Source organism: Bacillus cereus group sp. MYBK245-2, from assembly GCF_051916145.1.
Classification (GTDB): Bacteria; Bacillota; Bacilli; order Bacillales; family Bacillaceae_G; genus Bacillus_A; species Bacillus_A pacificus.
The window spans coordinates 1-56,317 of record NZ_JBQAGB010000024.1 but is presented as its reverse complement, the minus strand read 5'-3'; the positions used below and the strand labels follow the sequence as shown (position 1 = coordinate 56,317).

Sequence of the window (56,317 nt, the reverse complement as noted above, 5' to 3'; positions counted from 1 at the left end):
GAGAACTGTGCTGAAAGGAGTTCCAACTTATGAAACGGATGCTGCTCGTTTTGACTTCTTCTTTTCTATTTCTTGTACTTGTAGCATGTGCACAAGAAAAAGAAGCAAAGTCCGAACTTGATTATGATCAAACGAAGAAAATGATTGTTGATATTTTAAAAACCGATCAAGGTAAGAAAGCCATTCAAGATGTGTTAACTGATGAAAAAATGAAACAAGCACTCATACTAGATGAAACAGTAGTAAAGAAAACGATTGAAGATGCAATGGTATCCGATAAAGGGCAACAATTCTGGGAAAAGCTCTTTAAAGACCCTGAGTTCTCATCGAAATTCGCTAAAAGTATGGGAAAAGAACAAACAGCCTTAATGAAAACATTACTAAAAGACCCTGAATACCAAGCAGGCGTCATGGAAATTATGAAAAACCCTGAAGTAGAAAAAATGATGTTACAAACGATGAAGAGCAAAGAATACCGTCAATATTTACAACAAGTACTAACAGAAACTGCTGAAAGCCCACTCTTCCAAGCTAAGATGATTGATATTATTAGTAAAGGTGTCCAAAAAGCCGAAAAAAGTGGTTCTGATAAAAAGGAAGCCGGCGGTGAAGGTGGTTCCCAAGAAGGTAAAAAGGAACAGCAGTAAAAATAATAACGATAATAATGAGTGGACAATATATGTATCATCCACTCATTATTATTTTATTTTTGCGCAACAGTTGTTTTATCAATTACCGTTTCAGCTATTGTGCGATAAATAAGACCTGTCGTATGCGTATCTTCATATACTGACGGCGCAAAATCTTCTTTATTCCAATCAGGTTGTTGAAGCGGGATTCGGCCAAGTACTTCTGTTTGAAGTTCTGTAGCTAGTTTATCTCCTCCACCTCTTCCAAACACATATTCTTTTTCGCCAGTTGTTTTACTTTCAAAATAAGCCATATTCTCAACAACACCAAGAATACTATGTTCTGTACGTAAAGCCATTGCTCCAGCACGTGCTGCTACAAATGCCGCTGTTGGATGCGGTGTTGTGACAATAATCTCTTTACAAGCTGGTAGCATCGAATGTAAGTCTAGCGCAACATCACCTGTACCTGGTGGTAAATCTAAAACTAAATAATCTAAATCGCCCCATTCTACTTCTGTAAAGAAATGATTTAACATTTTCCCAAGCATAGGTCCTCTCCAAATAACCGGTGCATTATCTTCTACAAAGAACCCCATTGAGATTACCTTTACACCTAGACGCTCCACTGGAATGATTTTATCTCCTCTTACTACAGGGCGTTTTTCTATCCCCATCATATCAGGTACGCTAAAACCATAAATATCGGCATCAATGATACCAACTCTTTTCCCTAGACGAGCTAGAGCAATAGCAAGATTAACAGAAACTGTTGATTTCCCTACTCCACCTTTTCCACTCGCCACTGCTAAAAATGTCGTTTTCGAATTTGGTGACAATAAAGATTCAGTTTGCTCTTCTTCTTGTTCTGGTGCAAACTGAGCTAATTCCTCTTCTGTAAATTCTGCAAAGCGAAGCCCTACTGTTGCTGCTCCTAGTTCTTTCACTAACTTTACAATTCCAGATTGCAATTGCATTTGTTCCGCTGTACCGGTTTTTACGATTGCAATTTTAACACTTACATGTTCCTTCTCAGGCTTGACTGTCACCTCTTTAATTGCCCCTGTTTCTTTTAACGTTTTATGTAAAAACGGATCTACAATCCCTTCTAACGCTTCCACTACTTGCTCTTTCGTTACCATAATTAGCCCAGCCCCCTGTATGAAAAATAACATAATGTTAATTAAATATATCTCTCTTTACTTTTGAAATAAATGCGTTTACATTTCCAGTATAACATATTTTCGGAAAACTTCGTTAACGAGAGAAACGCAAAAAAATCCTCCTTATTCTGGAGGATTTCCTTTTTCCGTGAAATAACGTAATATACCACGATATACTGCAGCTGCTACCTTTTGCTGATATTTCTCCGAATTTAACATATACCTTTCATTTACATTCGATAAAAAGCCAGCTTCAATTAAAGCGCCTGGTGTTTTCGCATACTTTAATAAATACACATGAGAAATTGTTTTAGCAGAACGATTTGTATTCTCTAAACTCGTTCTCAACTCAGCTTGTATAAATTTCGCAGCACGTTCATTTTCAATTGAAGAACGGTAATAGAACGTTTGTGCGCCCTTCGATCCACTACTAGTTAAAGCATTTAAATGGATACTTGCAAAAAAGTCTACATCGGGTTTATTAATAATCTCTACACGTTTTTTTAAATCTTCTGCTTTACGTCTACTATATGACTTTGTATCTTTCTGGGCTAAATCATAATCTCCCTCACGCGTTAAAATAACTAGTGCACCTTGCTCTTGTAAATAATCTTGCACCTTCTTTGTGATCTCAAGCGTAATATCTTTTTCTACAATATCCTTGCCACCAACAGCCCCTCCGTCTGGTCCACCATGCCCAGCATCTAATACGATTACTTTCCCTGATAAGGGTAAATTCCAAGCTCGCCACGATTTTGTAATTTGAAATTCTTGTTTGACTAAAAAAAACAAAATAACCGCAGCGAGTGCAAAAGAGATAATTCGAATTCTCTTCATACCTTTCCTCCTCCAGCTAGTCCCTCTAATTACTTATATGGGACAAGAGGAAAGTTTATGCTTGTCTTAATGAAGCTTTAATCGATATCTTCTTTCACCTTTTTCATATCCTTCCTGCCACCATAAGCCGATAAACTGCTGGCAAGATTCAAAAAGTAATTCCTCATCTTGTAATTTAATTTCCCGCATAGTCATGCTCGTTAAAAATTGAAATAGTGTTTCCGTTAATTGTTGCTCTTCTTCTAAGGCCCTATATTTCACATCAAAGAACGATTCGCCATAATAGCCAAATTTACTATATCTCGCTCCTAATAAATACGATTCTATCCCTAATTCAATGCAGTAATCTTCATACTGACGATGAAGTTCCTGCATCTGAAAGGCATCTCTAATATTTGAACGTAATGTTTTTAATGATAATTCCCGCAGCATCTTCCGCTCATATTTCAACTGCTTTTCTTTTTGTTTTTCTTGTAAGCTGACAATGACATTCATAGTACTTATAAACCTCCCTAATACGTATTAGTCTAAACTTCTAAAGAAGAAGCATACGCGAGAGGATAGCACTAAAATATTCCAAACTACAAAAATTACAAAAGAGGAATGAAACATAAAAAAACCCCAACCAAAATGGTTGGGGTTTGTAGTTCGCAAAAATTAACGTTTTGAGAACTGAGGTGCACGACGTGCGCCTTTAAGACCGTATTTTTTACGCTCTTTCATACGTGCGTCACGAGTTAATAGACCTGCACGTTTTAGTGTTAGACGGTATTCTGGATCAGCTTTTAATAAAGCGCGAGAAATACCGTGACGAATAGCACCAGCTTGACCAGTGTATCCACCACCATTTACGTTTACAAGTACATCGTAGTTACCTAAAGTTTCTGTTGCAACTAGAGGTTGTTTCACTACTTCACGTAATGCAGCAAATGGGATATAGTTTTCAAAATCACGACCGTTAATGATAACGCGTCCTTCGCCTGGAACTAGGCGTACGCGCGCTACTGAACTCTTACGACGTCCAGTGCCATAGTATTGAACCTGTGCCAAAGTAAGCCCTCCTTTAATTGATTATCCGCGAAGTTCGTAAACTTCTGGTTTTTGTGCTTGGTGTGGATGCTCTGCTCCAGCATACACGTTTAGTTTCTTAGAAACTTGACGGCCTAAGCGTCCTTTTGGAAGCATGCCTTTAATTGCAAGCTCTAACATTTGTACAGGGTAGTTTGTACGCATTTCAAGAGCTGTTCTTTGTTTAAGTCCACCTGGGTGGTTAGTGTGACGGTAGTAAATTTTATCGTTTAATTTATTACCTGTTAAATGAATTTTCTCAGCGTTAATAATAATTACATGATCACCCGTGTCAACGTGTGGTGTAAATGTAGGTTTGTTTTTACCACGTAAAATGGATGCTACTTCACTAGCAAGGCGACCTAAAGTTTGACCTTCAGCATCAACCACATACCATTTACGCTCAACTTCGTTAGCTTTTGCCATAAAAGTCGTACGCATGTGTTTCCCTCCTCGTTATCTTTTCCATAGAAAAAATCTATTGTTTATCTTAAACACGATTTCCTTCCGGGGCTAATCGTGGTTTTAGAAACAATACCATATGTTATGATATACTTTTGAGTTTCTAATGTCAAGCAAATGTTACACCAGGATTAGTTGTTATAGTTTACCTGCCATAAATAAAGCCCATGACCAGGAGCCATCTTTCCAGCAAACTGACGATTTTGTTTCGCTAAAATCTCTGGAATGCTATCCGGATCAAGCTTTCCTTGCCCTACGCTCAGTAACGTACCAACAATAATCCTGACCATATTATATAAAAATCCATTACCTACAAAACGAAAAATTAATTCGTCGTCCTGCTCAATTAGCTCGATTTCATAAATTGTTCTCACTTTATCTTTTTTGTCAGTTTTTGCCGAACAAAAAGAAGTGAAATCATGCGTTCCAATAAAATAAGGGATCGCTTTTCTTATAGCGTTTATTTCGAGCGGATATGGATATTGATATACGTAATTTCTACGGAATACATCCGCAGTCTTTGATAATAATACACGATAACGATATTCTTTTCTCTCGACACCGTAACGTGCGTGAAATTCTTCTGTTTTTTTCTCTACCTGTGTGATAACAATATCATCTGGTAACATTGTGTTTAATGCATTGTTCCATTGCCACTCTTCAAGAGACAACGGTGTATCAAAGTGTATCACTTGTCCTTTAGCATGAACAGTAGAATCTGTTCTGCCCGATGCCTGAACACGGACAAGTTCCCCTTTATGCAATTTCTGTAAAGCTTTCTCTATTTCTTGTTGAACAGTACGATGCTGCGGTTGAATTTGATAACCACAAAAATGCATGCCATCATATGCAACCGTACATTTTATTCTATCCATTTCTTTATTCTCCATTACGATCGCACCCATGCCAAAATACAAGCTAAACAAAGTAAGCTTATAATTGTTACTGTATCGCTTGTTTTCCAGCGTAGTTGCCTGAATTTAGTACGTCCTTCGCCACTTTGATATCCACGGGCTTCCATAGCAATTGCTAAGTCCTCTGCACGCTTAAAAGCACTGATGAATAGAGGAACGAGTAGTGAAATGATAGCTTTCATCCTATCTTTTATCGGTCCCCCTGCAAAATCAATACCACGTGACGATTGTGCCTTCATTATTTTACTCGTTTCATCCATTAATGTCGGGATAAAACGAAGAGAAATTGACATCATTAATGCGATTTCATGAACAGGAACTTTTATACGCTTCAACGGCTTTAATAACGTCTCCAAACCATCTGTAATCTCAATAGGTGTCGTCGTTAACGTTAATAATGTCGTCATTAAAATAATAACGAAGAATCGTATAGAAATGTATATTCCTTGCTCTAATCCTTTTTCATGTATCGAAAACCAACCAAGCTGGAATAGTACTTCCCCTTCTTTATTTGTTAAAATATGCAGGAAAAATGTAAAAAGAAAAATCCATAGAATTGGTTTTAAGCCCGAAAGTACATAACGAATCGGCACTTTTGCAAAAAATAAAGCAATGAGTGCATATAAAAATAAAAATCCATATGAAATCGCATTATTTGCTAAGAAAACAACAAATACATATAAAAAGACAATCAGCAGCTTCGTACGTGGATCAAGTTGATGAATAAGAGAATTCCCTGGAATATATCTTCCAATAATCAACTGCTGCATGATTCATGACCACCTTTTCGTAACACCTGCACAACTTCATGAGTAAGATCCTCTAAAGATAAGGTAGCCTTTGGGATTGAAATGCCAAACTTCTCTTCAATTGCACGTTTATACTTTAAAGACATAGGAAGATCCACGCCAATTTTCTCTAGTTCATCAGCATGTGAAAATACTTCCTCTGCACTTCCTTGCAAAAAGACCGTTCCTTTATGCATGACTACAATCTGCTCGGCATATTTAGCAGCATCCTCCATATTATGCGTTACAAGGATAACTGTAAGGCCTTTCTCCTTATGTAGCTTATAAAACATCTCCATAAGTTCATTTTGCCCTTTTGGATCTAGTCCTGCTGTAGGTTCATCTAATACAAGCACTTCGGGTTCCATCGCTAATACACCTGCTATCGCAACACGCCTCATTTGCCCACCACTTAACTCAAATGGTGAACGTACTAACAGTTCTGGTTCTAACCCTACAAGTTGAATTGCCTCTCTTGCCTTTTGCTTCGCTTCTTCTACAGATACACCAAAATTAGTAGGTCCGAAGCAAATATCTTTCTCCACAGTCTCTTCAAACAACTGATGTTCTGGGAATTGAAAGACAACACCTACCTTTTTACGTAGTGGCTTTAGCTTTTTTTCTTTCTTTCCTGCCGAAATGAAATGTTCACCAATTTGAACTGTGCCATTTGTCGGCTGCAATAAACCATTTAAATGTTGAATCATCGTCGACTTACCTGAACCAGTATGACCGATAATGGCATAATAGCCCCCACTTGGAAACGACACGTCTACATCATAAAGTGCGCGTCTTTCAAATGGAGTTTTATATTGATAACGATGTTCTACTTTTTGGAATGTAATCTCCAAAGTTCGTTCACCAAGCTTTCCATTGTAAGATGCGTATTTTGCAAGAGAATTTCATTTCTTTTTAATAATTCTGCTATTTTCACTGAAAATGGTACATCTAATCCAATTTCTTGGAGCATATGAGAGGACTTGAAAATTTGTTCTGGAGTCCCTTCCTCTAATATCTCTCCCTTATTTAAAATAATGACACGGTCTGACTGTGCCGCTTCTTCTAAATCGTGCGTAATTGATAACACGGTAATACCTTTTTCATTAACAAGTTGTCTAACCGTTTCTACCACTTCACGTCTCCCTTGAGGGTCTAGCATTGACGTTGCTTCATCTAATATCAAAATAGACGGCTGAAGTGCTAAAACGCCTGCTATTGCTACTCGCTGCTTTTGCCCACCAGATAACGAATGTGGCTCATCATTAAGAAAATCTTCCATACGGACTAGTCGTAAGGCCTGATCTAATCTTTCTACCATTTGCTCTCTTGGCATTCCGATATTCTCTAAACCAAAGACAACGTCATCTTGCACTGTCGTTCCAACAAATTGATTATCTGGATTTTGAAATACCATCCCAATTTGTTTTCGAACATCCCATACCGTTTCCTCTGACAAAACCATTGTATCATTTACTGTAATTGTCCCTGCTTCCGGCAAAAACAAACCATTCAATAATTTTGCAAGTGTAGACTTCCCAGAACCGTTTTGTCCAATAACAGATACCCATTCTCCTTCATATAAGGAGAATGAAACATCTTTTAATGCATAAGTGGCTGCACCAGGATATTGAAATGATATATTTTCTGTCCGAAGTTTCTCTTTTTTCAATACAAGGCACCCTTTCCTTCGCCAAGTAAGCCTATTTTTATATTTAAAAAAAAGGGCCATGACCAGTTTCTTGAAAAGAACTGTCCTGCCCTTTTAATTATCATTATACTAACTCGATAATTACCATTGGTGCTGCGTCTCCGCGACGTGGACCAATTTTTGCAATACGAGTGTATCCGCCTTGGCGCTCAGCATAGCGTGGAGCTACATCAGCGAATAGTTTTTGAAGTGCATCTTGACCAGTCTCAGCGTTAGCTACTTCATTGCGAATGAAAGCTGCTGCTTGACGACGAGCATGAAGATCTCCGCGTTTACCTAAAGTGATCATTTTTTCCACTACAGAACGAAGTTCTTTTGCACGAGTTTCTGTCGTTTGGATGCGCTCGTTGATAATTAAATCAGTAGCTAAGTCACGTAACATAGCTTTACGTTGCGCACTTGTACGGCCTAATTTTCTGTATGCCATTCGTAGTTCCCTCCTTTGTTGATGGGTTTAAATCCTCAGTCGTCTTTACGTAAACCTAAACCTAATTCCTCAAGTTTATGTTTAACTTCTTCTAAGGATTTACGTCCTAAGTTACGAACTTTCATCATATCTTCTTCTGTTTTGTTCGCAAGCTCTTGTACAGTATTAATTCCTGCACGTTTTAGGCAATTATAAGAACGAACAGAAAGGTCTAGTTCTTCGATAGTCATCTCAAGAACTTTCTCTTTTTGATCTTCTTCCTTCTCGACCATAATCTCAGCATTTTGTGCTTCATCAGTTAAACCAACAAAGATATTTAAATGCTCAGTTAAGATTTTGGCACCTAAAGAGATAGCTTCTTTTGGCCCGATGCTTCCATCCGTCCATACATCAAGCGTAAGCTTATCATAATTAGCCACTTGTCCGACACGTGTCTTTTCCACTTGGTAAGTCACACGTGATACTGGAGTATAAATAGAATCAATAGGAATTACTCCTATTGGTTGATCTTCGCTTTTATTTGCATCAGCTGGCGTATACCCACGGCCACGCTTTGCAGTTAAACGCACGCGGAAATGCGCATCTTTTGCTAACGTTGCAATGTGTAAATCTGGATTTAAGATTTCTACATCACTATCGTGAGTAATATCAGCAGCTGTGACAATACCTTCGCCCTGCACATCAATTTCCAACGTCTTCTCTTCTTCAGAGTAGATTTTAAGAGCTAACTTTTTCAAGTTTAAGATGATCGTTGTAACGTCTTCTACTACGCCCTCAACTGTTGAAAATTCATGTAATACGCCATCGATTTGGATAGCAGTAACAGCGGCACCAGGGAGTGAAGATAAAAGAATACGACGTAAGGAGTTACCCAACGTAGTACCATATCCACGCTCAAGCGGTTCAATTACGAATTTACCATATTTAGCATCTTCGTTAAGTTCAACCGTTTCGATTTTCGGCTTTTCGATTTCAATCATTAACTAAACCCTCCTTCAAAACGTCGAAACCCCGGTTAAACAAAGGTATAACCTCTGTCTAACCGAAAGTCCCCCTTAGGCAGTTCCCGATTGTGCACAACAAGCGATGTTTCTGTACGAAATTTCTCGATAATGCATCATATCCATTATAGACAAAAGGGAAAATTCTATACAGAAAAATTACACACGACGACGTTTTGGTGGACGACATCCATTATGAGGAACTGGAGTAACATCTCTAATTGCTGTTACTTCTAGACCTGCAGCTTGAAGAGCACGAATTGCAGCTTCACGACCAGCACCAGGACCTTTAACAGTAACCTCTAAAGTTTTTAAACCGTGCTCCATTGCAGCTTTAGCAGCAGTTTCAGCAGCCATTTGCGCAGCGAATGGCGTAGATTTACGAGATCCACGGAAACCAAGTGCACCAGCACTAGACCAAGAAAGCGCGTTACCGTGAGTATCTGTAAGTGTTACGATTGTGTTGTTGAAAGTAGAACGAATATGAGCTACACCAGCTTCAATATTCTTTTTCACACGTTTTTTACGAGTGTTTGTTTTACGTGCCATTGTTAGTTCAACCTCCTTTACTTATTATTTCTTTTTATTTGCTACTGTACGACGTGGACCTTTACGTGTACGAGCATTGTTTTTAGAGTTTTGACCACGAACTGGTAAACCACGACGGTGACGAAGACCACGGTAAGAACCGATCTCCATTAGACGTTTGATGTTAAGAGATACTTCACGACGAAGATCTCCCTCAACTTTAATACGATCGATGATATCACGGATACGTCCTAATTCGTCTTCCGTTAAATCACGAACTCGTGTTTCTTCAGAAACACCAGCTTCAGCAAGAATTTTTTCAGCAGTTGTGCGACCAATGCCGAATACGTAAGTTAAAGAAATAACAACGCGTTTGTCACGAGGAATATCTACACCTGCGATACGTGCCATTCCGAATGCACCTCCTTCTGATTAACCTTGTTTTTGTTTATGTTTAGGGTTTTCACAAATAACCATTACTTTTCCACGTCTACGAATAACTTTACATTTTTCGCAGATTGGTTTAACTGACGGTCTTACTTTCATGTCTCGAACCTCCTTAAAGATTACGGAGTGCTATATTATTTAAAACGGTACGTAATACGACCACGATTTAAATCGTACGGAGATAATTCTACCGTAACTTTGTCTCCTGGTAAAATACGAATGAAGTTCATACGGATTTTACCAGAAACGTGAGCCAATACGACATGCCCATTCTCTAATTCTACTTTGAACATAGCATTTGGCAACGTTTCAAGAACGGTACCTTCGACTTCAATTACATCATCTTTAGCCATTCAATAGTTCTCCCTTCTTCAAATCAGTAACATTTTACACTGCTCTGAAATCCCGGAGAGCCAGCTACTTATAAAGTGGTAAGGATTTCGTATCCTGCTTCTGTAAGAGCAATCGTGTGCTCAAAATGGGCACACCATTTACCATCTACCGTTACCACTGTCCAGTCATCAGATAGTGTTTTTACATATCGTCTTCCTTGATTCACCATCGGCTCAACACAGATGACCATTCCCGGCTTTAATCTAGGGCCTCTATTTGGTGGACCATAGTGCGGGATTTGAGGGTCCTCATGTAAGTCTTGCCCGATTCCGTGACCAACATACTCCCTAACGATCGAGAATCCATTCTCTTCAGCATGGGTTTGAACCGCATGTGAGATATTTGATAATCTCTCGCCTGGTTTTACTTGTTCTAGACCAAGATACAACGATTTTTCTGTGACATCAAGTAGCTTTTGAACAGATTCAGAAATGTTTCCAACTGGATACGTCCATGCAGAATCTCCATGGTACCCATTGTATTTCGCACCAATATCGATACTGATGATATCGCCCTCTTTGAGCTTGCGCTTCCCTGGAATTCCGTGTACAAGCTCTTCATTTACAGAAGCACATATGCTCCCCGGAAATCCGTTGTATCCTTTAAAAGATGGCGTAGCACCATATTTTTGAATCGTCTTTTCCGCTATTTGATCGAGCTCTTTCGTTGTAATTCCTGGAGTAATGTGCTGTTTTAACTCTTGATGAGTCAAAGCAACGATCCTGCCCGCTTCTCGCATGATTTCTATCTCGCGAGGAGTTTTGCAGATTATCATTACGCTAAGCCTCCGATGAGAACATCGATATCAGCAAATACTTTATTGATATCTTGCTCACCATTAATGCTTTGTAAGTAACCAAGCTCCTCGTAGAAATCAAGCAAAGGTTTAGTTTGCTTAATATTTACATCTAAGCGATTTGCTACAGTTTCTTCATTGTCATCAGAGCGTTGATATAACTCGCCACCACATTTATCGCACACGTCAGCTTTTGCAGGCGGATTGAATTCTAAGTGGTAAGTCGCACCGCACTCTTTACAAATGCGACGGCCTGTAAGGCGTTTTAATAACAATCCTGAATCCACATTAATGTTTAAAACATAGTCGATTTTTTTGCCAAGATCTTTCATAATCTCTTCAAGAGCTGATGCTTGTGCAACAGTTCGTGGGAAACCGTCTAATAAGAAGCCTCTTACGCAGTCTTCTTGACTTAAACGTTCACGAACGATTCCGATTGTAACTTCATCTGGAACAAGTGCCCCTTTATCAATAAAGGATTTTGCTTGTAAACCCATTTCAGTTTCAGCCTTCATAGCTGCACGGAACATATCTCCTGTTGAGATGTGAGGGATGTTATACTTGGCAACAATCTGTTCGGCTTGTGTACCTTTACCAGCACCAGGAAGCCCCATTAAAATTAAGTTCATCCTTGTTCCCCCTCAGAGTACATGAGCATGTAGGGAAGACAATACTTCCCACTTACTCACTGCTTGATAAACCCTTTGTAATGGCGTTTTACCAGTTGGCTTTCTAGTTGCTTCATTGTTTCTAAAGCAACGCCGACAACGATTAACATACTCGTTCCACCGATCTGTGCAGATGGAGGAAGATTTCCCAGCTTCGTAAAGATAACTGGTAAGATTGCAATCGCTGCTAGGAAAATTGATCCTACAAAGGTCAAACGATACAAGATTTTTGTTAGATATTGTTCTGTATTCTTACCCGGACGAATACCTGGAACATATCCACCTTGTTTGTTTAGATTCTCTGACATTTGCTCTGGATTAACCTGAACAAACGCATAGAAATATGTGAAGGCTACAATGAGCGCAACATATATGATCATTCCCACTGGGTGAGAATAGTTAAAGTTTGCAATAATCCACTGCGATACATCATGTTTCGGGAAGAACTGTGCAATAGTCGGAGGAGTAATTAAGAATGAAACAGCAAAAATTACTGGAATAACACCAGCACTATTTACCTTAAGCGGTAAATGTGTGTTTTGTGCTCCAGCATAACCACCATTTCCTCCTGTTACACGCTTCGCATATTGAATTGGGATCTTCCTAACAGCCTGTTGAATGAAAATAACACCCACAATAACTGCTAGCACAGCTAGTAAAATCAACGCAACTTTAACGATACTCATGAACAATTGATCTCCGATATTTTGAAACTGTTGCTGATACACTTGAGATATAACACTTGGGATCGCTGCGGCAATACCACCAAAGATAAGAATGGAAATACCATTACCTACACCTTTAGCTGTAATCTGTTCACCTAACCACATTAAAAATGCAGTACCAGCAGTCAGTACCGTAGCAATGTATAAATAAGTGCTCCAACCAGGATTCAAAATTAATTGTCCACCTACCATACCGTTAAAACCGATTGACATACCAAACCCCTGAATAAACGCAAGAACAATTGTAAAATAACGCGTGAATTGCGTTAGTTTACGACGGCCCATTTCACCTTGCTTCGCCCATTCCGAAAATTTAGGAACAACATCCATCTGCAATAATTGCACGATGATGGATGCTGTAATATACGGCATGATTCCCATCGCAAAGATGGAGAAGTTTTTCAAGGCTCCACCGCCAAATGTATTTAGAATACCTAAAGCATTTAATTGATCTTGTGCCTTCAGTACGTCTCCATTTGTAAATGGCACGGGGATAAACGTGCCAATCCTGAATACGATTAACATCGCTAAAGTGAATAATATTTTACGTCTTATCTCAGCAACGCGCATAAAGTTGGAGATTGTACGAAACATTAGATCACCTCAACTGATCCGCCAGCTGCTTCAATTGCTTCTTTAGCACTTGAAGAGAACTTGTGCGCTTTAACAGTTAGTTTTTTCTCTACTGCGCCGCTTGCAAGAATTTTAACACCGTCGTTTAATTTGCTGATAACGCCAGTTTCCAGCAATAATTCAGGTGTTACTTCTGTACCATCTTCAAAACGATTTAACGTTGATAAGTTTACAATAGCAAACTCTTTACGGTTAATGTTTGTGAAGCCGCGTTTTGGTAAACGACGGAATAATGGAGTTTGACCACCTTCGAAGCCAAGACGAACACCGCCGCCAGAACGTGCGTTTTGTCCTTTATGACCTTTACCAGCAGTTTTACCGTTACCAGAACCGATACCACGACCGACACGGTTACGTACTTTACGAGAACCTTCTGCAGGTTTTAATTCATGAAGTTTCATTCCCAGGCACCTCCTTATATTAATGAGTTATCCTTAAGCTTCTTTTACAGTTACAAGGTGAGAAACTTTGTTGATCATACCAAGAATAGCAGGAGTTTCTTCCTTAACTACAGTTGAATTCAACTTTTTAAGACCTAAAGCTTCTACCGTCGCACGTTGATCTTGTGGACGACCAATTACACTACGAGTGAGGGTAATTTCTAACTTTTTCGCCATTTGTTTTCCCTCCTTAACCTAGTAGCTCTTCTACAGATTTACCGCGTAATTTTGCAACATCTTCAGCGCGCTTAAGTTCGCTTAATCCGTTCACAGTAGCGCGAATCATGTTGATTGGTGTGTTAGAACCAAGAGATTTCGAAAGAATATCTTGTACACCTGCTAATTCAAGGACCGCACGAACAGGTCCACCAGCAATAACACCAGTACCCTCAGCAGCAGGCTTTAAGAATACTTCACCAGCTCCAAAATGACCGTTGATTGTGTGTGGAATTGTTGTACCAACTAATGGTACAGCGATTAAGTTTTTCTTAGCGTCTTCGATAGCTTTGCGGATTGCGTCTGGTACCTCTTGTGCTTTACCAGTACCGAATCCAACATGACCGTTTTTATCGCCAACTACAACTAGTGCAGCAAAGCGGAAACGACGACCACCCTTAACAACTTTCGCGACACGATTTATCGTAACTACACGTTCTTCAAGTTCTAATTTACTTGGGTCAATGCGATGCATCAATTTTCCCTCCTTTGACCATTAAAATTGTAATCCAGCCTCACGAGCAGCTTCAGCTAGAGCTTTAACACGGCCATGGTATAAGTAACCACCGCGATCAAATACTACTTCTTTAACGCCTTTCTCTACAGCACGCTTAGCAACTGATTCTCCAACTTTCGTAGCAGCTTCAATATTGCTAGTACCGTTAAGAGCAAGGTCTTTATCAAGAGTAGATGCACTTACTAACGTTACACCATTTACATCATCAATAACTTGAGCGTAAATATGTTGGTTAGAACGGAACACGTTTAAACGTGGACGTTCTGCAGTACCAGTAAGTTTAGCACGTACACGCGCATGTCTTTTCTTACGAGTCGCATTTTTATCAGCTTTAGTGATCATTCTTGTCACTCCTTTCTCTCACCTAACGGGTTTACTTAGCAGTTTTACCTTCTTTACGACGAACAACTTCGCCTTCGTAACGAATACCTTTACCTTTGTAAGGCTCAGGAGCACGTACAGCGCGGATGTTAGCAGCGAATTCGCCAACACGTTGCTTGTCGATACCTTTGATTACGATCTTAGTTGGTGCAGGTACTTCAACTTCAAGACCTGCTTCCGGAGTCATTTCTACTGGATGAGAATAACCTACGCTTAATACAAGTTTATCACCTTGTTTTTGAGCACGGTAACCAACACCGACTAATTCAAGTCCGCGTGCGAAACCTTCAGTTACACCTTCAACCATGTTTCCGATTAAAGCACGAGTTGTACCGTGTAATGCACGGTGTTCCTTCTGTTCAGATGGACGCTCAACTGTTAATGTATTCTCTTCAATTTTGATAAGCATATCAGCATTGAAAGTACGAGTTAATTCACCTTTAGGGCCTTTTACTGTTACAGTATTGTCTTCTGCAACTGTAATAGTAACACCTGCAGGGATTTCAAGAATCTTTTTACCAATACGAGACATGTGGTCACACCTCCGTTCGTTTTAAATATATATTACCAAACGTATGCTACTACTTCTCCACCAGTTTGTAATTGACGAGCGTCTTTGTCTGTCATTACTCCCTTAGATGTAGAAACAAGAGCGATACCTAATCCGTTAAGTACACGTGGTACTTCGTCAGCTTTAGCGTAAACGCGTAAGCCAGGTTTACTGATACGTTTTAATCCAGTGATTACACGTTCGTTGTTTGCACCATATTTCAGGAAAATACGAAGGATACCTTGTTTGTTATCCTCGATGTATTCTACATCACGAATGAAACCTTCACGTTTTAAAAGTTCAGCGATCTCTTTTTTGATTTTAGAAGCAGGAACCTCTAATTTCTCATGACGTACCATGTTCGCATTACGGATGCGAGTAAGCATGTCTGCAATTGGATCTGTCATCACCATGTGTTTTACCTCCTTCCCATTTGTGGGTTTTACCAACTAGCTTTTTTAACACCAGGAATTTGACCTTTATATGCAAGTTCACGGAAACAAATACGGCAAAGTTTAAATTTGCGGTATACAGAATGCGGACGACCGCAGCGTTCGCAACGTGTATACTCTTGTACTTTAAACTTAGGAGTACGCTTTTGTTTCGCAATCATAGATTTTTTAGCCACGTTTTCGCCTCCTCTACTTAGCGTTGGCTTCCATTATTTTTGGAATGGCATACCGAATTGTGTTAAAAGTTCACGAGCTTCTTCATCAGTGTTCGCTGTAGTAACGATTACGATGTCCATACCGCGGACTTTGCTTACTTTATCATAATCAATCTCAGGGAAAATAAGTTGCTCTTTAACACCTAATGTATAGTTTCCACGACCATCGAATGATTTCTTAGAAACACCACGGAAATCACGTACACGTGGTAAAGAAACTGATACTAATTTATCGAAGAACTCATACATTTGCTCGCCGCGTAAAGTTACTTTCGCACCGATTGGCATACCTTCACGAAGACGGAAACCAGCGATTGATTTTTTAGCACGAGTTACAACAGGTTTTTGACCTGCGATTTGTGTTAATTCTTCTACTGCGTTGTCTAACGCTTTTGAGTTAGATACCGCGTCACCAACACCAGTGTTGATTACGATCTTTTCGATTTTTGGTACCTGCATTACAGATTTATAGTTAAACTTGCTCATTAGAGCAGGAGTAATTTCCTTTTGGAACTTCTCTTTAAGGCGATTCAATGAAGTGACCTCCTTTCTTAAGAAAATTATTTATCTAATAATTCACCAGATTTTTTTGCAATACGAACTTTTTTACCATCTTCTACCTTGAAGCCTACGCGAGTAGGTTCACCTGTTTTCGGATCTAAAATCATAACGTTAGAAACGTGAATAGGTGCCTCTTTAGTAATAATTCCACCTTGTGGATTTAATTGAGATGGCTTAGAGTGCTTCTTAACGATGTTAACACCCTCAACGATAACACGGTTTTGCTTTGGGAAAGCCACAAGGATAACGCCTTGTTTTCCTTTGTCTTTACCAGTGATTACCTGTACTTTATCACCTTTTTTTACATGCATCTTAATTCTGCACCTCCTTAGCAAGGCAATACCTTAAATTATAGAACTTCTGGAGCTAAAGAAACGATCTTCATGAAGTTGCTATCACGTAATTCACGAGCTACTGGTCCGAAGATACGAGTACCACGTGGGCTCTTATCGTCTTTAATGATAACCGCTGCGTTTTCATCAAATTTGATGTAAGAACCATCCGGACGACGAGCACCGCTCTTCGTACGTACTACTACTGCTTTAACAACGTCACCTTTTTTAACAACGCCACCTGGTGTTGCTTGTTTTACCGTAGCAACGATAATGTCACCAATGTTAGCATATTTACGACCAGAGCCGCCTAATACTTTAATTGTTAAAAGTTCACGTGCACCAGAGTTGTCAGCAACTTTCAAACGAGATTCTTGTTGGATCATGTTATGAAACCTCCCTTCGGACTAAAAATTCCGATTCGTCTATTTAGATAATAACCGCTTCTTCAACGATTTCAACTAAACGGAAACGCTTAGTAGCAGAAAGCGGGCGAGTTTCCATGATTTTTACGATATCGCCAAGTTTCGCTTGGTTTTGCTCATCATGGGCTTTGTACTTCTTAGAATACTTAACACGTTTTCCGTACAAGGAATGAGTTTTGTAAGTTTCAACTAAAACTGTAATCGTTTTGTCCATTTTGTCAGACACTACACGACCAGTATAAACTTTGCGTTGGTTACGTTCGCTCACTATGCAAACCTCCCCTCAATTTATCGATTAATTCCGATCTCTCTTTCACGAACTACAGTTTTCATACGAGCAATTGCCTTACGCACTTCACGAATGCGAGTTGGATTCTCTAATTGTCCTGTAGCAAGTTGGAAGCGAAGATTAAACAACTCTTCCTTTAAAGCTTTAACTTTTGTTTCGATTTCGGCAGTGGTTAATTCACGAATATCATTAGTTTTCATTAGATTCACCACCATTTTCTTCACGTTTTACGAATTTACATTTCACAGGTAACTTGTGAGCTGCAAGACGTAATGCTTCGCGTGCTACCTCTTCAGATACACCCGCGATTTCGAACATAATTTTCCCAGGTTTTACTACTGCTACCCAGCCTTCTGGTGCCCCTTTACCGGAACCCATACGTACTTCTAGAGGTTTTGCAGTGTAAGGTTTAGAAGGGAAAATTTTAATCCATACTTTACCGCCACGTTTCATGTAACGAGTCATTGCACGACGAGCAGCTTCGATTTGACGGTTTGTAATCCATGAAGCAGCTTGTGCTTGTAAACCGAATTCACCGAAAGCTACTTCAGTTCCACCTTTAGCACGACCACGCATTTTACCACGATGCTCTCTACGATATTTTACGCGTTTTGGCATTAACATATTATTTTCCTCCTTCCTCAGAAGCTTTCTTTTTTGTAGGAAGGACTTCTCCACGGTAGATCCATACTTTTACGCCTAATTTACCGTATGTTGTATCAGCTTCAACTGCTGCATAGTCAATATCAGCGCGAAGTGTATGAAGTGGAACAGTTCCTTCACTGTAAGATTCTGCACGAGCGATATCAGCTCCGCCAAGACGACCAGAAACCTGTGTTTTAATACCTTTAGCACCTGCACGCATAGCACGTTGAATAACTTGCTTTTGTGCACGACGGAATGATACACGGTTTTCTAATTGACGAGCGATGTTTTCGCCTACTAATTTAGCGTTAAGATCAGCTCTCTTAACTTCTAAAATGTTGATGTGTACACGCTTGCCTGTTAATTGGTTAAGAGCTTTACGAAGTGCTTCAACTTCAGTACCACCTTTACCAATTACCATACCAGGTTTTGCAGTGTGAATTGTAACATTTACACGATTTGCTGCACGTTCGATTTCTACTTTAGCAACAGCAGAATCTTTTAAGCGTACATTAATGTACTCACGGATTTTGATGTCTTCATGTAATAATGTAGCGTAATCTTTCTCAGCGAACCAACGAGATTCCCAGTCACGGATAACGCCGACACGAAGACCAATTGGATTAACCTTTTGACCCATCGATTATCCCTCCTTCTTTTCTGATACCACAACTGTGATGTGGCTTGTGCGTTTGTTAATTTGGCTTGCACGACCCATTGCACGTGGACGGAAACGTTTTAACGTTGGACCTTCGTCAACGAAAACTTTCTCAACAACTAAGCTGTTAATGTCCATTTCATAATTGTGCTCTGCATTTGCGATTGCAGATTTTAAAACTTTTTCTACAACTGGAGAAGCAGTTTTTGGTGTGTGGTTAAGGATAGCAATCGCTTCACCCACTTGCTTACCTCGGATTAAGTCTACAACTAAACGAACTTTACGAGGAGCAATACGAACTGTTCTCGCTACTGCTTTAGCTTGCATTGAAGTGCCTCCTCTCATTATCTTCTAGTTTTCTTATCGTCAGCATCATGACCTTTATACGTACGAGTTGGTGCGAATTCACCTAACTTGTGGCCTACCATGTCTTCAGTAACATATACAGGTACATGTTTACGACCGTCATATACAGCGATTGTGTGACCGATGAACTGAGGGAAGATCGTTGAACGACGAGACCAAGTTTTAACAACTTGCTTTTGCTCAGTTTCATTTAGCTTTGCAATTTTACTCATTAAATGATCATCGACAAATGGTCCTTTTTTCAAGCTACGAGCCATTTTGGTGCCTCCCTTCGTGATTGCCGTACGGTTCTCAAAGTGAACCGTACTACAATCCCATTATTTTTTACGACGACGAACGATGAATTTGTCAGACGCTTTGTTTTTCTTACGAGTTTTGAATCCAAGAGTTGGTTTACCCCATGGAGACATTGGAGACTTACGTCCGATTGGTGAACGTCCTTCACCACCACCGTGTGGGTGATCAACTGGGTTCATTACAGAACCACGAACAGTTGGGCGCTTACCTAACCAGCGAGAGCGACCAGCTTTACCGATCTTGATAAGTTCGTGTGACTCGTTACCAACTTGACCTACAGTTGCACGGCAAGCAGATAATACAAGACGCACTTCACCAGAAGTTAAACGTACAAGAACGTATTTACCTTCTTTACCAAGTACTTGTGCAGATGTACCAGCAGAACGAACTAATTGTCCACCACGACCTGGTTTAAGCTCGATGTTATGAACAACAGTACCTACTGGAATGTTGATTAATGGTAATGCGTTACCGATTTTAATGTCAGCTTCAGCGCCAGACATAATTTCCATACCTACTTCTAAGTTCTTAGGAGCAAGAATGTAACGTTTTTCACCGTCAACGTAGTTAATTAATGCGATATTCGCAGAGCGGTTTGGATCGTATTCGATCGTAGCAACGCGTCCTGGAATTCCATCTTTGTTACGTTTGAAGTCGATGATACGGTATTGACGCTTATGTCCGCCACCTTGATGACGTACAGTGATTTTACCTTGGTTATTACGACCAGCCTTTTTGCTTAAAGGAGCAAGTAAAGACTTTTCGGGTCTGTCAGTCGTGATTTCAGCGAAATCATTCGTAGTCATGTTACGACGACCGTTAGTAGTTGGATTATACTTTTTAATTCCCATCTCAATTTCCCTCCTTCTTTAGTAAGAATTAAACGCCTTGGAAGATTTCGATTTCTTTGCTGTCAGCAGTTAGCTTAACGATTGCTTTACGACGACGGCTAGTAAAACCAGCGTGACGACCAACGCGTTTTGCTTTCGGCTTGTAGTTCATGATGTTCACTTTTTCTACTTTAACACCAAAGATCGCTTCTAGAGCATCTTTAACTTCTGTTTTATTAGATTTAACGTCCACATCGAACGTGTATTTTTTTTCAGCCATCATTTCCATAGAACGTTCAGTGATAACTGGGCGCTTAATGATATCACGAGGATCTCTCATTATGCAAGCACCTCCTCTACTTTTTCCACTGCCGCTTTTGTCATGATTAGCTTATCATGATGAAGCACGTCTAAAACGTTTACGCCATCAGCAGTGATTACTGTTACTCCAGGGATATTGCGAGCAGATAACTCTACAGATTCGTTTGCATCAGCAGTTACGATAAGAGCTTTCTTCTCAACAGTTAATCCTTTAAGTACTGCTAGCATATCTTTTGTTTTTGGTGCATTTAACACTAGGTCTTCAAGAACTACAATGTTGTTCTCAACTACTTTAGTAGCTAATGCAGATTTGATTGCTAAACGACGAACTTTCTTAGGAAGTTTGTACGCATAGCTTCTTGGTGTAGGTCCGAATACCGTACCACCACCACGCCATTGAGGAGAGCGGATAGACCCTTGACGAGCACGTCCAGTTCCTTTTTGACGCCATGGTTTACGACCACCACCGCGAACTTCAGAGCGAGTTTTTACTTTGTGTGTACCTTGACGTAAAGATGCACGTTGCATCATTACAGCTTCGAAAAGTACAGCTTCATTTGGTTCGATACCGAAAATAGCTTCAGCTAATTCGATTTCACCAACCTGTGAACCAGTTTGGTTATATACAGTAACTTTTGGCATTGGAATTCCTCCTTCCTATTGTGAATTATTTGCTAACCTTCACAGCGCCTTGAACAACTACAAGAGATTTCTTAGCACCTGGAACGTTACCTTTTACTAGTAATAAGTTGCGCTCAGTGTCAACTTGAACGATTTCTAAGTTTTGGATAGTAACTTGGTCTCCACCCATACGTCCAGCAAGTTTTTTGCCTTTGAATACACGGTTCGGAGCAACTGGGCCCATTGAACCTGGACGACGGTGATAGCGAGAACCATGAGACATAGGTCCGCGAGATTGTCCGTGGCGTTTGATAACACCTTGGAAACCTTTACCTTTAGAAATTCCTGTTACATCAACGATTTCACCTGTAGCGAATACGTCAACTTTTACCTCTTGACCAACCTCTAATCCGTCCACGTCTGCATCGCGGATTTCGCGAATGAAGCGCTTAGGAGTTGTAGATGCTTTAGCAGTGTGGCCTTGTTCAGGTTTGTTAGTTAACTTTTCACGCTTATCTTCAAATCCTAACTGAATTGCGTTGTAGCCATCAGTTTCAGTTGTTTTCTTTTGAAGAACAACGTTTGGATTAGCAGCGATAACTGTTACTGGGATTAACTCACCGTTCTCAGCAAATACTTGAGTCATACCGATCTTTCTTCCTAAGATTCCTTTGGTCATGAGTTACACCTCCTACATTTTTAAGTTATATAAATTATAGTTTGATTTCGATATCTACACCAGATGGTAAGTCTAAACGCATTAATGAATCTACTGTTTGTGGAGTAGGACTCACGATGTCGATTAGACGTTTGTGCGTGCGCATTTCGAATTGCTCACGAGAATCTTTGTACTTATGAACAGCACGAAGAATTGTGTAAACAGTTTTTTCAGTTGGTAATGGGATCGGACCAGAAACTGTTGCCCCAGAACGCTTAGCTGTTTCTACAATTTTCTCAGCTGACTGATCAAGAATACGGTGATCGTAAGCTTTTAAACGGATACGAATTTTTTCTTTTGCCATTATTTTCCCTCCTTCGTTCGCCTATTTCTAAAATAGACCTTCTCCATGGAAATTTCCTCACACCATGCCATGGCAAAGCGGCCGGGTGTGTCAGCAACCTTCCACTTCATCGCAGTCAAAGACCAACATTGTCTATTATACAATGTTATTCGTCTAGATGCAAGCATCTTTTTGTTTGCATCTGCTTTTCTCTACTTTTGCTATTATACATGGCACTTTAAAGAATTTCAAGTTTTCATCTAGCAGAATTCATTTTACAGTTTCTGGATTTTGGTTTTGATGATTTTACATTACTATAGAAGAAACTCGTCAAAATATGAAACAATCATTTTGTTCATTATATAAATGCAAACAAAAACCCCAAGGGAAAATCCCTCGGGGTTTTTTATATCAGTTAAGATTACTCAACGATAGTAGCAACTACGCCGTAACCTACTGTACGTCCACCTTCACGAATAGAGAATTTAGTTCCCTCTTCGATAGCGATTGGAGCGATAAGTTCGATAGTCATTTCTACGTTGTCACCAGGCATTACCATTTCAGTACCTTCTGGTAATTGGATGATACCAGTTACGTCAGTTGTACGGAAGTAGAACTGTGGACGGTAGTTAGCGAAGAATGGAGTGTGACGTCCACCTTCTTCTTTAGATAATACGAAAACTTCAGCTTTGAATTTAGCGTGAGCTTTTACAGAACCGCTTTTTGCAAGTACTTGTCCACGTTGGATGTCTTCACGAGCAACCCCACGAAGTAAAGCACCGATGTTGTCACCAGCTTGAGCTTGGTCAAGAAGTTTACGGAACATTTCTACACCAGTTACAGTTGTAGAAGCATTTTCTTCAGCAAGACCGATGATTTCTACAACGTCACCAACTTTAACGATACCGCGCTCAACACGACCAGTAGCAACTGTACCACGACCTGTGATAGAGAATACATCCTCTACAGGCATTAAGAATGGTTTGTCAGTTTCACGTTCTGGAGTTGGGATGTAAGCATCAACTTCAGCCATTAATTCAATGATTTTTGCTTCCCAATCAGCTTCTCCTTGAAGAGCTTTAAGAGCAGAACCTTTGATTACAGGAATGTCGTCGCCTGGGAATCCGTATTCAGATAATAGGTCGCGAACTTCCATTTCTACTAATTCTAATAATTCTTCGTCGTCTACCATGTCGCATTTGTTTAAGAATACAACGATGTAAGGTACACCTACTTGACGAGAAAGAAGGATGTGCTCACGAGTTTGAGGCATTGGGCCATCAGCAGCAGATACTACTAAGATACCGCCGTCCATTTGAGCAGCACCAGTGATCATGTTTTTAACATAGTCAGCGTGACCTGGGCAGTCAACGTGTGCATAGTGACGAGTTTCAGTTTCGTACTCAACGTGTGCAGTTGAGATTGTGATACCGCGCTCTCTTTCTTCTGGAGCAGCATCGATTTGATCGTATCCGCGTGCTTCAGCACCACCAGCTTTTGCAAGAACTGTAGTGATCGCAGCAGTTAATGTAGTTTTACCATGGTCAACGTGGCCGATTGTACCGATGTTAACATGGGGTTTAGAACGTTCGAATTTAGCTTTAGCCATTCTAAATTCCTCCTTAGTTTATATAGGTTATTTTATATTTAGTCTAGAAAGCGAAACTTGCGTCCCACTTTCTAAGCTTACATAAGTAGTTATACTTGAACAATCGATAAAAATCAATTATTCACCTTTATTTTTTTTGATAATTTCTTCAGAAACAGACTTTGGTACTTCTTCATAGTGGTCAAACACCATAGAGAATGTTCCGCGTCCTTGAGTGTTAGAACGTAATGACGTTGCATAACCGAACATTTCAGAAAGTGGAACCATAGCGCGAACAACTTGAGCGTTACCGCGAGCTTCCATACCTTCTACACGTCCACGACGAGATGTTACGTCACCCATAATGTCACCCATGTACTCTTCAGGAATTACAACTTCAACTTTCATCATTGGCTCAAGGATTACTGGGTTACATTTAGAAACCGCAGCTTTAAGTGCCATAGATGCAGCGATTTTGAACGCCATCTCAGATGAATCGACATCATGGTAAGATCCGTCAACTAATGCAGCTTTAATGTCTACTACTGGATATCCAGCAAGTACACCATTTTTAAGTGCATCTTCAAGACCTGCGCCTACAGCTGGGATGTATTCACGTGGAACAACACCACCGACGATCTTGTTTTCGAATTCGAATCCTTTACCTTCTTCGTTAGGTTCAAACTCAATCCAAACGTGTCCGAATTGTCCACGTCCACCAGATTGACGAGCGAACTTACCTTCAACTTTCGCAGCAGAGCGGAAAGTCTCACGGTATGCTACCTGAGGAGCACCAACGTTTGCTTCAACTTTGAACTCACGGCGCATACGGTCAACGATGATATCAAGGTGAAGTTCACCCATACCAGCGATGATTGTTTGGCCAGTTTCTTGGTCAGTGTGAGCACGGAATGTTGGATCTTCTTCAGAAAGCTTAGCTAATGCTGTACCCATTTTATCTTGGTCAGCTTTAGATTTTGGTTCGATAGCTACAGAGATAACTGGCTCTGGGAATTCCATAGACTCAAGGATAACAAGGCTCTTCTCGTCACAAAGAGTATCACCAGTAGTAGTATCTTTTAAACCTACAGCAGCAGCGATGTCACCAGCGTAAACTGTTGAGATCTCTTCACGGCTGTTAGCGTGCATTTGTAGGATACGACCTACACGCTCACGCTTACCTTTAGTTGAGTTTTTCACGTATGATCCAGAGTTTAACACACCAGAGTACACACGGAAGAACGTTAACTTACCAACATAAGGGTCAGTCATGATTTTGAATGCTAATGCTGAGAAAGGCTCTTCATCGCTAGACTTACGTTCTACTTCTTCATCTGTATCAGGAACGATACCTTTAATAGCAGGTACGTCTAATGGAGATGGTAGGTAGTCGATAACTGCGTCTAACAGAATTTGAACACCTTTGTTTTTGAATGCAGAACCACAGATTACTGGGAAGAATTCTACAGAAGTTGTAGCCTTACGGATACCAGCTTTAAGCTCTTCTACAGTGATTTCTTCACCTTCTAGGTACTTCATCATCATTTCTTCATCTAGCTCAGCTACCGCTTCGATAAGTTTTCCACGGTATTCTTCAGCTAGTTCTTTGTGCTCTTCAGGAATCTCAACACGTTGAATGTCTGTTCCTAAATCGTTACCGTACATGTAAGCACATTCTTCAACAAGGTCAATGATACCATTGAACTCATCTTCAGCACCGATTGGTAACTGAATTGGATGTGCGTTTGCTTGTAAACGATCGTGGATTGTTCCTACAGAGTATAAGAAGTCCGCACCAATCTTATCCATTTTGTTAACGAATACGATACGAGGTACGCCATAAGTAGTAGCCTGACGCCAAACAGTTTCTGTTTGTGGTTCAACACCAGATTGTGCATCAAGTACTGCTACCGCGCCATCAAGTACGCGTAAAGAACGTTCTACTTCTACTGTGAAGTCTACGTGACCTGGAGTGTCAATGATGTTTACACGGTGACCTTTCCATTGTGCTGTAGTTGCAGCAGAAGTAATTGTGATACCACGCTCTTGCTCTTGCTCCATCCAGTCCATCTGAGATGCACCTTCGTGAGTTTCACCGATTTTATGAATACGTCCTGTGTAGTACAGAATACGCTCAGTAGCTGTTGTTTTACCAGCATCGATGTGAGCCATGATACCAATATTACGAGTGTTTTCTAAAGAGAACTCTCTTCCCATTTGGTGTCTTGCTCCTTCCATATATGGATTGGATTTTTTATTTTAAGTAGCAAAAAAGCCACTTTATATTGTTACATATGTCAGTATGTCCAGTACTCTCATTATGTAAAACGAGCGCCATTGAAAGGGAGAGGCATTCTCCCTCTCCACACTTCCATAAGCGACAAATAAAGCGGTCTATGCTTACATTTATTTTACGTTGTATCCTACCAACGGTAATGAGCAAATGCTTTGTTAGCTTCTGCCATTTTATGAGTGTCTTCACGTTTCTTAACAGATGCACCAGCGTTGTTAGCTGCATCTAAGATTTCGTTAGCAAGACGCTCTTCCATAGTTTTTTCACCACGAAGACGAGCGTAGTTTACTAACCAACGAAGACCTAAAGTTGTACGGCGTTCTGGACGAACCTCAACTGGAACTTGGTAGTTAGCACCACCAACACGACGAGCGCGTACTTCAAGAACAGGCATAATGTTCTTAAGAGCTTGCTCGAATACTTCCATTGGCTCTTTACCAGTACGTTCGCTTACGATATCGAACGCATTATAAAGAATTGTTTGAGATTTACCTTTTTTACCGTCAACCATCATTTTGTTGATAAGGCGTGTTACTAGCTTTGAATTGTACATTGGATCTGGTAACACGTCACGTTTTGCAACAGGTCCTTTACGAGGCATATTGAGTTCCTCCTTTCATTAAAAAGTTATTATTTCTTAGCCGCTTTTGGCTTTTTAGTACCGTATTTAGAACGGCCTTGCATACGCTTGTCAACACCAGCTGTATCAAGCGCACCACGAACGATGTGGTAACGTACCCCTGGTAAGTCTTTTACACGACCACCGCGAATTAATACTACGCTGTGCTCTTGTAAGTTGTGACCGATACCTGGGATGTATGCTGTTACCTCAATACCATTTGTTAAACGAACACGAGCATATTTACGTAACGCTGAGTTTGGTTTCTTTGGAGTCATTGTACCAACACGAGTACATACACCACGTTTTTGAGGTGCAGAGATATCAGTTGATTTTTTCTTTAAAGAGTTAAAACCTTTGTTTAACGCAGGTGATTTAGATTTCCATACTTTATCAGTACGACCATTTCTCACTAATTGGTTAATAGTAGGCATTTGATTATCCTCCCTTCGCATGTTTGTATGACCACATATCCAGGTGGTTCATTATTAGTTGAAAACAAAGTTTTTGCAAGGGAGAGCAAATGCTCTCTCCTCACAAAAACAGTTTTAACTTATTATTCCTATTGCTGAAGCTCCCACTTGAATCCCCGCAACTTTTCCAAGTTTACGAACTGATTCAACTTTTGTTATGGGTATGTTATGTTGCAATGCAGTACGAATGATAACATGGGTTAACCGCATATCAGCATCTTCTGCAATGACAACTTCTTTAACTATACCATTTTTGATTGCTTCCAATGTGCGTTTATGACCAACGACCACATTTTCAGCATTTGACACTTTTTGATAAGACATATAAATATCCTCCAAAGCATCGTTCAGGAGCAACCTTGCTTATAGTAACATTTTGACTCATACAATGTCAACTAGGATTAACTGTTTTTATACAAAATTTACGACGGAAAATTTTACTGTTCCACATAAACTTCATCGTTTTCTACATTCATGTCATCTTGTGTTGTTTTAACAAGATCCACTTTGCGATAACGATTCATACCTGTTCCAGCAGGAACAAGTTTACCGATAATAACATTTTCTTTCAATCCTAGAAGCTCATCACGTTTACCCTTAATTGCTGCATCAGTTAAGACACGAGTTGTTTCTTGGAACGATGCTGCAGATAAGAATGAATCTGTTTCAAGTGAAGCTTTTGTAATACCAAGTAGAACAGGTCTAGCTGTTGCTGGTTGTTTACCTTGTAGTAACACCTTCGCATTGGCATCAGTAAACTGATGGATATCTAGTAATGTTCCTGGTAATACATCTGTTTCACCTGCATCACTTACACGAACTTTACGTAACATTTGGCGTACCATTACTTCTACGTGTTTGTCACCAATTTCTACCCCTTGCATACGGTATACTTTTTGAACTTCACGTAATAAGTATTCTTGAACTGCCGTAATGTCCGTTACTTTTAGTAATTCTTTCGGATCAATAGAACCTTCTGTTAACTCTTTACCGTGGCTAATTTGCTGTCCTGGAATTACTTTCAGACGAGCACCGTAAGGAATAGCATACGTACGAGTTTCAACTTCACCCTGTACAACTACTTCTTGGCGATCTTTAACATCGTTGATCGCTGCGATAACACCGTCGATTTCACTGATAACTGCCTGACCTTTCGGATTACGAGCTTCGAAGATCTCTTGGATACGAGGTAAACCTTGAGTGATATCATCTCCGGCAACCCCACCTGTATGGAACGTACGCATCGTTAACTGTGTACCTGGCTCACCGATAGATTGAGCTGCGATAATACCTACCGCTTCCCCTACCTCTACGTCTGTTCCAGTTGCTAAGTTACGGCCGTAACACTTCTTACATACACCGTGGCGAGTGTTACACGTGAACGCTGAACGAATGTTTACAGTTTCAACACCCGAATTTTCAACGATATGAGCGATATCTTCAGTAATTAATTGATTTTCAGCAACTAATACTTCACCTGTTTCAGGATGTTTTACAGTTTTTCTTGCAAAACGTCCAACAAGACGATCATATAATGACTCGATAACTTCATTACCCTCTTTAATCGCACCAATTAATAAACCGCGATCTGTTCCACAATCATCTTCACGAACGATTACATCTTGTGCAACGTCAACAAGACGACGTGTTAAGTAACCAGAATCGGCAGTTTTCAGTGCTGTATCGGCAAGACCTTTACGCGCACCATGCGTAGAGATGAAGTACTCAAGTACTGTTAAACCTTCACGGAAACTTGATTTGATTGGAAGTTCGATGATACGACCAGATGGATTGGCCATCAGACCACGCATACCAGCAAGCTGAGTAAAGTTCGATGCGTTACCACGGGCACCGGAATCACTCATCATGAAGATTGGGTTGCGTTTATTCAAGGATTTCATCAGTTTTCCTTGGATAACATCTTTTGCATTACTCCAAATAGAGATAACGCGATCGTAACGTTCTTCTTCCGTGATTAAACCGCGACGGAATTGTTTAATTACATTATCTACTTTTGCTTGTGCTTCGTGGAGAATTTCATCTTTTTCACCTAATACAAGAATGTCAGATACCCCAACTGTAATACCAGCTTTTGTAGAGTACTTGAATCCTAAGTTTTTCATACGGTCAAGCATGCGAGACGTTTCTGTAATTTTGAAACGTTTAAACACTTCCGCAATGATGTTACCAAGGATTTTCTTGCTGAATGGCGCCACTTCTTCGCGACTAGCAATAATCTCTTTAATGTTCGCACCTTTTTCAACGAAATATTTCGCTGGTGTTTCTTTTTCAAGGTTTGAATTTGTTGGTTCATTAATATAAGGGAACGACTCTGGTAAGATTTCGTTAAATATTAATTTACCAACTGTTGTTAATAGAAGCATACTCTTTTGTTCTTCAGTAAATGTTGCGTTGTTTACTGCGCTTGCAGCTACTGCAACACGTGTATGAAGATGTACATATCCATTTTGGTATGCAAGTAATGCCTCGTTCGCATCTTTGAAGACCATACCTTCACCGATTGCACCTTCACGCTCAAGTGTTAAGTAGTAGTTACCTAATACCATATCCTGAGATGGAGTAACAACTGGTTTACCGTCTTTCGGGTTCAAGATGTTTTGTGCCGCTAACATAAGAAGACGAGCTTCTGCTTGTGCTTCTGATGATAAAGGTACGTGAACGGCCATTTGGTCACCGTCAAAGTCCGCGTTGTATGCAGTACATACAAGTGGGTGAAGACGGATTGCGCGACCTTCTACTAATGTAGGTTCAAACGCCTGAATACCAAGACGGTGAAGTGTTGGTGCGCGGTTTAGAAGTACTGGATGTTCTTTAATCACAGATTCTAAAACGTCCCAAACTTCAGGTTGTACACGCTCGATTTTACGTTTCGCACTCTTAATGTTGTGTGCTAATCCTTTTTCAACTAACTCTTTCATTACGAAAGGTTTGAACAGTTCAAGCGCCATCTCTTTTGGTAATCCACATTGGTACATCTTTAAGTTCGGTCCTACAACGATTACAGAACGACCAGAGTAGTCAACACGTTTACCTAATAAGTTTTGACGGAAGCGTCCTTGTTTACCTTTAAGCATGTGAGATAGTGATTTTAATGGACGGTTACCTGGTCCAGTAACTGGACGGCCACGACGACCATTATCGATTAATGCGTCTACAGCTTCTTGTAACATACGTTTTTCGTTCTGAACGATAATGCTTGGTGCACCTAAGTCCAATAGACGTTTTAAACGGTTGTTACGGTTAATTACACGACGGTATAAGTCGTTTAAGTCAGAAGTAGCAAAACGTCCACCATCTAACTGTACCATTGGGCGTAGTTCTGGTGGGATTACTGGTAGAACATCTAAGATCATCCAAGATGGCTCATTTCCAGAATTACGGAATGCTTCTAATACTTCTAGACGTTTAATAGCACGAGTACGGCGTTGTCCTTGTGCTGTTTTTAATTCTTCTTTTAAGAAGTCTACTTCTTTATCTAAATCGATGTCTTGTAATAGCTTTTTAATCGCTTCTGCACCCATAGCAGCTTGGAATGTGCTACCATATCGATCACGATATGCACGGTATTCTTTTTCAGAAAGTAATTGCTTCTTATCAAGTGGTGTATCTCCACTTTCTGTTACAACATAAGAAGCGAAATAAATTACTTCTTCAAGCGCGCGAGGGGACATGTCTAAGACAAGTCCCATGCGGCTCGGGATACCTTTGAAATACCAAATATGAGATACAGGAGCAGCTAATTCGATATGACCCATACGTTCACGACGCACTTTCGCACGCGTTACTTCAACGCCACATCGATCACAAACTACACCTTTATAACGTACACGTTTGTATTTTCCGCAATGACATTCCCAGTCCTTTTGTGGTCCGAAAATACGCTCACAGAACAAGCCATCTTTTTCAGGCTTTAACGTACGATAGTTAATTGTTTCTGGTTTCTTAACTTCACCGTATGACCAAGAACGAATCTTGTCAGGTGAAGCAAGTCCAATCTTCATATATTCAAAGTTATTTACATCTATCAAGGGGCCTACCTCCCTTTTAGTCTACAGGTTATCCCAATTATTCCTTAGTTGTCTCAACTTCGACATTCAATTTGTCTGCTGATTGATGATCATCGTCATCTTCCGTATCACGCATTTCAATTTCTGTATCGTCGCTAGACATCATTTTAACGTCCATACCTAAACTTTGCAGCTCTTTAATCAATACTTTGAATGATTCAGGAACGCCTGGTTCTGGAACATTTTCGCCTTTAACAATTGCTTCATACGTCTTAACACGTCCAACAACATCATCAGACTTCACTGTTAAGATTTCTTGAAGAGTATAAGCAGCACCATAAGCTTCAAGTGCCCAAACCTCCATCTCACCGAAACGCTGTCCACCGAACTGAGCTTTACCTCCAAGAGGCTGCTGCGTTACAAGTGAGTATGGTCCAGTAGAACGAGCATGAAGTTTATCGTCAACCATGTGCGCAAGTTTGATCATATACATGACACCAACAGATACACGGTTATCGAATGGTTCACCAGTACGTCCGTCATACAGGATTGTTTTCGCGTCATTTGCCATACCAGCTTCTTCAATTGTGCCCCAAACATCTTCCTCACGAGCACCATCGAATACTGGTGTTGCAATGTGAATGCCAAGGTATCTTGCTGCCATACCAAGATGAAGCTCTAATACCTGACCGATATTCATACGAGATGGTACCCCTAATGGGTTTAACATGATATCGATTGGCGTACCGTCTGGTAAGTAAGGCATATCTTCTTCTGGTAAAATACGAGAGATAACACCTTTGTTACCGTGACGTCCGGCCATCTTGTCACCTTCAGAAATTTTACGTTTTTGAACGATATATGCACGCACAAGTTGATTCACGCCTGGTGGCAATTCGTCGCCATCTTCACGGTTGAATACTTTTACGTCTAAGATAATACCGCCACCACCGTGTGGTACACGTAGTGATGTATCACGTACTTCACGCGCTTTTTCTCCAAAGATAGCATGTAATAGACGTTCTTCAGCTGTTAATTCTGTTACACCTTTAGGTGTTACTTTACCAACAAGTAAATCTCCATCTTTTACTTCCGCACCAACGCGAATGATACCGCGCTCGTCAAGGTTGCGTAATGCATCTTCCCCAACGTTTGGAATGTCACGTGTAATTTCTTCTGGTCCAAGCTTCGTATCACGAGCTTCTGACTCATATTCTTCAATATGAATAGAAGTGTACACATCATCTTTTACAAGGCGCTCACTCATAATGATCGCATCCTCGTAGTTATAACCGTCCCAAGTCATGAAGCCAACAAGCACGTTACGTCCAAGTGCTAGTTCACCTAATTCCATAGAAGGACCATCCGCAAGGATTTCACCTTTTACAACTTCATTTCCAACACTTACGATTGGACGTTGGTTGTAGCAAGTTCCTTGGTTAGAACGAATGAATTTTTGCATTTTGTAGCGATCTAAGTCGCCTTTTACTGTTTGACCGTCAACTTCTACATAGCGACGTACCCAAACTTCACGTGCTTCTACTCGTTCAACAATACCAGGGTGTTTACAGATTACTGCAGCACCTGAGTCTTTTGCTGATACGTACTCCATACCTGTACCTACAATCGGAGATTCCGGATTCATTAACGGAACCGCCTGACGTTGCATGTTCGCTCCCATAAGTGCGCGGTTAGAGTCATCGTTTTCTAAGAACGGAATACAAGCTGTCGCTGCCGACACTACTTGTTTTGGTGATACATCCATGTAGTCGATGCGTTCTTTATTTGTGACAATGTTTTCACCACGGAAACGAGCTACGATATCTTCATCAAGGAATTCTCCTTCTTCAGATAATTTCATATTCGCTTGGGCTACAACATAATTATCTTCTTCATCTGCTGTTAAATAATCAACATGCCCTGTTACAAGACCAGTTTCTGGGTCAACACGACGGTATGGTGTTTCAATGAAACCAAACTCATTTACTTTCGCGAACGAAGATAATGAGTTAATCAAACCGATGTTTGGTCCCTCTGGTGTTTCAATCGGACACATACGACCATAGTGAGAGTAGTGAACGTCACGTACTTCAAAGCCTGCGCGCTCACGCGTTAAACCACCAGGTCCTAATGCAGATAATCTTCGTTTGTGAGTTAACTCTGCTAACGGATTTGTTTGGTCCATGAACTGAGATAACTGAGAACTTCCGAAGAACTCTTTAATAGATGCAATAACAGGACGAATATTAATTAATGCCTGTGGTGTAATTGCATTTGTATCTTGGATCGACATTCTCTCACGAACAACACGTTCCATACGAGAAAGACCGATACGGAATTGATTTTGTAATAGTTCTCCAACAGAACGCAGACGACGGTTTCCTAAGTGGTCGATATCATCTGTATCCCCTACTTTATATAGTAGGTTGAAGAAGTAACTGATAGAAGCAAGGATATCACCTGGTGTGATGTGTTTTACATCGCGAGTAATATTTGCATTACCAATTACGTTAATTACGCGCTCGCCTTCTGACTCAGGAGCATAAATCTTAATAGATTGCAGCTCAACATCGCCTTCTACCACTCCACCCATTGGTTTCGCTGTTTTGAATCCAATGTTTTTCTCTAAGTAAGGTAAAATGCGATCAAGTGTACGACGATCTAAGATTGTTCCTTCTGCCGCTAAAATTTCACCAGTTTCTGGATCCACTAATGTTTCAGCTAAACGTTGATTAAACAATCTGTTTTTAATGTGTAACTTTTTGTTGATCTTGTAGCGACCTACATTTGCTAAATCGTAGCGCTTTGGATCAAAGAAACGAGACACAAGTAAGCTCTTAGCATTTTCTACTGTTGGTGGTTCACCAGGACGTAGGCGCTCATAAATTTCAAGCAATGCTTTTTCTGTGCTATCTGTGTTGTCTTTTTCTAATGTGTTGCTTAAGTATTCGTTATCACCTAAAAGCTCGGTGATTTCTTGATCAGAGCCAAACCCTAATGCGCGTAACAAAACAGTTACAGGAAGTTTACGCGTACGGTCAATACGCACATATACAACATCCTTAGCATCTGTCTCATACTCTAACCAAGCTCCGCGGTTTGGAATTACAGTAGCAGTAAAACCACGTTTTCCGTTTTTATCCACTTTGCCACTATAGTATACGCTTGGAGAGCGAACTAACTGGGAAACGATAACACGTTCTGCACCGTTAATTACGAATGTTCCAGTCTCTGTCATGAGTGGGAAATCTCCCATGAACACATCTTGTTCTTTTACTTCACCAGTTTCCTTGTTGATTAGACGCACTTTTACACGAAGTGGTGCTGCATACGTCACATCACGCTCTTTGCATTCGTCTACAGAGTATTTAGGTTCACCTAAGCTGTAGTCGATAAATTCAAGCGATAGATTTCCCGTAAAGTCTTCAATCGGAGAAATGTCTTGGAACATTTCTCGCAAACCCTCATCAAGAAACCACTGATAAGAAGAGGTTTGAATTTCGATAAGATTTGGTAACTCTAATACTTCACTAATACGGGCATAACTTCTTCGTTGGCGGTGGCGTCCGTATTGAACTAGTTGACCTGTCAACTGCTTCACCCCTCAAATCATGAGTATTATAAATGCACAAAAAAATTTGTGCAAAATCACAAATAAATACAACTACTGCTATTTAGCGTAGTCTTTTTTCTCTTAAAGATAAATACGTTGAGTCTTTCTACCTGTTCAAAAAAGAAAAATGGCTTCTATAAGAAAACCATCATTCTGTTTCATAATCTGCTGATTTTACTATCTTTTCCAAGAGAAACAAAAATATACATCTTTCTCAACGCAGAAAATCATATATTGGCATTGTATAATGTTAACATAGCCAAAAATAACCGTCAACGTTTTTTTGATTTTATGATATAATATCCTTTTTTCTTTTCTACAACTTCGACTTCAGAAAACACTTCTTCTAGTTTCTTCAGCGCAGATGGTGCACCTTGTTTCTTTTGAATAACAATCCACAACTCTCCACCTGGAACTAAATGTTCTACAGCTTTTTCTAAAATCTCATGCACGATATCTTTACCTGCACGAATTGGAGGATTAGATAGAATAGCAGCATACATACCATCTACATTTTCATAGACGCTACTTTGAAAAATGTGCACATTTCCAATTCTATTGTTAGCGGCATTTTCTTTTGCAAGCTCAAGTGCCCTTTCATTCACATCCACCATGTGAACTTTACGGTCTTGAAACTCTTTCGCCAACGATAAACCAATTGGTCCATATCCACAACCTACGTCTAATATGTCACCTTTAATATCCGGCACTTGAAACGCTTCAATTAAAAGACGAGAACCAAAGTCCACTTCGTTTTTCGAGAACACCCCACGGTCAGATAAGAAAGTAAATTGAGATCCACGAAGCGTAAATTCCCATCGCTTACGATCACTTTTACTAGAAGGGTCGTTAGAAAAATAATGGTCTGCCATATGGCCACCTCTTTTCTTTACAGTTAAAAAAAAAGCTCGCATGAGAGCGAGCTTTTTTTAAAGCATCAAAAGTTAATTACTTAACTTCTACAGCAGCGCCAACTTCTTCAAGTTTAGCTTTGATTTCTTCAGCTTCTTCTTTAGCAGCAGCTTCTTTGATTACTTTTGGAGTGTTGTCAACTAATTCTTTAGCTTCTTTTAAGCCAAGACCAGTGATTTCACGAACAACTTTGATAACTTTGATTTTTTGTGCACCAGCGCTAGTTAGTTCCACATCAAATTCAGTTTTCTCAGCAGCAGCTTCTCCAGCGCCACCAGCAACAGCTACAGGAGCAGCAGCAGTTACGCCGAATTCTTCCTCGATAGCTTTTACTAAGTCGTTAAGTTCTAATACAGTCATAGATTTAACTGCTTCAATGATTTGTTCTTTAGTCATTGTAAATATCCTCCCTTAAATAGGTTTGTATTGTTTTATCGATAATACGTAATTATCTTTTAAAAAATTAAGCGCCTTGCTCTTCCTTTTGGTCTGCAACTGCTTTAGTAGCAAGTGCAAGGTTACGGATTGGAGCTTGAAGAACGCTAAGAAGCATAGAAAGTAAGCCTTCACGTGATGGAAGAGTAGCGATAGCTTTAACCTCATCAAGTGTTACAAGTTTACCTTCGATTACGCCCGCTTTAATTTCTAAAGCTTCATGATCTTTAGCGAAGTCGTTTAATACTTTCGCAGGAGCAACTACATCCTCGTTACTGAACGCGATTGCGTTTGGTCCTGTTAAGAATTCATTTAACTCAGCCATTTCAGCAGATTCTGCAGCACGACGAGTTAGAGAGTTTTTGTAAACTTTGAACTCAACGCCAGCTTCACGTAATTGCTTACGTAATTCTGTTGCTTCAGAAACTGTTAAACCACGGTAGTCAACAACGATTGTAGATTTACTAGCGCGAAGTTTGTCCGCGATTTCAGTTACAACTTGTTGTTTAGTTTCGATTACTTTGCTCATGTTATTACACCTCCTGTAGATTATATAGAAGATGTACCGAAAGTGCACTAAAAACCTCCATGCCCAACTTGTAGACATGGAGGCATATAGTCACAGAAAAAAATTCCGCTTCGTATATTAACACCTAGGTAGGAAATTAAGTCTATTGACACCTACTGTCTACGGTACACTAATTAAATTCACAACATAAATGATTATATTAAAACTTCTTTATGAAGTCAACTTCCAAAATTTACGCTAATGTAGAAACGTCTACACGTACGCCAGGTCCCATTGTAGAAGCAACTGTTACGTTCTTCATGTAAGTACCTTTTGCAGCAGCTGGCTTAACTTTTTGTAAAGTGTCAGCGATTGTTCTGAAGTTTTCTACTAATTTAGCATCTTCGAAAGATACTTTACCGATTGGAACGTGGATGTTACCAGCTTTATCAACGCGGTATTCAACTTTACCAGCTTTGATTTCGTTAACAGCTTTAGTTACATCGAAAGTAACTGTTCCAGTTTTAGGGTTTGGCATTAAACCTTTAGGTCCTAATACGCGACCAAGTTTACCAACTTCACCCATCATGTCAGGAGTTGCTACTACTACATCGAAATCGAACCAACCTTGTTGGATTTTACCGATGTAATCAGCATCGCCTACGAAGTCAGCTCCAGCAGCTTCAGCTTCTTTAGCTTTTTCACCTTTAGCGAATACTAATACACGTTGTACTTTACCAGTACCGTGTGGAAGAACAACTGCACCACGGATTTGTTGGTCAGCTTTCTTAGGGTCAACACCTAAACGGAATGCAGCTTCTACAGTTGCATCAAATTTAGCTGTGTTTGTTTTCTTTACTAATTCTACTGCTTCTGTTGCAGAGTAAGCAGCTGCACGATCAACAAGCTTTGCAGCTTCTACGTACTTTTTACCTCTTTTAGCCATTTTTATTTCCTCCTCGAATGTGGTTTTAGCGGAATAACCTCCCACGTTTACGCTTATTTTCAGGTATAACCTGAGGATGCGCGCCACCCATTTATTTAAAAACGATAATCATTTACGATAATAAAGGTTGCGAATTGGAATTCCAGACCCGCAACCTTTTTTAAAAAACAAATCGAATTAGTCTTCGATAACGATGCCCATACTGCGTGCAGTACCTTCAACCATACGCATTGCAGCTTCTACGCTAGCAGCGTTTAGGTCAGGCATTTTAGTTTCAGCGATTTCGCGTACTTTATCACGCTTAACAGTTGCCACTTTATTACGGTTTGGTTCACCAGAACCAGACTCAATACCAGCTACTTTCTTAAGAAGAACAGCAGCAGGAGGAGTTTTAGTAATGAAAGTGAATGAACGGTCCTCAAATACCGTAATTTCAACAGGGATGATAAGACCAGCTTGATCTGCTGTACGAGCGTTAAACTCTTTACAGAAGCCCATGATGTTAACACCTGCTTGTCCTAATGCTGGACCAACTGGTGGAGCTGGGTTAGCTTTACCTGCAGGAATTTGAAGCTTTACCATTTTAATTACCTTTTTAGCCACGAGACACACCTCCTTAAGTCCGTGATGTGGTCAATTGGACAGTGATTTGCCCTCCCACGTCATATTTTATCTCTAAGGATAAAATCTTTCAAAAAACGTCTCCGATAACGAAGACGTACTGACTTAAAAGATATTATCACTTTTTACAATTCATTTCAAGTTTCATTTTATAATTTTTCAATTTGATGGAAGTCAAGTTCAACTGGAGTCTCGCGACCAAACATGTCCACAAGCACGCTAACCTTCTTCTTCTCCACATCAATTTCTTCGATAGCACCTGTATAATCTGCGAATGGCCCCTCATTTACACGTACTGTCTCATGAAGTTCAAAGTCGAAATCAACCACCTCGTTGTCCATTCCCATATGTTTCATAATGGTAACAACTTCCTCTTCTAATAGAGGTGATGGTTTAGATCCAGAACCAGAAGAACCAACGAACCCAGTTACACCTGGTGTGTTACGTACAACATACCAAGAGTCATCAGTCATGATTAATTCTACTAATACATAACCTGGGAACACTTTTCTTTTCATTAATTTTTCTTTACCATTTTTCATTTCTACTTCTACTTCTTCCGGGACAACAACACGGAAAATTTTATCTTGCATACCCATTGATTCTACACGTTTCTCTAGGTTTGCTTTTACTTTATTTTCATATCCAGAATAAGTATGGACAACATACCAACTTTTTTCCATTCATTTAGGACGAGCGTCCTTCCCTCCCTGACGTACATTTTTTTGCGCAAATGAAAAAACCCGTTCACCGGGCTTTTACACAGTTCTTATAAATAACATTATATCATGGATAAGTGCTTCTTATTCAAGAATTAACCAAGAATTAACCGAATTAAAGAAGAAATGCCCATATCAACAACTGCGAAGAAAATCGCAAAGAAGACAACTGTAGCGATAACAGTCGCTGTTGAACGGAGTAATTCATCTTTTTTAGGCCAACTTACTTTTTTCATTTCGCGACCTACATCGCCGAAAAAGTTCGTTAAACGCATCTACGGGACCTCCAGTGTATTATTTCAATTATTTATTTTGTTTCCTTGTGAACTGTATGCTGATTGCATGTTTTACAAAATTTCTTTATTTCAAGTCGCTCTACTGAGCTCGTATCTTTCATCGTAGAGTAGTTTCGATTTTTACACTCTTCACATGAGAGTACAACTTTTTTCCTCATTAGTTACACCAACCTTGTAACATTATGTCCCTAAAAATGTATCATACAATAAAAGACAATGTCAATGTCATGCCTTTTGTACTCCCTACAAAAAGAAAACAGGTGATTTTTACACCTGTAGTACTTGTTATGAATTTAAAGTGGTACTCTCTCGCATTTCCATATATCGTTCCAATTTCCGCTTCACCCTCTGTAAAGCGTTATCAATAGATTTCACATGTCTATTTAACTGTTCCGAAATCTCTTGATAAGAACGGCCGTCTAGATATAAAGAAAGCACTTTTCTTTCTAAATCGCTTAATAATTCAGAAATTTTAGATTCTATGTCTGTATATTCTTCCTGACTTATAATCATTTCTTCAGGATCAGTTACCTTCGCTTCCGAAATAACATCTAATAATGTCCGATCAGATTCCTCGTCATAAATCGGTTTATCTAAAGACACATATGAATTTAACGGAATATGCTTTTGCCTGGTTGCTGTTTTAATAGCGGTAATAATTTGTCGAGTGATACACAGTTCAGCAAATGCTTTGAATGAAGACAGCTTGTCCTCCTTATAATCACGAATCGCTTTAAACAATCCAATCATACCTTCTTGAACAATATCTTCTCGATCGGCACCCACTAAGAAATAAGATCTCGATTTCGCGCGAACAAAGTTCTTATATTTGTGAATCAAATATTCTAGAGCGTCAGTATTACCTTTTCGAACTAACTCAACGATTGCCTCATCTTCTAAATCACGAAATGTAACGTCGCCTACACTTACGAAGCCTGCTTCCACCTTGATCCCTCCGACCGCTATTTATTTAGCAATATTATACAGTAAAAAGACAAAGAGCGTCAATGCTTCAACGCTCTCCTCTTCTTAATTTTTCTAACTTTTCTGTAACATCTTTACTAAATATCTTTCGCATGGCGGGTTGCTTTTCTTTTGTGTCTTGTGTACGCCTTCTTACTTGTTGCTCCATCGCTTGTACTTCCAACTCTAATTCCCGCGCAGATTTCCGGAGCGCACCTTGAGCAAATATAACCCATTGTTCCGTATAATCAGAAGTCGCAACATATATTTGCGTATTTATATTTCTAAGTTCAATCGCAAGTTGCTCTATCTTTTCATCTGCCGTTTGATTCTTCCTCGTGAATATAACTTCCACACGCGATTGTTTCATCTTTTTTTCAATACCGTGGACTGTATACGCATCAAAAACTATCATTACCTTTGTCCCTGTGTAACCTTGGTAATCCGCCATCTTATCAATCAGTGCATCTCTTGATGACTGCAAATCTACATCCCGTAGTTTCTTCAAGTCTCCCCAAGCTCCAATAATGTTGTAACCGTCAACGATTAAAATATCGTTCATTTTTTATTTACCAATTTCGTTACGTTTACGATATACCTCATACATTAACAAACTTGCGGCCACTGAAGCATTTAAGGATGTAACTTTACCAACCATCGGTAAAGTAATTAAGAAATCACATTTTTCACCAATAATACGACTCATACCTTTTCCTTCACTTCCAATTACTAATCCAATTGGCATTTTACCATCTAAATTACGATAATCCGTTTTCCCTTTTGCATCTGTACCAGCAATCCAAAGTCCACGTTCTTTTAATTCATCGATTGTACGAGATAAATTCGTTACGCGTGCAACAGGAATATATTCAATTGCCCCAGTAGATGCTTTCGCAACTGATGCAGTAAGTCCCACAGCTCTTCTTTTCGGAATTATAATTCCATGAGCCCCTGTTGCGTCCGCAGTACGCATAATAGAACCTAGGTTATGCGGGTCTTCAATTTCATCTAGAATTAAGAAGAACGGATCTTCGTTACGCTTCTCTGCTACTTTAAATAGATCTTCTAGCTCCGCATATTGATATGCGGCCACTTGAGCAATTACACCTTGATGGTTCCCCTCAACTAATTGATCTAACTTCTTTTTTGGTGCATGTTGCAAAATAATTTTATTTTCTTTCGCTAGTGCTAGTACAATTTGTACTTGTCCTTTGGCAGCACCTTCTGCGATCCAAATTTTATTAATATCTCTCCCTGATCGTAACGCTTCAATTACAGGGTTACGTCCGATAATATATTCACTACTCATGATGATGTGCCCCCTTCCTTTTCTTCTAGAACAGCAATTGCCTTATATACAATTTCGTCTAATCTTTCACGATTATTTAATAAGTGATGATAGCCAATTAACGCTTCAAAGGCTGTACTATGTCGATATGTTTGTACATCTGTATTTTTCGGAACAGTACCTGAATTTGCATTACGCCCTCTTCTTAGTACTGCCTCTTCTTCCTCAGTTAAAAATGCTGTCTCTAATAAATGATAAACAACTTTCGCCTGTGCTTTTGCCGAAACAAAGCTTGTCCCTAATCGATGCAACTGATTAGGACGAACCTTCCCTTTTTGAAGTAGGTGATAGCGGATATATTGTTCATATACCGCATCACCCATATATGCTAACGCTAAGCTGTTTAATTGCTTTGCATCAATCATTCTTATCCTCTTTTCCATCTTGTACCTTGAGCGGTATCTTCTAAAATAATATTACGATCTTTTAAATCATCGCGAATTTGATCTGATAATGCAAAATCACGATTTTTACGAGCTTCAATACGTTTTTGAATAAGCGCCTCAATTTCTTCATCTAGTAACTCTTCTTGTGCTAATTCTAACCCTAAAATATCAAATAATGTTTCAAGTTGTTTTACGTATGCTTGAATTACCACTGTAGACGTATGTTCTTCCAGTAAATATTGATTTGCATGATTTGCTACATTATATAACTCAGTGATTGCATTAGCAGTATTGAAATCATCATTCATCGCTTCTTCAAATGCAGTTTGGAATTTTTCCAGATCAGCTAACCATTTCTCATTATGATCTGTTAAATCCGTACTACTTTCCATACGGTGTTTCAAATTACCGTAAGCTGTTTTAATTCTTTCCAGTCCGTTATTTGTGCTTTGTAATAACTCTTCACTGAAATTAATTGGGTGACGATAATGTACTGATAGCATAAAGAATCTAATTAACTGCGGATCATATTGCTTAATGATATCGTGAACTAAAATGAAGTTCCCAAGTGACTTAGACATTTTCTCATTATTAATATTAATATATCCATTGTGCATCCAATAACGTGCAAATGTTTTTCCTGTTAGCGCCTCAGACTGTGCAATTTCATTCTCATGATGAGGAAATGCCAAGTCTTGACCACCGGCGTGAATATCAATTGTGTCCCCTAAGTATTTACGCGCCATTGCCGAGCATTCGATATGCCAGCCTGGACGACCTTGACCCCAAGGGCTTTCCCAGAAGATTTCTCCTTCTTTCGCAGCTTTCCATAGTGCAAAATCAAGAGGGTCTTGTTTCTTTTCTCCTACTTCAATACGCGCACCGTGACGTAAGTCCGCGATCGGTTGATGTGATAACTTACCGTACCCTTCGAATTCCTTCGTTCTAAAGTACACATCCCCTTCTGATTCATATGCATATCCTTTATTCACAAGTTCTTGAATAAATTCAATAATAATATCCATATTTTCTGTTACACGCGGATGAACTGTTGCATGTTTGCAACCTAATGCCGTTACATCTTCAAAGTACGCTTCCACGAAACGGTCCGCAATTGTCGGCACATCTTCGCCTAACTCATTTGCTGCTTTAATTAATTTATCATCTACGTCAGTAAAGTTAGATACATACTGCACATCGTACCCTTTATATTCTAAATAACGGCGCACTGTATCAAATACCATAGGTGGTCTTGCGTTCCCGATGTGAATATAGTTATAAACTGTAGGTCCGCATACATACATCTTCACCTTATTTTCTTCTAATGGAATAAACTCTTCCTTTTGACGTGTTAACGTATTATAAATGTGAATAGTCATTTTTATCCTTCCTTTCTACCTTTACTTCAAGTTGTTTTTTCAATTTATCAAGTTCTACTTCCATGACCTTTAATTTATCAAAAATTGGGTCTGGAAGGTCGGAATGATTTAATTCCTGACCGATCTTTACTCCATTTTGAATAACGACTCGGCCAGGTATACCTACAACTGTAGAATGTGCAGGGACTTCTTTTAATACGACAGAACCTGCTCCAATTTTAGAATTCTCTCCAACTGTAATAGAACCTAGTACTTTAGCACCCGTTGCAATTAATACATTATCCTGGATTGTAGGGTGCCTCTTTCCCTTTTCTTTACCCGTACCACCTAATGTAACCCCTTGATAGATCGTTACATTGTCACCAATTTCGCACGTTTCTCCAATTACAACCCCCATTCCATGGTCAATGAAAAAACGACGACCAATTGTTGCTCCTGGATGAATCTCAATGCCAGTAAAGAAACGACTAACTTGTGAGATCCAACGTGCAATAAAGAAGAAATTCTTTTTATAAAAAGCATGTGCAATTCGATGGGCCCAAACTGCATGTAATCCAGAGTAAGTCAAAATGACTTCGAAATAACTTCTTGCCGCTGGATCCTGTTCAAAAACGACTTCAATATCTTCCCGAAGCCTCTTAAACATCGACGTTCCCTCCCCTTTATGGGCTGCTTTTTCGAGTGAACTAACTCCCTACTTATCCCCCTAAATCTTTATACACGTGGATAAAGCTTATACTCACACCCAGTTTTACGGTATAAAAAAAGACGCCTCTGTCATATTGACAGAGACGCCTTATAAGCGCGGTTCCACTCTGTTTAGGCTAAAAAAGCCTCAAACTCATCTCTGATAACGGTGTACACCGCTTCTGCTTACTTTACGTCCTAAGACGTTTCGCAAAACCATTTGCTGTTCAGCAGAAGACTCGAAGGGGCATTTCAAAAACCCGCTTATAAACCACTTCCAGCCTAAGGTGGTTCTCTCTGTAAAAAGCATGATTTTCTACTTCTCCTTCTCGTCGCTTTTCCTTATTAGGTTTTAAGTATACTTATTATATTTCTAAACCTAGAAAATGTTAACCAATTACTTTTTGAAGACGATTTAAAACTTTTTCTTTTCCAAGAAGTGCAATAGCATTAGGAAGCTCTGGGCCGTGTGTTTGACCAGTAGTTGCAACACGGATTGGCATAAATAAGTTTTTACCTTTATGACCTGTTTCCTTTTGAACTGCCTTAATAGCCGCCTTAATTGCTGCCGGTTCCATAGCTTCTAGTGCTTCTACTTGACCAGCAAATGCACGAAGTACTTCTGGTACTTGTTCACCTTTTAATACTTCTTGTCCTTCTTCTTCATAATCAACATGATCTTTGAAGAACATTTCAGAAAGCTCTACAATTTCAGCTCCAAAGCTCATTTGTTCATGATATAACGCAATTACATCACGAATCCACGCTTGTTCTTGTTCACTTAAAGTTTCACCTATACGTCCAGCCTTCACTAAATGCGGTAAGCTTAATTCTACTACCGTATCTAAATCTTGCTTTTTCATATATTGGTTGTTCATCCATTTTAGTTTTTGAGAATCAAATAATGCAGGTGATTTTGATAAACGAGCTGCATCGAACATTTTGATAAACTCTTCTTGAGAGAAGATTTCTTCTTCTCCTACTGGCGACCAACCTAGTAATGCAATAAAGTTAAAGATTGCTTCTGGAAGATATCCAAGCTCTTTATATTGCTCAATAAATTGAATAATAGATTCATCACGCTTACTTAATTTTTTACGGCTTTCATTTACAATTAAAGTCATATGACCGAATTGTGGAATATCCCAACCGAAAGCTTCATAAATCATCATTTGTTTTGGAGTGTTTGAAATATGGTCATCACCACGAAGCACGTGTGTAATTTCCATTAAGTGATCATCTACTGCTACTGCAAAGTTATAAGTTGGAATCCCATCTTTTTTCACAATAACGAAATCACCGAAATCATTTGAATGGAATGCAACTTCATCTTTTACAATATCTTTAAATGTGTAATCACGGTCAGCTGGTACACGGAAACGAATACTTGGAATACGTCCCTCAGCTTCAAATTCTTTCACTTGCGCTTCAGTTAAATCACGGTGGTTACCTGCGTAACGAGGTGTTTCACCACGAGCAATTTGCCCTTCGCGTTCTGCTTCTAGTTCTTCTTCTGTCATATAACATTTGTAAGCTAAACCACGCTCTAATAAATCTTCATATAACTTTTTATAAATATCTAAACGCTCTGTTTGACGATATGGTCCAAATTCACCACCAACATCAACACCTTCATCCCAGTCCATACCGAGCCATTTCAAGTATTTTAATTGGCTTTCTTCTCCACCAGCAACATTACGTTTTACATCAGTATCTTCAATACGAATAATAAACTTACCATCTTGATGACGAGCAAATAAATAATTAAATAATGCCGTACGCGCATTTCCGATATGTAAGTGTCCTGTTGGACTTGGCGCATAGCGCACTCTCACTTGCTTTTCCATAATTGGTACACCTTCCATTCTTAATGTCAACACATTCTATAATTGTACACCAAAAAAATGTGATTATCCATCTTACGAATTAAAAACCATTATTTTTTCTGTAATAAAACAACTGCTTGAGAAGCAATTCCTTCTTCTCTACCTGTAAATCCTAATTTTTCTGTTGTTGTTGCCTTTACATTGATATTATCAATAGACGTTTCTAATAGTTCACTAATGCGTTTACGCATACTTTCAATATGTGGTGCCATTTTTGGCTTTTGAGCAATAATTGTACAATCTAAATTTCCTAATTCATAACCTTGTTCACGCACAAATTCCCAAACCTTTTGCAACAATACAGCTGAATCAGCATCTTTAAAGGCAGGGTCTGTATCAGGGAAATGTTTTCCGATATCTCCTGCTGCAATTGCACCTAAACAAGCGTCCGCGATTGTATGTAACAATACATCTGCATCGGAGTGACCGATTAATCCTTTCTCATGAGGAATTGTAACCCCACCAATAATTAACGGTCTACCCTCTGCGAATTCATGTACATCAAAACCTTGTCCAATTCGAAACATTTTTTACATCCTCCTCGAGCTAAACTACTGAGCTTTATGATTCTATATTATATCGCTATCTTTATAAAGAAAAGCCCGGCTGTTGCCGAGCTTTTCTTCGCTATAATCATTGCTATCATTTCTTTTGAACGTGAAGAAAACTTTCAGCAATTAGTAAATCCTCTGGAGTCGTCACCTTAATATTATAGTAACTCCCCTCTACTACACCTACTTGCTTCCCGATACGTTCTACCAGACTTGCATCATCTGTACCAAGAAAACAACTCTGTTTCGCACTTCTATGAGCTTCTAACAAAAGAGAAACAGAGAACCCTTGCGGTGTTTGTACAGCTTTCAGCTGAGATCTTTCTACTGTTTCTACAACAACACCCTGCTCTACTTTCTTAACAGTATCTTTCACTGGCACCGCACAAATGGAAGCTCCATATTTTTCTGCTGCAGTTAATACATCTTGAATCACTTTATTCGTTACAAACGGGCGCGCACCGTCATGTACAAGAACATACTCAACATCACTCGTATGCTGAATCGCGTTATATACACTATCTTGTCTTTCAGCTCCACCTTGAATAAATTGCACTGGCTTTTTAACCGGATACTTCTGCATTAACTCTTCAAAATACGGGCGCTCTTCTTCATTAATTGCCATAATAATATTTTTACATGCTTTATCCTTTTCAAAAGCACGTAACGTATGCACAATAATCGGTACTTCATTAATAAGTAAGAACAACTTATTTTTGCCAGCACCCATCCGCTTTCCTTGACCCGCTGCTGGAATAATTAATGTATACATATTAATAATCCTCTACTTATAATGCTTTTTCTAATAATTTACGTTTGGCAAAAATCATACGCCCCGCCGATGTTTGTAACACACTCGTAACGAGTACATCGAGTTGTGAGCCCACATATTCTCTACCATCTTCTACTACAATCATTGTGCCATCATCTAAATATGCCACACCTTGATTTTGTTCTTTTCCATCTTTTACAACATAAACACTTAGTTCTTCACCTGGGAGTACAACAGGTTTAATTGCATTAGCTAAATCGTTAATGTTTAGCACCGTTACCCCTTGTAATTCAGAGACCTTGTTTAAGTTGAAGTCATTCGTTACTACCGTTCCACCAGTGATTTTCGCTAACTTTACAAGTTTGCTATCCACTTCTTGAATATCGTCGAAATCGCCTTCATAAATTTCTACCGGAATCGGCATCTCTTTTTGAATACGATTTAAAATATCTAATCCTCTACGACCACGATTACGTTTTAAAGCATCAGAAGAATCGGCAATGTGCTGAAGTTCTTCTAACACGAATTGTGGAATGACAATTGTTCCTTCTAAAAACTTTGTTTGGCAAATATCAGCAATACGTCCATCGATAATTACACTTGTATCAAGAATTTTCCAATGCGCTAAAGATTCTTCTACCTCATTTTCTGGTTCTTCATTCTCACTATTATTATTTTTCTTTTTCCCACGTTGTGGTAATGTAAATAATCCTAGCAATTCATTCCTCTTTTTAAACCCTACTTGGAATCCTAAATATCCTAGTAAAAGAGTAAAGAACACTTGCAACACTGTACTAATAACTGGAATTGTAAATTCACGAATTGGTATTAAAATTAAATACGCAACAATAAGCCCAGAGATTAACCCTAATGTACCAAATAAAACATCTGCTACAGGCGCCTTTACAAGAGCCTCTTCAATATGCTTAATAAGTTGAACAATATAATCTACAAGCCAAAATGTTGTTAAAAATAAAATAATTGCACCAATAATTGCACGAACATACGATCCTTCCAATAAAGGAACGGCACCGATGTCTAATACATTAATAACTTTTGGGATTAAGTAAATCCCTAACGCTCCCCCGATTACTAAAAAGAAGAGCTGTACAATCCGTTTTAACATCCAACCACCTCCTACTCATTATTAACCATTGTTTCGCTAATCAAAACGCCGAATGCAAAAGCGGACGTGTTTTTTTATAAATAGTTTTATTTACCAATATATCATATCATATACCAAAAATGTTCTAGTGTCGTTATATTATGGAATCAATGTAATATTCTTAATTGTGTCTACTCATATAGAGATGCTCTTGAATTCTTTTTAGGCCTTCTCGTATTTTCTTCGCCCTGACTTCTCCAATTCCTTCCACATCATCTAATTCATTAATAGTTGCACGACAAACACCCTGCAAGGTTTTAAATCGATTAATTAAATTTTCAATGATAAGTGGTGGAACACGCGAAATTTTGCTTGTGATTCGGTATCCTCTCGGCGTCACACTTTCTTCTAAGCTCGTTTGTCCCGGGTATCCGAGCAATTTAACTAAATCACTATCCTCTAGAAGTTGTGTATTCGCAAGATCTTGTAACTTTTTCAAAATTTGATGATGGTCTTGTGTTTTTTCTTGATAGTAATCTTTAATTAATAGCGCTGCCTCTGCTTCTAAGTCGGCTAGTAGTTCCGTAAGTTGTAAACGAATTAACCTACCTTCTGTTCCCAATTCATGAATATAGCTCAATATTTCATTTTTAATACGTAGTACCATTTCAACACTATGTAAAACATGAACCACCTCGGACATTGTAACAACCTCTTCAAATTCTAGAATGCCCAAATTCGTAATCCCATCATTCCATACAGCCTTATATTTTTCTAACGTTTGAATAGCTTGGTTTGCCTTTGTTAAAATAACACCTATATCTTTTAGTGTATAACGTAAATTCCCTTGGTATAGCGTAATTACGTTACGTCTCTGTGAAATAGCCACAACAAGGCTACCAGTCTGCTTTGCTACACGCTCCGCTGTTCGGTGGCGCATACCTGTCTCAATAGAGTCGATAGATGAATCTGGAACTAACTGTGCGTTCGCAATCAAAATTTTACTTCCAGTTTCATTTAAAATAAGTGCCCCATCCATTTTTGCTAATTCGTATAAACTAGCCGGAGAAAATGCACAATTAATATGAAAACCTCCATCAACAATACTTTTAATCTGCTCATTATATCCAAGAACAATTAATCCCCCTGTTTGTGCGCGAAGTACATTATCTATCCCTTCGCGCAGTGGTGTTCCCGGGGCCACAAGTTGTAAAATATTAATCATACTTTTGACACGTTGCTTGTTTTCTTCCATAGCCTAGCCTCCTAATGTCAAACGAAGCGCTTCTCCTAAATTAGATACACCAACTACCTCAATCCCATCTGGAATTGTCCATCCTCCCAAATTTTTTCTAGGAATAATAGCGCGTTGAAATCCTAATTTAGCTGCTTCTTGTACACGTTGTTCAATTCTTGATACTCTTCTTATTTCTCCAGTTAATCCTACTTCTCCTATTACTGCATCGGTTGGTGCCGTAGATTTATCTCTAAAACTTGAAGCTATACTTAAAGCGACAGCTAAATCAATTGCTGGTTCATCTAACTTCAAACCACCTGCTACTTTTAAATATGCATCCTGATTTTGCAATAATAAGCCTGTTCTTTTTTCTAGCACTGCCATAATAAGCGATACACGGTTATGATCAATTCCCGTGGCCATTCTTCGAGGGTTTCCAAAACTAGTAGGGGAGATTAATGCTTGTATTTCTACTAAAACTGGTCTTGTTCCTTCCATTGAGGCAACCACTGTTGATCCTGCAACCCCAACTGGTCTTTCCTCAAGAAAAATTTCAGAAGGGTTTAATACTTCTGCAAGGCCAAGCTCTTTCATTTCAAAAATACCCATTTCATTCGTAGAACCAAAACGATTCTTTACTGCTCGCAAAATGCGGTATGTATGATGACGGTCTCCTTCAAAGTAAAGAACTGCATCGACCATATGTTCTAACATACGAGGTCCTGCAATCGCTCCCTCTTTTGTCACATGTCCAACGATAAAAATAGGGATCCCTTTCGTTTTTGCAAGTTTCATTAATTCCGCTGTACATTCACGAACTTGTGCCACACTTCCCGGCGCTGATGTTACTTCAGGTAGATGTATTGTTTGAATAGAATCAATAACAACAAAGGCTGGGTTCACCTCTTCAATATGTGTTGCAATTCGCTGTAAATCTGTCTCTGATACAACAAATAGATTACTACCATTTACATGTAAACGATCCGCACGCAGTTTAATCTGTTTTGCTGATTCTTCACCCGATATATATAGGACATCATATGAAGAATCTGCTAATTGCGATGATATTTGTAACAGTAACGTTGATTTTCCAATCCCGGGGTCTCCACCAATCAGTACTAAGGATCCATCTACAATCCCGCCACCAAGTACACGGTTAAATTCTTGAAATTTTGTTTCAATACGCGCCTCAGACTTTGTTTCCACTTCTGTTAGACGTCTTGGTTTTGTTACTTCTGTTTGAATTGCATTGGCATAATTAAGGCGCCTTGATGATACAACTGGTTCCATCTCTTCAACAAGCGTATTCCATTGACCACATCCAGGGCATTTCCCCATATATTTTGGTGACTGATACCCACACTCTTGACATGTGAATTTTGTTTTCTTTTTAGCCATATCGTTTTATATCTCACTTCACTTTCATCTATAAACAATTTATCTTTGTCGTACAAGAAAGAGGGCTATCTCGTAGCCCTCTTAGTTTGTCTATACTTATTTTACCTTTTCAGCACTATGAATGACAAATGATTCTCCTTCAACATCAAAGATAACTTTTTGTCCTTTCTCAATAGCACCTTTTAAAAGTTCTTCCGATAGTCTATCTTCTACATGTTTCTGAATTGCTCTACGAAGCGGACGAGCACCGTACTCTCGGTCAAACCCTTTATCAGCAATAGCTGAAATCGCTCCTTCTGTTAAATGCAATTCAATTTCTTGCTCTTTTAAGCGATTTACTAACTGATTTACCATAAGTGTTACAATCTCTTGAATATGTTTTTTCTCAAGCATATGGAACACGATAATTTCATCAATACGGTTTAAGAATTCTGGACGGAATGCCTTTTTCAGTTCATCCATTACTTTACCTTTCATATCTGAATAATCGCGGCTCTCATCTTGTACGTTAAATCCAAGATGTTTATTACGTTTTAACGCTTCTGCACCAACGTTAGATGTCATAATAACAATTGTATTACGGAAATCAACTGTACGCCCTTTAGAATCTGTTAAGCGACCATCTTCTAATACTTGTAGTAAAATGTTAAACACATCAGGATGAGCTTTCTCTACTTCATCTAATAAGACAACTGAATATGGCTTACGGCGAACCTTTTCTGTTAATTGTCCACCTTCTTCATATCCAACATATCCTGGAGGAGATCCAACTAAACGAGAAGTAGAATGCTTCTCCATGTACTCAGACATATCGATGCGAATCATTGCATCCTCATCACCGAACATAGATTCTGCCAACGCTCTTGCTAGCTCCGTTTTACCTACACCTGTTGGTCCTAAGAAAATAAATGAACCAATCGGACGTTTCGGATCTTTCAAGCCTGCTCTAGCACGACGAACAGCTTTCGCTACAGCTACTACCGCTTCATCTTGACCAATAACACGATCGTGAAGAATCGATTCTAAGTTTAATAATTTATCAGTCTCTGTTTGTGCAAGTTTAGAAACCGGGATACGAGTCCACGTAGAAACGACATTTGCAATATCTTCTACTGTCACTTCTGAGTTTTCTTTTCCTTGTTGCTCTTTCCATTGACGCTTCGTATCTTCTAACTTCTCACGTAAGCGTTGTTCCATATCACGTAGCGAAGCAGCTTTTTCAAATTCTTGACTTTGTACAGCTGCATCTTTCTCTTTTCTAATTTCCTCAAGCTTCACTTCAAGCTCTTTTAGATTTGGTGGTGTTGTATAAGAGCGTAAGCGAACCTTTGAAGCAGCTTCATCAATTAAATCAATTGCTTTATCTGGTAAGAAACGATCTGTAATATAACGATCTGAAAGCTTTACAGCTGCATCAATTGCATCATCCGTAATAGATACGCGGTGATGTGCCTCATAACGATCGCGTAAACCTTTCAAAATTTGAGTTGATTCATCTAAACTTGGCTCATCAACGTGAATTGGTTGGAAACGTCTCTCTAAAGCTGCGTCTTTTTCAATATATTTGCGGTATTCATCTAACGTTGTCGCCCCAATACATTGTAATTCACCACGAGCTAAAGATGGTTTTAAAATATTCGATGCGTCAATAGCACCTTCTGCGCCACCTGCACCAATTAATGTATGAAGTTCATCAATAAATAGAATGATATTTCCTGCTTGGCGGATTTCATCCATTACTTTCTTCAAACGGTCTTCAAATTCACCACGGTATTTCGTTCCGGCTACCACCGTACCCATATCTAGTGTCATAACACGCTTATCTCTTAAAGTTTCAGGAACTTCATTATTTACAATTTGTTGTGCTAATCCTTCTGCAATTGCCGTTTTACCTACACCAGGCTCCCCAATTAATACAGGGTTGTTTTTTGTTCTACGACTTAAAACTTCAATTACACGTTGAATTTCTTTACCACGTCCAATAACAGGATCTAAACGATTTTCACGTGCAACAACTGTTAAATCACGTGCTAAGCTATCAAGTGTTGGTGTATTTGCATTTGTTGAAGAACCACCTTGATGACCTGAACTTGCTTCATTACTTCCAAGAAGTTGCAATACTTGTTGTCTTGCCTTATTTAAGCTAACACCTAAATTATTTAAAACACGTGCTGCTACCCCTTCACCTTCGCGGATTAAACCAAGTAAGATATGTTCTGTTCCAACATAAGAATGGCCTAATTTGCGAGCTTCATCCATAGACAACTCAATAACCTTTTTAGCACGCGGTGTATAATGTACAGTTTGAGAAGCTTCTGTTCCGCGCCCAATTAACGCTTCTACCTCTTTTTGAACTTTCTCCGGGCTTAATCCAAGAGCAATCAACGCTTTTGCTGCAATTCCTTCACCTTCGCGTACAAGCCCAAGTAAAATATGTTCTGTTCCAATATTGTTATGCCCAATACGAATCGCTTCCTCTTGAGATAAAGCTAATACTTTCTGTGCTCTTTCTGTAAATCTTCCAAACATCATAGAAATCGCCTCCTACTTGCGCTTAGTTTTTTTCAATACGTAATCGCTCACGGATTAAGGTTGCTCTTCGATAATCTCTTTCTTCTGGTCCTAAAGGTCCTCCTGCATATTGTTGTAAAATGCCTGGTTGTGTAAGGACCATTAGCTCAGTCAAAATATTTCTCGATATACCTTTTATATATCCTAAATCAATACCAAGTCGTAAATCTGATAAGCAATTGGCTGCTTCCGCAGATTGAATTAAACGACTGTTGGCTAGTATGCCATAAGAGCGATAAACTTTATCTTCAAGCTCAATACTTGAATTTTGTACAATTAATTCTCTAGCCATCTTTTCTTGCTGTATGATTTGTTGAATGACACTCTTTAAATCTGCAATAATATCTTCTTCAGATTTTCCTAACGTCATTTGGTTTGACACTTGAAATATATTACCTAACGCTTCGCTACCTTCACCGTATATTCCTCTTACTACTAACCCTAATTTTTGAATTACTTGTATAATACGGCTAATTCTTTTCGTTAAAACGAGTCCCGGTAAATGAATCATTACGGAAGCCCTCAATCCTGTACCAACATTAGTAGGGCAGCTTGTAATATATCCAAGTGATTCATCAAAAGCATATTCAACCTCTTTCTCAATCCAATTATCTATTTGATTGGCACTTTGAAGAGCCTCTGATAACTGCAATCCTGAAAATAAGCACTGAATCCGAATATGGTCTTCTTCATTCAGCATAACACTAATATGTTCGCTTTCTGACAATAGACATGCTCCATATTCTGTTCCTGCAAGGTTGGGACTAATTAAATGCTTTTCAACTAATACTCTCCTTTGAAGAGGCGTTAATTCATTCATTTTTAATAGCTCAAACTCTCCAAAAGGTTCTACCGTTTTATTTATAAATTCCTTTTTAAATAATTCTTGAATCAGTTTAGCTTCTTCTTCATTTTGCATAGTAGAGAATTGATATTTTTTAAAATTACGAGCCAAACGAATTCGACTACTTAAAACAATATCAGAATCAGGGCCATCCCCCTTCATCCATGGACTAATCGCTTCATTCATAATTTTGTCCAGTGACATAGAACTATTCCCCCTCTCTATGCTCACTAAGCTGATTTTCAAGGTTTCTAATTTTATCCCTTACTTCAGCAGCTTTCTCAAATTCCTCTTTGTGTACGTATTGTTTCAGAATGAGTTTTAGTTCATCTAATTCTTTCTTTAAGTGAATATTTCCTTCTATACGCTCCGGAATTTTTCCGCAATGATCTGTATGCCCGCCGTGAAGACGTTTTAATAACGGCTTTAAATGTTCCTTAAATGTATCGTAACAAGAAGCACATCCAAAGCGTCCTACCTTTGTAAGTTGCTCATATGTCATTTTACAATCTGGACATCTTAATATATTTGTGTTCGAAAATCCGCTTTTTCCTTCTTCAAACATTGTTGATTCACCGTGTAATAACCCAGCAAATAAATCATGGAATGAAAAGTTAGACTGCGATGATTGAAAGAAAGACGTATAGCCACTTTGTTCTGCACATTGCTCACAAAGATGAACTTCCGCCTTCTTTTCGTTAATTACTTTTGTATAATGTAAAGTTGCTGGTCTTATATTACAGTTTTGACAAGTCATCACTATCCCCACCTTTACAACAGGAACGATCTATCTCATAGTATTTTTCATACATTACTAGACTGTTCACTTGCCTTTATTCGTTTACATAAAAGTGCGTGTTCTTTTTTCAAAACTTCTACAATATTTAACTGCCTTATCTCTTAGTTATTATCCTTTTACAAAAGCTGTATTTATTTATATTTCAGTGTTCTTAACATTGCGCATAATATTCGAGCCCTAAGTTCATCTCGAGAAGGAACATCCATTGATAATACAGAACGATCTAGTACGCTTAACATAAGTTTAGCTTCACGATTCGTTATGATTCCCTCTTCTATTAAACGTATAATCATACTCTCTGCATTTCCTTGCGCAACGCTATGATCAATCATATGAAGCATTTGATCAATAATGTCTATATCATCATGCAGTTTGACTTTTATAATGCGAATGTAACCTCCTCCACCACGTTTACTTTCTACTACAAATCCTCTTTCTAACGTAAAACGGGTATTGATTACATAATTGATTTGAGATGGTACGCACTCGAATCGATCCGCAATCTCATTTCTTTTGATTTCAATCACATTATTATTACTTAAGTCAATAACTTGCTTTAGATATTGCTCAATGATATCAGATATATTTCTCATTTATCCGCCACCTTTATTGACTTTGACTATCTTTGACTTTAATTATATACGTATTAATAAAATTTGCAACTCTTTTGCTTATTTACTATCCTAGCCACATTCTCCTGTATTTAATCAAAATAATAATTATTTAAATACATTTTTAATTACTATGGATTATAAAAGAAAACACGAAAAAACACGAGTCATTTGACTCGTGTTTAGTTGCTTGGCGACGTCCTACTCTCACAGGGACAAGGTCCCAACTACCATCGGCGCTAGAGAGCTTAACTTCCGTGTTCGGTATGGGAACGGGTGTGACCTCTCTGCCATCATCACCAAACTATGAAGGCATATTCCTTCAAAACTAGATAACATTGCTACATATTATATGGTTAAGTCCTCGATCTATTAGTATTCGTCAGCTCCACATGTCACCATGCTTCCACCTCGAACCTATCAAC

71 protein-coding genes, 1 rRNA gene and 2 other annotated features are annotated in these 56,317 nt (G+C 39.1%); of the genes, 1 reads left to right on the top strand and 71 read right to left on the bottom strand.

The features are described 5' to 3' along the window. The first annotated feature begins 29 nt into the window (after positions 1-29). A complete protein-coding gene (gerD, locus tag ACTFRN_RS26340; RefSeq protein ID WP_000827521.1) occupies positions 30-647 on the top strand; it encodes a spore germination protein GerD in 618 nt (205 codons plus the stop codon). A gap of 56 nt (positions 648-703) precedes the next feature. On the opposite strand, the gene ACTFRN_RS26335 is transcribed toward gerD, so the two are convergent. The 71 genes from ACTFRN_RS26335 to rrf form a co-directional block, all read right to left on the bottom strand. Further along, positions 704-1,771, bottom strand: coding sequence for an Mrp/NBP35 family ATP-binding protein (locus ACTFRN_RS26335; protein WP_000256611.1), 1,068 nt, complete (start codon positions 1,769-1,771; stop codon positions 704-706). A gap of 144 nt (positions 1,772-1,915) precedes the next feature. Further along, the gene (cwlD, locus tag ACTFRN_RS26330) at positions 1,916-2,629 is read right to left on the bottom strand and encodes an N-acetylmuramoyl-L-alanine amidase CwlD (protein WP_000822436.1); all 714 of its coding nucleotides are present in this window, start codon (positions 2,627-2,629) and stop codon (positions 1,916-1,918) included. Positions 2,630-2,695: 66 nt separating this feature from the next. After that, a complete protein-coding gene (locus ACTFRN_RS26325; protein WP_001101006.1) occupies positions 2,696-3,124 on the bottom strand; it encodes a YbaK family protein in 429 nt (142 codons plus the stop codon). Between the two features lie 162 nt (positions 3,125-3,286). Beyond that, positions 3,287-3,679 (bottom strand): 30S ribosomal protein S9, encoded by a 393-nt coding sequence (gene rpsI / locus ACTFRN_RS26320; RefSeq protein ID WP_000079986.1) that lies wholly within the window; start codon positions 3,677-3,679, stop codon positions 3,287-3,289. Positions 3,680-3,700: 21 nt separating this feature from the next. Continuing rightward, positions 3,701-4,138: a 50S ribosomal protein L13 gene (gene rplM, locus ACTFRN_RS26315; protein WP_001260793.1), complete on the bottom strand. Its 438-nt coding sequence runs from the start codon at positions 4,136-4,138 to the stop codon at positions 3,701-3,703. A 152-nt stretch (positions 4,139-4,290) separates the two neighbouring features. Continuing rightward, a complete protein-coding gene (gene truA / locus ACTFRN_RS26310) occupies positions 4,291-5,034 on the bottom strand; it encodes a tRNA pseudouridine(38-40) synthase TruA (protein ID WP_011039908.1) in 744 nt (247 codons plus the stop codon). Between the two features lie 14 nt (positions 5,035-5,048). Then, positions 5,049-5,843 carry an energy-coupling factor transporter transmembrane component T family protein gene (locus ACTFRN_RS26305; protein WP_001186536.1) on the bottom strand — a complete coding sequence of 265 codons (795 nt, stop codon included), beginning with the start codon at positions 5,841-5,843 and terminating at the stop codon, positions 5,049-5,051. Next, entirely contained in the window at positions 5,831-6,712 is an 882-nt protein-coding gene (locus ACTFRN_RS26300) for an energy-coupling factor ABC transporter ATP-binding protein (RefSeq protein WP_000406520.1), read from the bottom strand. Before ACTFRN_RS26300 ends, ACTFRN_RS26305 begins: the two co-directional genes overlap by 13 nt. Then, positions 6,688-7,530: an energy-coupling factor ABC transporter ATP-binding protein gene (locus ACTFRN_RS26295; protein ID WP_000711783.1), complete on the bottom strand. Its 843-nt coding sequence runs from the start codon at positions 7,528-7,530 to the stop codon at positions 6,688-6,690. Before ACTFRN_RS26295 ends, ACTFRN_RS26300 begins: the two co-directional genes overlap by 25 nt. Positions 7,531-7,633: 103 nt before the next feature. Continuing rightward, a complete protein-coding gene (gene rplQ / locus ACTFRN_RS26290) occupies positions 7,634-7,996 on the bottom strand; it encodes a 50S ribosomal protein L17 (protein WP_000331490.1) in 363 nt (120 codons plus the stop codon). A 35-nt stretch (positions 7,997-8,031) separates the two neighbouring features. Then, the gene (locus ACTFRN_RS26285; RefSeq protein ID WP_000569643.1) at positions 8,032-8,976 is read right to left on the bottom strand and encodes a DNA-directed RNA polymerase subunit alpha; all 945 of its coding nucleotides are present in this window, start codon (positions 8,974-8,976) and stop codon (positions 8,032-8,034) included. Positions 8,977-9,156: 180 nt separating this feature from the next. Then, positions 9,157-9,546, bottom strand: a complete 390-nt coding sequence (rpsK, locus tag ACTFRN_RS26280) for a 30S ribosomal protein S11 (RefSeq protein ID WP_000101799.1) — start codon at positions 9,544-9,546, stop codon at positions 9,157-9,159. Positions 9,547-9,570: 24 nt separating this feature from the next. After that, positions 9,571-9,936: a 30S ribosomal protein S13 gene (rpsM, locus tag ACTFRN_RS26275; protein ID WP_000090789.1), complete on the bottom strand. Its 366-nt coding sequence runs from the start codon at positions 9,934-9,936 to the stop codon at positions 9,571-9,573. A 21-nt stretch (positions 9,937-9,957) separates the two neighbouring features. Then, complete coding sequence (gene rpmJ, locus ACTFRN_RS26270; RefSeq protein WP_000868344.1) at positions 9,958-10,071, bottom strand: 50S ribosomal protein L36; 114 nt, start codon at positions 10,069-10,071, stop codon at positions 9,958-9,960. A 35-nt stretch (positions 10,072-10,106) separates the two neighbouring features. Beyond that, positions 10,107-10,325, bottom strand: a complete 219-nt coding sequence (gene infA, locus ACTFRN_RS26265; protein WP_001029884.1) for a translation initiation factor IF-1 — start codon at positions 10,323-10,325, stop codon at positions 10,107-10,109. Between the two features lie 68 nt (positions 10,326-10,393). Then, a complete protein-coding gene (gene map / locus ACTFRN_RS26260) occupies positions 10,394-11,140 on the bottom strand; it encodes a type I methionyl aminopeptidase (protein ID WP_000582539.1) in 747 nt (248 codons plus the stop codon). Further along, the gene (locus tag ACTFRN_RS26255) at positions 11,140-11,790 is read right to left on the bottom strand and encodes an adenylate kinase (RefSeq protein ID WP_001048996.1); all 651 of its coding nucleotides are present in this window, start codon (positions 11,788-11,790) and stop codon (positions 11,140-11,142) included. Before ACTFRN_RS26255 ends, map begins: the two co-directional genes overlap by 1 nt. Positions 11,791-11,846: 56 nt before the next feature. After that, positions 11,847-13,148 (bottom strand): preprotein translocase subunit SecY, encoded by a 1,302-nt coding sequence (gene secY, locus ACTFRN_RS26250; protein ID WP_000490114.1) that lies wholly within the window; start codon positions 13,146-13,148, stop codon positions 11,847-11,849. Next, a complete protein-coding gene (gene rplO / locus ACTFRN_RS26245) occupies positions 13,148-13,588 on the bottom strand; it encodes a 50S ribosomal protein L15 (protein WP_000766080.1) in 441 nt (146 codons plus the stop codon). Before rplO ends, secY begins: the two co-directional genes overlap by 1 nt. Before the next feature lie 33 nt (positions 13,589-13,621). Beyond that, entirely contained in the window at positions 13,622-13,804 is a 183-nt protein-coding gene (gene rpmD, locus ACTFRN_RS26240; protein ID WP_001085234.1) for a 50S ribosomal protein L30, read from the bottom strand. Between the two features lie 13 nt (positions 13,805-13,817). Beyond that, a complete protein-coding gene (gene rpsE, locus ACTFRN_RS26235; protein ID WP_000554646.1) occupies positions 13,818-14,318 on the bottom strand; it encodes a 30S ribosomal protein S5 in 501 nt (166 codons plus the stop codon). A gap of 21 nt (positions 14,319-14,339) precedes the next feature. Continuing rightward, complete coding sequence (gene rplR, locus ACTFRN_RS26230; RefSeq protein ID WP_000628816.1) at positions 14,340-14,702, bottom strand: 50S ribosomal protein L18; 363 nt, start codon at positions 14,700-14,702, stop codon at positions 14,340-14,342. Between the two features lie 31 nt (positions 14,703-14,733). Continuing rightward, positions 14,734-15,273, bottom strand: a complete 540-nt coding sequence (gene rplF / locus ACTFRN_RS26225; RefSeq protein ID WP_000086558.1) for a 50S ribosomal protein L6 — start codon at positions 15,271-15,273, stop codon at positions 14,734-14,736. A 32-nt stretch (positions 15,274-15,305) separates the two neighbouring features. Further along, a complete protein-coding gene (rpsH, locus tag ACTFRN_RS26220) occupies positions 15,306-15,704 on the bottom strand; it encodes a 30S ribosomal protein S8 (RefSeq protein ID WP_000245511.1) in 399 nt (132 codons plus the stop codon). A 29-nt stretch (positions 15,705-15,733) separates the two neighbouring features. Continuing rightward, positions 15,734-15,919 (bottom strand): 30S ribosomal protein S14, encoded by a 186-nt coding sequence (gene rpsN, locus ACTFRN_RS26215; RefSeq protein ID WP_001085700.1) that lies wholly within the window; start codon positions 15,917-15,919, stop codon positions 15,734-15,736. 33 nt (positions 15,920-15,952) lie between these two features. After that, positions 15,953-16,492 (bottom strand): 50S ribosomal protein L5, encoded by a 540-nt coding sequence (gene rplE / locus ACTFRN_RS26210; protein ID WP_001080827.1) that lies wholly within the window; start codon positions 16,490-16,492, stop codon positions 15,953-15,955. Positions 16,493-16,518: 26 nt separating this feature from the next. Beyond that, on the bottom strand, positions 16,519-16,830 hold the full coding sequence (gene rplX / locus ACTFRN_RS26205) for a 50S ribosomal protein L24 (protein ID WP_000558200.1): 312 nt from the start codon (positions 16,828-16,830) through the stop codon (positions 16,519-16,521). Between the two features lie 38 nt (positions 16,831-16,868). Next, positions 16,869-17,237, bottom strand: coding sequence for a 50S ribosomal protein L14 (gene rplN, locus ACTFRN_RS26200; protein ID WP_000615912.1), 369 nt, complete (start codon positions 17,235-17,237; stop codon positions 16,869-16,871). A 43-nt stretch (positions 17,238-17,280) separates the two neighbouring features. Further along, positions 17,281-17,544: a 30S ribosomal protein S17 gene (gene rpsQ, locus ACTFRN_RS26195; RefSeq protein WP_000004106.1), complete on the bottom strand. Its 264-nt coding sequence runs from the start codon at positions 17,542-17,544 to the stop codon at positions 17,281-17,283. Positions 17,545-17,564: 20 nt separating this feature from the next. Continuing rightward, complete coding sequence (gene rpmC, locus ACTFRN_RS26190; protein ID WP_000855718.1) at positions 17,565-17,765, bottom strand: 50S ribosomal protein L29; 201 nt, start codon at positions 17,763-17,765, stop codon at positions 17,565-17,567. Further along, on the bottom strand, positions 17,755-18,189 hold the full coding sequence (rplP, locus tag ACTFRN_RS26185; protein ID WP_000928971.1) for a 50S ribosomal protein L16: 435 nt from the start codon (positions 18,187-18,189) through the stop codon (positions 17,755-17,757). The genes rpmC and rplP overlap by 11 nt, the downstream gene beginning before the upstream one ends. 1 nt (position 18,190) lies before the next feature. Then, positions 18,191-18,850 carry a 30S ribosomal protein S3 gene (rpsC, locus tag ACTFRN_RS26180; protein WP_000529956.1) on the bottom strand — a complete coding sequence of 220 codons (660 nt, stop codon included), beginning with the start codon at positions 18,848-18,850 and terminating at the stop codon, positions 18,191-18,193. Positions 18,851-18,853: 3 nt separating this feature from the next. Then, complete coding sequence (rplV, locus tag ACTFRN_RS26175; protein WP_001148025.1) at positions 18,854-19,195, bottom strand: 50S ribosomal protein L22; 342 nt, start codon at positions 19,193-19,195, stop codon at positions 18,854-18,856. Positions 19,196-19,212: 17 nt separating this feature from the next. Further along, positions 19,213-19,491: a 30S ribosomal protein S19 gene (gene rpsS / locus ACTFRN_RS26170; RefSeq protein ID WP_000124453.1), complete on the bottom strand. Its 279-nt coding sequence runs from the start codon at positions 19,489-19,491 to the stop codon at positions 19,213-19,215. Between the two features lie 60 nt (positions 19,492-19,551). Further along, entirely contained in the window at positions 19,552-20,382 is an 831-nt protein-coding gene (rplB, locus tag ACTFRN_RS26165; RefSeq protein WP_000511580.1) for a 50S ribosomal protein L2, read from the bottom strand. 28 nt (positions 20,383-20,410) lie between these two features. Next, entirely contained in the window at positions 20,411-20,701 is a 291-nt protein-coding gene (gene rplW, locus ACTFRN_RS26160) for a 50S ribosomal protein L23 (protein WP_001205558.1), read from the bottom strand. Beyond that, on the bottom strand, positions 20,701-21,324 hold the full coding sequence (gene rplD, locus ACTFRN_RS26155; protein WP_001127258.1) for a 50S ribosomal protein L4: 624 nt from the start codon (positions 21,322-21,324) through the stop codon (positions 20,701-20,703). The genes rplW and rplD overlap by 1 nt, the downstream gene beginning before the upstream one ends. A 25-nt stretch (positions 21,325-21,349) precedes the next feature. Further along, a complete protein-coding gene (gene rplC, locus ACTFRN_RS26150) occupies positions 21,350-21,982 on the bottom strand; it encodes a 50S ribosomal protein L3 (RefSeq protein WP_000160207.1) in 633 nt (210 codons plus the stop codon). Between the two features lie 34 nt (positions 21,983-22,016). Further along, complete coding sequence (gene rpsJ, locus ACTFRN_RS26145) at positions 22,017-22,325, bottom strand: 30S ribosomal protein S10 (protein ID WP_001040596.1); 309 nt, start codon at positions 22,323-22,325, stop codon at positions 22,017-22,019. A gap of 400 nt (positions 22,326-22,725) precedes the next feature. Then, positions 22,726-23,913, bottom strand: a complete 1,188-nt coding sequence (gene tuf / locus ACTFRN_RS26140; RefSeq protein ID WP_001029615.1) for an elongation factor Tu — start codon at positions 23,911-23,913, stop codon at positions 22,726-22,728. 117 nt (positions 23,914-24,030) lie between these two features. Next, positions 24,031-26,109 (bottom strand): elongation factor G, encoded by a 2,079-nt coding sequence (fusA, locus tag ACTFRN_RS26135; protein WP_000532231.1) that lies wholly within the window; start codon positions 26,107-26,109, stop codon positions 24,031-24,033. Positions 26,110-26,315: 206 nt separating this feature from the next. After that, positions 26,316-26,786, bottom strand: a complete 471-nt coding sequence (rpsG, locus tag ACTFRN_RS26130) for a 30S ribosomal protein S7 (RefSeq protein ID WP_001137493.1) — start codon at positions 26,784-26,786, stop codon at positions 26,316-26,318. A gap of 29 nt (positions 26,787-26,815) precedes the next feature. Further along, positions 26,816-27,238 (bottom strand): 30S ribosomal protein S12, encoded by a 423-nt coding sequence (rpsL, locus tag ACTFRN_RS26125; protein ID WP_001142340.1) that lies wholly within the window; start codon positions 27,236-27,238, stop codon positions 26,816-26,818. Positions 27,239-27,352: 114 nt separating this feature from the next. Continuing rightward, the gene (locus ACTFRN_RS26120; protein ID WP_000121830.1) at positions 27,353-27,601 is read right to left on the bottom strand and encodes a 50S ribosomal protein L7ae-like protein; all 249 of its coding nucleotides are present in this window, start codon (positions 27,599-27,601) and stop codon (positions 27,353-27,355) included. A 113-nt stretch (positions 27,602-27,714) separates the two neighbouring features. Further along, positions 27,715-31,326, bottom strand: a complete 3,612-nt coding sequence (rpoC, locus tag ACTFRN_RS26115) for a DNA-directed RNA polymerase subunit beta' (protein WP_000567938.1) — start codon at positions 31,324-31,326, stop codon at positions 27,715-27,717. 37 nt (positions 31,327-31,363) lie between these two features. Further along, the gene (gene rpoB, locus ACTFRN_RS26110; RefSeq protein ID WP_000147554.1) at positions 31,364-34,897 is read right to left on the bottom strand and encodes a DNA-directed RNA polymerase subunit beta; all 3,534 of its coding nucleotides are present in this window, start codon (positions 34,895-34,897) and stop codon (positions 31,364-31,366) included. A gap of 293 nt (positions 34,898-35,190) precedes the next feature. Continuing rightward, positions 35,191-35,790 carry a class I SAM-dependent methyltransferase gene (locus tag ACTFRN_RS26105; RefSeq protein ID WP_000763282.1) on the bottom strand — a complete coding sequence of 200 codons (600 nt, stop codon included), beginning with the start codon at positions 35,788-35,790 and terminating at the stop codon, positions 35,191-35,193. 76 nt (positions 35,791-35,866) lie between these two features. Next, a complete protein-coding gene (rplL, locus tag ACTFRN_RS26100) occupies positions 35,867-36,226 on the bottom strand; it encodes a 50S ribosomal protein L7/L12 (protein ID WP_000159736.1) in 360 nt (119 codons plus the stop codon). A 67-nt stretch (positions 36,227-36,293) separates the two neighbouring features. Beyond that, on the bottom strand, positions 36,294-36,794 hold the full coding sequence (rplJ, locus tag ACTFRN_RS26095) for a 50S ribosomal protein L10 (RefSeq protein WP_000048716.1): 501 nt from the start codon (positions 36,792-36,794) through the stop codon (positions 36,294-36,296). Positions 36,795-36,833: 39 nt separating this feature from the next. Further along, positions 36,834-36,977 (bottom strand) — a sequence feature (ribosomal protein L10 leader region). Positions 36,978-37,026: 49 nt separating this feature from the next. Beyond that, on the bottom strand, positions 37,027-37,719 hold the full coding sequence (gene rplA, locus ACTFRN_RS26090) for a 50S ribosomal protein L1 (protein WP_002020168.1): 693 nt from the start codon (positions 37,717-37,719) through the stop codon (positions 37,027-37,029). 177 nt (positions 37,720-37,896) lie between these two features. Continuing rightward, positions 37,897-38,322: a 50S ribosomal protein L11 gene (gene rplK, locus ACTFRN_RS26085; RefSeq protein ID WP_001085872.1), complete on the bottom strand. Its 426-nt coding sequence runs from the start codon at positions 38,320-38,322 to the stop codon at positions 37,897-37,899. Between the two features lie 167 nt (positions 38,323-38,489). Continuing rightward, positions 38,490-39,023 (bottom strand): transcription termination/antitermination protein NusG, encoded by a 534-nt coding sequence (gene nusG / locus ACTFRN_RS26080; RefSeq protein ID WP_000415794.1) that lies wholly within the window; start codon positions 39,021-39,023, stop codon positions 38,490-38,492. Between the two features lie 131 nt (positions 39,024-39,154). After that, a complete protein-coding gene (gene secE / locus ACTFRN_RS26075) occupies positions 39,155-39,334 on the bottom strand; it encodes a preprotein translocase subunit SecE (protein WP_001241321.1) in 180 nt (59 codons plus the stop codon). A gap of 32 nt (positions 39,335-39,366) precedes the next feature. Next, positions 39,367-39,513, bottom strand: coding sequence for a 50S ribosomal protein L33 (gene rpmG, locus ACTFRN_RS26070; protein ID WP_002070160.1), 147 nt, complete (start codon positions 39,511-39,513; stop codon positions 39,367-39,369). A gap of 127 nt (positions 39,514-39,640) precedes the next feature. Next, positions 39,641-40,300: an RNA polymerase sporulation sigma factor SigH gene (locus ACTFRN_RS26065; protein WP_000387198.1), complete on the bottom strand. Its 660-nt coding sequence runs from the start codon at positions 40,298-40,300 to the stop codon at positions 39,641-39,643. A 67-nt stretch (positions 40,301-40,367) separates the two neighbouring features. Continuing rightward, entirely contained in the window at positions 40,368-40,880 is a 513-nt protein-coding gene (locus ACTFRN_RS26060; protein ID WP_014893379.1) for an NYN domain-containing protein, read from the bottom strand. Between the two features lie 3 nt (positions 40,881-40,883). Next, the gene (gene rlmB / locus ACTFRN_RS26055; protein WP_000093759.1) at positions 40,884-41,627 is read right to left on the bottom strand and encodes a 23S rRNA (guanosine(2251)-2'-O)-methyltransferase RlmB; all 744 of its coding nucleotides are present in this window, start codon (positions 41,625-41,627) and stop codon (positions 40,884-40,886) included. Beyond that, positions 41,624-42,031 carry a Mini-ribonuclease 3 gene (locus tag ACTFRN_RS26050; RefSeq protein ID WP_000564261.1) on the bottom strand — a complete coding sequence of 136 codons (408 nt, stop codon included), beginning with the start codon at positions 42,029-42,031 and terminating at the stop codon, positions 41,624-41,626. Before ACTFRN_RS26050 ends, rlmB begins: the two co-directional genes overlap by 4 nt. 2 nt (positions 42,032-42,033) lie before the next feature. Continuing rightward, complete coding sequence (gene cysS, locus ACTFRN_RS26045; RefSeq protein ID WP_000152256.1) at positions 42,034-43,431, bottom strand: cysteine--tRNA ligase; 1,398 nt, start codon at positions 43,429-43,431, stop codon at positions 42,034-42,036. Then, entirely contained in the window at positions 43,412-44,077 is a 666-nt protein-coding gene (gene cysE, locus ACTFRN_RS26040; RefSeq protein ID WP_000476500.1) for a serine O-acetyltransferase, read from the bottom strand. Before cysE ends, cysS begins: the two co-directional genes overlap by 20 nt. Positions 44,078-44,215: 138 nt before the next feature. Then, positions 44,216-44,460: a binding site (T-box leader), on the bottom strand. Positions 44,461-44,507: 47 nt separating this feature from the next. Further along, positions 44,508-45,965: a glutamate--tRNA ligase gene (gene gltX / locus ACTFRN_RS26035; protein WP_000415154.1), complete on the bottom strand. Its 1,458-nt coding sequence runs from the start codon at positions 45,963-45,965 to the stop codon at positions 44,508-44,510. Between the two features lie 89 nt (positions 45,966-46,054). Then, positions 46,055-46,531 (bottom strand): 2-C-methyl-D-erythritol 2,4-cyclodiphosphate synthase, encoded by a 477-nt coding sequence (ispF, locus tag ACTFRN_RS26030; RefSeq protein ID WP_000488396.1) that lies wholly within the window; start codon positions 46,529-46,531, stop codon positions 46,055-46,057. A 115-nt stretch (positions 46,532-46,646) separates the two neighbouring features. Then, positions 46,647-47,327, bottom strand: coding sequence for a 2-C-methyl-D-erythritol 4-phosphate cytidylyltransferase (gene ispD, locus ACTFRN_RS26025; RefSeq protein ID WP_000288294.1), 681 nt, complete (start codon positions 47,325-47,327; stop codon positions 46,647-46,649). A 16-nt stretch (positions 47,328-47,343) separates the two neighbouring features. Then, a complete protein-coding gene (locus tag ACTFRN_RS26020) occupies positions 47,344-48,453 on the bottom strand; it encodes a PIN/TRAM domain-containing protein (RefSeq protein ID WP_000919684.1) in 1,110 nt (369 codons plus the stop codon). A 160-nt stretch (positions 48,454-48,613) separates the two neighbouring features. Next, positions 48,614-49,687, bottom strand: coding sequence for a DNA integrity scanning diadenylate cyclase DisA (disA, locus tag ACTFRN_RS26015; RefSeq protein WP_074567820.1), 1,074 nt, complete (start codon positions 49,685-49,687; stop codon positions 48,614-48,616). A 3-nt stretch (positions 49,688-49,690) separates the two neighbouring features. Further along, positions 49,691-51,067: a DNA repair protein RadA gene (radA, locus tag ACTFRN_RS26010; protein ID WP_001085212.1), complete on the bottom strand. Its 1,377-nt coding sequence runs from the start codon at positions 51,065-51,067 to the stop codon at positions 49,691-49,693. A gap of 96 nt (positions 51,068-51,163) precedes the next feature. Continuing rightward, positions 51,164-53,599, bottom strand: coding sequence for an ATP-dependent protease ATP-binding subunit ClpC (gene clpC, locus ACTFRN_RS26005; protein ID WP_000971179.1), 2,436 nt, complete (start codon positions 53,597-53,599; stop codon positions 51,164-51,166). 22 nt (positions 53,600-53,621) lie between these two features. After that, positions 53,622-54,686 (bottom strand): protein arginine kinase, encoded by a 1,065-nt coding sequence (locus ACTFRN_RS26000; RefSeq protein ID WP_000050822.1) that lies wholly within the window; start codon positions 54,684-54,686, stop codon positions 53,622-53,624. Between the two features lie 4 nt (positions 54,687-54,690). Continuing rightward, positions 54,691-55,239 carry a UvrB/UvrC motif-containing protein gene (locus ACTFRN_RS25995; RefSeq protein WP_014893380.1) on the bottom strand — a complete coding sequence of 183 codons (549 nt, stop codon included), beginning with the start codon at positions 55,237-55,239 and terminating at the stop codon, positions 54,691-54,693. Positions 55,240-55,412: 173 nt separating this feature from the next. Continuing rightward, positions 55,413-55,874, bottom strand: a complete 462-nt coding sequence (ctsR, locus tag ACTFRN_RS25990) for a transcriptional regulator CtsR (RefSeq protein ID WP_001244563.1) — start codon at positions 55,872-55,874, stop codon at positions 55,413-55,415. A gap of 206 nt (positions 55,875-56,080) precedes the next feature. Then, positions 56,081-56,196 (bottom strand): 5S ribosomal RNA (rrf, locus tag ACTFRN_RS25985). Between the last annotated feature and the right edge of the window lie 121 nt (positions 56,197-56,317).

Coding starts and splice junctions, on each gene's coding strand:
- rpsM (WP_000090789.1), bottom strand. CDS start 9,936: ATGGCACGTATCGCAGGTGTAGATATTCCTCGTGACAAACGCGTTGTT.
- rpmG (WP_002070160.1), bottom strand. CDS start 39,513: ATGAGGAAAAAAGTTGTACTCTCATGTGAAGAGTGTAAAAATCGAAAC.
- rpsS (WP_000124453.1), bottom strand. CDS start 19,491: ATGGCTCGTAGCTTGAAAAAAGGACCATTTGTCGATGATCATTTAATG.
- ACTFRN_RS26305 (WP_001186536.1), bottom strand. CDS start 5,843: ATGCAGCAGTTGATTATTGGAAGATATATTCCAGGGAATTCTCTTATT.
- ispD (WP_000288294.1), bottom strand. CDS start 47,327: ATGTATACATTAATTATTCCAGCAGCGGGTCAAGGAAAGCGGATGGGT.
- infA (WP_001029884.1), bottom strand. CDS start 10,325: ATGGCTAAAGATGATGTAATTGAAGTCGAAGGTACCGTTCTTGAAACG.
- rpsC (WP_000529956.1), bottom strand. CDS start 18,850: ATGGGTCAAAAGGTTAATCCAATTGGTCTTCGTGTCGGCGTTATCCGT.
- rpsE (WP_000554646.1), bottom strand. CDS start 14,318: ATGCATCGCATTGACCCAAGTAAATTAGAACTTGAAGAACGTGTAGTT.
- rplQ (WP_000331490.1), bottom strand. CDS start 7,996: ATGGCATACAGAAAATTAGGCCGTACAAGTGCGCAACGTAAAGCTATG.
- rplV (WP_001148025.1), bottom strand. CDS start 19,195: ATGCAAGCTAAAGCAGTAGCGAGAACAGTTCGTATTGCTCCTCGTAAA.
- ACTFRN_RS26000 (WP_000050822.1), bottom strand. CDS start 54,686: ATGTCACTGGACAAAATTATGAATGAAGCGATTAGTCCATGGATGAAG.
- rplC (WP_000160207.1), bottom strand. CDS start 21,982: ATGACCAAAGGAATCTTAGGAAGAAAGATCGGTATGACTCAAGTATTT.
- ACTFRN_RS26325 (WP_001101006.1), bottom strand. CDS start 3,124: ATGAATGTCATTGTCAGCTTACAAGAAAAACAAAAAGAAAAGCAGTTG.
- cysE (WP_000476500.1), bottom strand. CDS start 44,077: ATGTTTAAGAGGCTTCGGGAAGATATTGAAGTCGTTTTTGAACAGGAT.
- ACTFRN_RS26335 (WP_000256611.1), bottom strand. CDS start 1,771: ATGGTAACGAAAGAGCAAGTAGTGGAAGCGTTAGAAGGGATTGTAGAT.
- rpsJ (WP_001040596.1), bottom strand. CDS start 22,325: ATGGCAAAAGAAAAAATTCGTATCCGTTTAAAAGCTTACGATCACCGT.
- truA (WP_011039908.1), bottom strand. CDS start 5,034: ATGGATAGAATAAAATGTACGGTTGCATATGATGGCATGCATTTTTGT.
- rplW (WP_001205558.1), bottom strand. CDS start 20,701: ATGAGAGATCCTCGTGATATCATTAAGCGCCCAGTTATCACTGAACGT.
- rpmD (WP_001085234.1), bottom strand. CDS start 13,804: ATGGCGAAAAAGTTAGAAATTACCCTCACTCGTAGTGTAATTGGTCGT.
- rplJ (WP_000048716.1), bottom strand. CDS start 36,794: ATGAGCAAAGTAATCGAAACTAAACAACAAGTTGTAACTGAAATCGCG.
- rpsH (WP_000245511.1), bottom strand. CDS start 15,704: ATGGTGATGACAGATCCAATTGCAGACATGCTTACTCGCATCCGTAAT.
- rlmB (WP_000093759.1), bottom strand. CDS start 41,627: ATGAGTAGTGAATATATTATCGGACGTAACCCTGTAATTGAAGCGTTA.
- rplN (WP_000615912.1), bottom strand. CDS start 17,237: ATGATCCAACAAGAATCTCGTTTGAAAGTTGCTGACAACTCTGGTGCA.
- ACTFRN_RS25995 (WP_014893380.1), bottom strand. CDS start 55,239: ATGACTTGTCAAAACTGTAATATAAGACCAGCAACTTTACATTATACA.
- ctsR (WP_001244563.1), bottom strand. CDS start 55,874: ATGAGAAATATATCTGATATCATTGAGCAATATCTAAAGCAAGTTATT.
- ACTFRN_RS26120 (WP_000121830.1), bottom strand. CDS start 27,601: ATGTCTTATCAAAAAGTGTCAAATGCTGAAAATGTGGTCGTTGGTCAT.
- rpsG (WP_001137493.1), bottom strand. CDS start 26,786: ATGCCTCGTAAAGGACCTGTTGCAAAACGTGACGTGTTACCAGATCCA.
- ACTFRN_RS26105 (WP_000763282.1), bottom strand. CDS start 35,790: ATGGCAGACCATTATTTTTCTAACGACCCTTCTAGTAAAAGTGATCGT.
- map (WP_000582539.1), bottom strand. CDS start 11,140: ATGATAATCTGCAAAACTCCTCGCGAGATAGAAATCATGCGAGAAGCG.
- ispF (WP_000488396.1), bottom strand. CDS start 46,531: ATGTTTCGAATTGGACAAGGTTTTGATGTACATGAATTCGCAGAGGGT.
- ACTFRN_RS26285 (WP_000569643.1), bottom strand. CDS start 8,976: ATGATTGAAATCGAAAAGCCGAAAATCGAAACGGTTGAACTTAACGAA.
- rplF (WP_000086558.1), bottom strand. CDS start 15,273: ATGTCTCGTATTGGTAAAAAGATTCTTGAAATCCCTGCAGGTGTTACT.
- rplB (WP_000511580.1), bottom strand. CDS start 20,382: ATGGGAATTAAAAAGTATAATCCAACTACTAACGGTCGTCGTAACATG.
- fusA (WP_000532231.1), bottom strand. CDS start 26,109: ATGGGAAGAGAGTTCTCTTTAGAAAACACTCGTAATATTGGTATCATG.
- rplR (WP_000628816.1), bottom strand. CDS start 14,702: ATGATCACTAAAGCTGATAAAAATGCGACTCGTAAGAAAAGACATGCG.
- nusG (WP_000415794.1), bottom strand. CDS start 39,023: ATGGAAAAAAGTTGGTATGTTGTCCATACTTATTCTGGATATGAAAAT.
- rplX (WP_000558200.1), bottom strand. CDS start 16,830: ATGCATGTAAAAAAAGGTGATAAAGTACAGGTAATCACTGGTAAAGAC.
- rpsK (WP_000101799.1), bottom strand. CDS start 9,546: ATGGCACGTAAAACAAACACTCGTAAAAAACGTGTGAAAAAGAATATT.
- rplM (WP_001260793.1), bottom strand. CDS start 4,138: ATGCGTACGACTTTTATGGCAAAAGCTAACGAAGTTGAGCGTAAATGG.
- rpmJ (WP_000868344.1), bottom strand. CDS start 10,071: ATGAAAGTAAGACCGTCAGTTAAACCAATCTGCGAAAAATGTAAAGTT.
- cwlD (WP_000822436.1), bottom strand. CDS start 2,629: ATGAAGAGAATTCGAATTATCTCTTTTGCACTCGCTGCGGTTATTTTG.
- tuf (WP_001029615.1), bottom strand. CDS start 23,913: ATGGCTAAAGCTAAATTCGAACGTTCTAAACCCCATGTTAACATCGGT.
- ACTFRN_RS26050 (WP_000564261.1), bottom strand. CDS start 42,031: ATGATTGATGCAAAGCAATTAAACAGCTTAGCGTTAGCATATATGGGT.
- rplD (WP_001127258.1), bottom strand. CDS start 21,324: ATGCCAAAAGTTACTGTATATAACCAAACTGGTTCACAGGTTGGTGAA.
- ACTFRN_RS26020 (WP_000919684.1), bottom strand. CDS start 48,453: ATGTTAAAACGGATTGTACAGCTCTTCTTTTTAGTAATCGGGGGAGCG.
- rpmC (WP_000855718.1), bottom strand. CDS start 17,765: ATGAAAACTAATGATATTCGTGAATTAACCACTGCCGAAATCGAAACA.
- rplL (WP_000159736.1), bottom strand. CDS start 36,226: ATGACTAAAGAACAAATCATTGAAGCAGTTAAATCTATGACTGTATTA.
- rplO (WP_000766080.1), bottom strand. CDS start 13,588: ATGAAACTTCATGAATTAAAACCTGCAGAAGGTTCTCGTAAAGTACGT.
- secY (WP_000490114.1), bottom strand. CDS start 13,148: ATGTTTCGTACAATCTCCAACTTTATGCGCGTTGCTGAGATAAGACGT.
- radA (WP_001085212.1), bottom strand. CDS start 51,067: ATGGCTAAAAAGAAAACAAAATTCACATGTCAAGAGTGTGGGTATCAG.
- rplA (WP_002020168.1), bottom strand. CDS start 37,719: ATGGCTAAAAGAGGTAAAAAGTACGTAGAAGCTGCAAAGCTTGTTGAT.
- clpC (WP_000971179.1), bottom strand. CDS start 53,599: ATGATGTTTGGAAGATTTACAGAAAGAGCACAGAAAGTATTAGCTTTA.
- cysS (WP_000152256.1), bottom strand. CDS start 43,431: ATGACTATTCACATTTATAATACGTTAACACGTCAAAAGGAAGAGTTT.
- secE (WP_001241321.1), bottom strand. CDS start 39,334: ATGCGTTTAACGAACTTTTTCGGCGATGTAGGTCGCGAAATGAAAAAA.
- gltX (WP_000415154.1), bottom strand. CDS start 45,965: ATGGAAAAGCAAGTGAGAGTGCGCTATGCGCCAAGTCCAACAGGACAC.
- disA (WP_074567820.1), bottom strand. CDS start 49,687: ATGGAAGAAAACAAGCAACGTGTCAAAAGTATGATTAATATTTTACAA.
- gerD (WP_000827521.1), top strand. CDS start 30: ATGAAACGGATGCTGCTCGTTTTGACTTCTTCTTTTCTATTTCTTGTA.
- ACTFRN_RS26060 (WP_014893379.1), bottom strand. CDS start 40,880: ATGAACGATATTTTAATCGTTGACGGTTACAACATTATTGGAGCTTGG.
- rplP (WP_000928971.1), bottom strand. CDS start 18,189: ATGTTAATGCCAAAACGCGTAAAATATCGTAGAGAGCATCGTGGTAAA.
- ACTFRN_RS26255 (WP_001048996.1), bottom strand. CDS start 11,790: ATGAACTTAATTTTAATGGGGCTTCCTGGTGCTGGTAAAGGTACACAA.
- rpsL (WP_001142340.1), bottom strand. CDS start 27,238: ATGCCTACTATTAACCAATTAGTGAGAAATGGTCGTACTGATAAAGTA.